This window comes from Amycolatopsis sp. NPDC051716 (assembly GCF_040681595.1).
GTDB lineage: Bacteria > Actinomycetota > Actinomycetes > Mycobacteriales > Pseudonocardiaceae > Amycolatopsis.
Genome location: NZ_JBFAZA010000029.1, coordinates 1 through 54,403, shown reverse-complemented (window position 1 = coordinate 54,403; position 54,403 = coordinate 1). Strand labels below are relative to the sequence as shown.

59 protein-coding genes (1 of these 59 cut by a window edge) are annotated in these 54,403 nt (G+C 71.8%); 28 read left to right on the top strand and 31 right to left on the bottom strand.

The features are described from left to right. Both AB0M30_RS32845 and AB0M30_RS32840 read right to left on the bottom strand, forming a co-directional pair. On the bottom strand, positions 1-139 hold the 5' portion of the coding sequence (locus AB0M30_RS32845) for a DUF5691 domain-containing protein (RefSeq protein WP_364591816.1). The gene continues 1,247 nt to the left of window position 1, outside the view; 139 of the gene's 1,386 nt are visible here — the first part of the coding sequence; its start codon is at positions 137-139; its stop codon lies off the left edge, out of view. Positions 140-179: 40 nt separating this feature from the next. Beyond that, a complete protein-coding gene (locus tag AB0M30_RS32840) occupies positions 180-1,487 on the bottom strand; it encodes an SWIM zinc finger family protein (RefSeq protein WP_364591997.1) in 1,308 nt (435 codons plus the stop codon). A gap of 103 nt (positions 1,488-1,590) precedes the next feature. Between AB0M30_RS32840 and AB0M30_RS32835 the strand changes: the two genes are divergently transcribed. Next, entirely contained in the window at positions 1,591-2,100 is a 510-nt protein-coding gene (locus AB0M30_RS32835) for a PadR family transcriptional regulator (protein ID WP_364591813.1), read from the top strand. Continuing rightward, positions 2,100-2,699, top strand: a complete 600-nt coding sequence (locus tag AB0M30_RS32830) for a GyrI-like domain-containing protein (protein WP_364591810.1) — start codon at positions 2,100-2,102, stop codon at positions 2,697-2,699. The genes AB0M30_RS32835 and AB0M30_RS32830 overlap by 1 nt, the downstream gene beginning before the upstream one ends. Here AB0M30_RS32830 and AB0M30_RS32825 read toward each other — a convergent pair. The 3 genes from AB0M30_RS32825 to AB0M30_RS32815 form a co-directional block, all read right to left on the bottom strand. Beyond that, complete coding sequence (locus tag AB0M30_RS32825; RefSeq protein WP_364591807.1) at positions 2,684-2,947, bottom strand: hypothetical protein; 264 nt, start codon at positions 2,945-2,947, stop codon at positions 2,684-2,686. The two genes, AB0M30_RS32830 and AB0M30_RS32825, sit on opposite strands and share 16 nt — an antisense overlap. A gap of 7 nt (positions 2,948-2,954) precedes the next feature. After that, positions 2,955-5,021 carry an AMP-binding protein gene (locus AB0M30_RS32820; RefSeq protein ID WP_364591804.1) on the bottom strand — a complete coding sequence of 689 codons (2,067 nt, stop codon included), beginning with the start codon at positions 5,019-5,021 and terminating at the stop codon, positions 2,955-2,957. Between the two features lie 298 nt (positions 5,022-5,319). Next, the gene (locus AB0M30_RS32815; RefSeq protein WP_364591801.1) at positions 5,320-6,258 is read right to left on the bottom strand and encodes a WYL domain-containing protein; all 939 of its coding nucleotides are present in this window, start codon (positions 6,256-6,258) and stop codon (positions 5,320-5,322) included. A gap of 97 nt (positions 6,259-6,355) precedes the next feature. Here AB0M30_RS32815 and AB0M30_RS32810 point away from each other — a divergent pair, with 97 nt between their 5' ends. Next, positions 6,356-6,748 (top strand): VOC family protein, encoded by a 393-nt coding sequence (locus AB0M30_RS32810; protein WP_364591798.1) that lies wholly within the window; start codon positions 6,356-6,358, stop codon positions 6,746-6,748. Here AB0M30_RS32810 and AB0M30_RS32805 read toward each other — a convergent pair. Next, positions 6,702-7,142, bottom strand: coding sequence for a hypothetical protein (locus tag AB0M30_RS32805; protein ID WP_014467383.1), 441 nt, complete (start codon positions 7,140-7,142; stop codon positions 6,702-6,704). The two genes, AB0M30_RS32810 and AB0M30_RS32805, sit on opposite strands and share 47 nt — an antisense overlap. Positions 7,143-7,229: 87 nt before the next feature. On the opposite strand from AB0M30_RS32805, the gene AB0M30_RS32800 reads away from it, so the two are divergent. Genes AB0M30_RS32800 through AB0M30_RS32780 form a run of 5 tightly spaced genes read left to right on the top strand, consistent with a single transcriptional unit; the run spans position 7,230 to position 12,282 of the window. Continuing rightward, positions 7,230-8,078: a helix-turn-helix transcriptional regulator gene (locus AB0M30_RS32800; protein ID WP_364591795.1), complete on the top strand. Its 849-nt coding sequence runs from the start codon at positions 7,230-7,232 to the stop codon at positions 8,076-8,078. Then, positions 8,071-8,259, top strand: coding sequence for a DUF397 domain-containing protein (locus AB0M30_RS32795; protein WP_364591792.1), 189 nt, complete (start codon positions 8,071-8,073; stop codon positions 8,257-8,259). Before AB0M30_RS32800 ends, AB0M30_RS32795 begins: the two co-directional genes overlap by 8 nt. Positions 8,260-8,308: 49 nt before the next feature. Next, positions 8,309-9,058: a 3-hydroxybutyrate dehydrogenase gene (locus AB0M30_RS32790; protein WP_364591789.1), complete on the top strand. Its 750-nt coding sequence runs from the start codon at positions 8,309-8,311 to the stop codon at positions 9,056-9,058. Positions 9,059-9,101: 43 nt separating this feature from the next. Further along, positions 9,102-10,427 (top strand): MFS transporter, encoded by a 1,326-nt coding sequence (locus AB0M30_RS32785; protein ID WP_364591786.1) that lies wholly within the window; start codon positions 9,102-9,104, stop codon positions 10,425-10,427. Position 10,428: 1 nt separating this feature from the next. Next, entirely contained in the window at positions 10,429-12,282 is a 1,854-nt protein-coding gene (locus AB0M30_RS32780) for a GAF domain-containing protein (protein WP_364591783.1), read from the top strand. Between the two features lie 403 nt (positions 12,283-12,685). On the opposite strand, the gene AB0M30_RS32775 is transcribed toward AB0M30_RS32780, so the two are convergent. Beyond that, positions 12,686-13,891: a PHB depolymerase family esterase gene (locus AB0M30_RS32775; RefSeq protein ID WP_364591780.1), complete on the bottom strand. Its 1,206-nt coding sequence runs from the start codon at positions 13,889-13,891 to the stop codon at positions 12,686-12,688. 216 nt (positions 13,892-14,107) lie between these two features. Here AB0M30_RS32775 and AB0M30_RS32770 point away from each other — a divergent pair, with 216 nt between their 5' ends. After that, positions 14,108-15,412 (top strand): tannase/feruloyl esterase family alpha/beta hydrolase, encoded by a 1,305-nt coding sequence (locus tag AB0M30_RS32770; RefSeq protein WP_364591994.1) that lies wholly within the window; start codon positions 14,108-14,110, stop codon positions 15,410-15,412. 8 nt (positions 15,413-15,420) lie between these two features. Here the strand turns inward: AB0M30_RS32770 and AB0M30_RS32765 are convergent, their stop codons facing one another. The 4 genes from AB0M30_RS32765 to AB0M30_RS32750 form a co-directional block, all read right to left on the bottom strand. Beyond that, positions 15,421-15,822 (bottom strand): hypothetical protein, encoded by a 402-nt coding sequence (locus tag AB0M30_RS32765; protein WP_364591777.1) that lies wholly within the window; start codon positions 15,820-15,822, stop codon positions 15,421-15,423. 334 nt (positions 15,823-16,156) lie between these two features. Then, on the bottom strand, positions 16,157-17,137 hold the full coding sequence (locus tag AB0M30_RS32760; protein ID WP_364591774.1) for a hypothetical protein: 981 nt from the start codon (positions 17,135-17,137) through the stop codon (positions 16,157-16,159). Then, on the bottom strand, positions 17,134-18,345 hold the full coding sequence (locus AB0M30_RS32755) for an MFS transporter (RefSeq protein ID WP_364591771.1): 1,212 nt from the start codon (positions 18,343-18,345) through the stop codon (positions 17,134-17,136). Before AB0M30_RS32755 ends, AB0M30_RS32760 begins: the two co-directional genes overlap by 4 nt. 46 nt (positions 18,346-18,391) lie before the next feature. After that, a complete protein-coding gene (locus tag AB0M30_RS32750; RefSeq protein ID WP_364591768.1) occupies positions 18,392-19,264 on the bottom strand; it encodes an alkaline phosphatase family protein in 873 nt (290 codons plus the stop codon). A 221-nt stretch (positions 19,265-19,485) separates the two neighbouring features. On the opposite strand from AB0M30_RS32750, the gene AB0M30_RS32745 reads away from it, so the two are divergent. The 7 genes from AB0M30_RS32745 (at position 19,486) to AB0M30_RS32715 (ending at position 23,784) form a co-directional block, all read left to right on the top strand. Further along, complete coding sequence (locus AB0M30_RS32745; protein WP_364591765.1) at positions 19,486-19,740, top strand: hypothetical protein; 255 nt, start codon at positions 19,486-19,488, stop codon at positions 19,738-19,740. Beyond that, positions 19,737-20,714, top strand: coding sequence for an FAD:protein FMN transferase (locus tag AB0M30_RS32740; RefSeq protein ID WP_364591762.1), 978 nt, complete (start codon positions 19,737-19,739; stop codon positions 20,712-20,714). Before AB0M30_RS32745 ends, AB0M30_RS32740 begins: the two co-directional genes overlap by 4 nt. Continuing rightward, positions 20,711-21,262: a ferric reductase-like transmembrane domain-containing protein gene (locus tag AB0M30_RS32735; protein ID WP_364591759.1), complete on the top strand. Its 552-nt coding sequence runs from the start codon at positions 20,711-20,713 to the stop codon at positions 21,260-21,262. Before AB0M30_RS32740 ends, AB0M30_RS32735 begins: the two co-directional genes overlap by 4 nt. Continuing rightward, positions 21,259-22,389 carry an NADH-ubiquinone oxidoreductase-F iron-sulfur binding region domain-containing protein gene (locus AB0M30_RS32730; protein WP_364591756.1) on the top strand — a complete coding sequence of 377 codons (1,131 nt, stop codon included), beginning with the start codon at positions 21,259-21,261 and terminating at the stop codon, positions 22,387-22,389. The genes AB0M30_RS32735 and AB0M30_RS32730 overlap by 4 nt, the downstream gene beginning before the upstream one ends. Next, positions 22,386-22,580, top strand: coding sequence for a ferredoxin (locus AB0M30_RS32725; protein ID WP_103340460.1), 195 nt, complete (start codon positions 22,386-22,388; stop codon positions 22,578-22,580). The genes AB0M30_RS32730 and AB0M30_RS32725 overlap by 4 nt, the downstream gene beginning before the upstream one ends. A gap of 55 nt (positions 22,581-22,635) precedes the next feature. After that, on the top strand, positions 22,636-23,379 hold the full coding sequence (locus AB0M30_RS32720) for a Sir2 family NAD-dependent protein deacetylase (RefSeq protein WP_364591753.1): 744 nt from the start codon (positions 22,636-22,638) through the stop codon (positions 23,377-23,379). 93 nt (positions 23,380-23,472) lie between these two features. Beyond that, complete coding sequence (locus AB0M30_RS32715) at positions 23,473-23,784, top strand: GNAT family N-acetyltransferase (RefSeq protein WP_364591750.1); 312 nt, start codon at positions 23,473-23,475, stop codon at positions 23,782-23,784. Here AB0M30_RS32715 and AB0M30_RS32710 read toward each other — a convergent pair. Continuing rightward, positions 23,762-24,313, bottom strand: coding sequence for a YciI family protein (locus AB0M30_RS32710; RefSeq protein ID WP_364591747.1), 552 nt, complete (start codon positions 24,311-24,313; stop codon positions 23,762-23,764). The two genes, AB0M30_RS32715 and AB0M30_RS32710, sit on opposite strands and share 23 nt — an antisense overlap. A gap of 195 nt (positions 24,314-24,508) precedes the next feature. Beyond that, positions 24,509-25,501, bottom strand: a complete 993-nt coding sequence (locus AB0M30_RS32705) for an Lrp/AsnC family transcriptional regulator (protein ID WP_364591744.1) — start codon at positions 25,499-25,501, stop codon at positions 24,509-24,511. A 129-nt stretch (positions 25,502-25,630) separates the two neighbouring features. On the opposite strand from AB0M30_RS32705, the gene AB0M30_RS32700 reads away from it, so the two are divergent. Then, on the top strand, positions 25,631-26,581 hold the full coding sequence (locus AB0M30_RS32700) for a zinc-binding alcohol dehydrogenase family protein (protein ID WP_364591741.1): 951 nt from the start codon (positions 25,631-25,633) through the stop codon (positions 26,579-26,581). Positions 26,582-26,983: 402 nt separating this feature from the next. Here the strand turns inward: AB0M30_RS32700 and AB0M30_RS32695 are convergent, their stop codons facing one another. The 3 genes from AB0M30_RS32695 to AB0M30_RS32685 all read right to left on the bottom strand — a co-directional run bounded on the left by AB0M30_RS32695 (position 26,984) and on the right by AB0M30_RS32685 (position 30,384). Beyond that, on the bottom strand, positions 26,984-27,268 hold the full coding sequence (locus tag AB0M30_RS32695; RefSeq protein ID WP_364591738.1) for a hypothetical protein: 285 nt from the start codon (positions 27,266-27,268) through the stop codon (positions 26,984-26,986). A 227-nt stretch (positions 27,269-27,495) separates the two neighbouring features. Beyond that, positions 27,496-29,370 carry a protein kinase gene (locus tag AB0M30_RS32690; protein ID WP_364591735.1) on the bottom strand — a complete coding sequence of 625 codons (1,875 nt, stop codon included), beginning with the start codon at positions 29,368-29,370 and terminating at the stop codon, positions 27,496-27,498. Positions 29,371-29,418: 48 nt separating this feature from the next. Further along, entirely contained in the window at positions 29,419-30,384 is a 966-nt protein-coding gene (locus AB0M30_RS32685) for an SDR family NAD(P)-dependent oxidoreductase (protein ID WP_364591732.1), read from the bottom strand. A 105-nt stretch (positions 30,385-30,489) separates the two neighbouring features. On the opposite strand from AB0M30_RS32685, the gene AB0M30_RS32680 reads away from it, so the two are divergent. From AB0M30_RS32680 to AB0M30_RS32670, 3 genes are all read left to right on the top strand, one after another. Continuing rightward, the gene (locus tag AB0M30_RS32680) at positions 30,490-31,059 is read left to right on the top strand and encodes a DUF6069 family protein (protein WP_364591729.1); all 570 of its coding nucleotides are present in this window, start codon (positions 30,490-30,492) and stop codon (positions 31,057-31,059) included. Positions 31,060-31,064: 5 nt separating this feature from the next. Next, a complete protein-coding gene (locus AB0M30_RS32675) occupies positions 31,065-31,481 on the top strand; it encodes a nitroreductase/quinone reductase family protein (RefSeq protein WP_364591726.1) in 417 nt (138 codons plus the stop codon). A gap of 84 nt (positions 31,482-31,565) precedes the next feature. Then, entirely contained in the window at positions 31,566-32,852 is a 1,287-nt protein-coding gene (locus tag AB0M30_RS32670; RefSeq protein WP_364591723.1) for a hypothetical protein, read from the top strand. A gap of 6 nt (positions 32,853-32,858) precedes the next feature. On the opposite strand, the gene AB0M30_RS32665 is transcribed toward AB0M30_RS32670, so the two are convergent. The 5 genes from AB0M30_RS32665 to msrA form a co-directional block, all read right to left on the bottom strand. Continuing rightward, positions 32,859-33,662, bottom strand: a complete 804-nt coding sequence (locus AB0M30_RS32665; RefSeq protein ID WP_364591721.1) for an ABC transporter permease — start codon at positions 33,660-33,662, stop codon at positions 32,859-32,861. Continuing rightward, positions 33,659-34,636, bottom strand: a complete 978-nt coding sequence (locus AB0M30_RS32660; protein ID WP_364591718.1) for an ATP-binding cassette domain-containing protein — start codon at positions 34,634-34,636, stop codon at positions 33,659-33,661. Before AB0M30_RS32660 ends, AB0M30_RS32665 begins: the two co-directional genes overlap by 4 nt. Before the next feature lie 80 nt (positions 34,637-34,716). Beyond that, positions 34,717-35,226 carry an OsmC family protein gene (locus AB0M30_RS32655; protein ID WP_364591716.1) on the bottom strand — a complete coding sequence of 170 codons (510 nt, stop codon included), beginning with the start codon at positions 35,224-35,226 and terminating at the stop codon, positions 34,717-34,719. 76 nt (positions 35,227-35,302) lie between these two features. Further along, positions 35,303-37,579 carry a M4 family metallopeptidase gene (locus AB0M30_RS32650; protein ID WP_364591713.1) on the bottom strand — a complete coding sequence of 759 codons (2,277 nt, stop codon included), beginning with the start codon at positions 37,577-37,579 and terminating at the stop codon, positions 35,303-35,305. Between the two features lie 322 nt (positions 37,580-37,901). Further along, complete coding sequence (gene msrA / locus AB0M30_RS32645) at positions 37,902-38,417, bottom strand: peptide-methionine (S)-S-oxide reductase MsrA (RefSeq protein ID WP_103340471.1); 516 nt, start codon at positions 38,415-38,417, stop codon at positions 37,902-37,904. A gap of 139 nt (positions 38,418-38,556) precedes the next feature. Here msrA and AB0M30_RS32640 point away from each other — a divergent pair, with 139 nt between their 5' ends. Next, entirely contained in the window at positions 38,557-38,937 is a 381-nt protein-coding gene (locus AB0M30_RS32640; RefSeq protein ID WP_364591709.1) for an STAS domain-containing protein, read from the top strand. A gap of 294 nt (positions 38,938-39,231) precedes the next feature. Here the strand turns inward: AB0M30_RS32640 and AB0M30_RS32635 are convergent, their stop codons facing one another. Continuing rightward, complete coding sequence (locus AB0M30_RS32635; protein ID WP_360179646.1) at positions 39,232-39,537, bottom strand: hypothetical protein; 306 nt, start codon at positions 39,535-39,537, stop codon at positions 39,232-39,234. 121 nt (positions 39,538-39,658) lie between these two features. On the opposite strand from AB0M30_RS32635, the gene AB0M30_RS32630 reads away from it, so the two are divergent. Together AB0M30_RS32630 and AB0M30_RS32625 are read left to right on the top strand one after the other, a co-directional pair. Continuing rightward, a complete protein-coding gene (locus AB0M30_RS32630) occupies positions 39,659-40,564 on the top strand; it encodes a hypothetical protein (RefSeq protein ID WP_364591706.1) in 906 nt (301 codons plus the stop codon). A gap of 87 nt (positions 40,565-40,651) precedes the next feature. Then, complete coding sequence (locus tag AB0M30_RS32625) at positions 40,652-41,089, top strand: L,D-transpeptidase (RefSeq protein WP_103340478.1); 438 nt, start codon at positions 40,652-40,654, stop codon at positions 41,087-41,089. Here AB0M30_RS32625 and AB0M30_RS32620 read toward each other — a convergent pair. After that, positions 41,044-41,487: a hypothetical protein gene (locus AB0M30_RS32620; RefSeq protein WP_364591703.1), complete on the bottom strand. Its 444-nt coding sequence runs from the start codon at positions 41,485-41,487 to the stop codon at positions 41,044-41,046. The two genes, AB0M30_RS32625 and AB0M30_RS32620, sit on opposite strands and share 46 nt — an antisense overlap. Then, on the bottom strand, positions 41,484-41,921 hold the full coding sequence (locus AB0M30_RS32615; RefSeq protein ID WP_364591700.1) for a hypothetical protein: 438 nt from the start codon (positions 41,919-41,921) through the stop codon (positions 41,484-41,486). The genes AB0M30_RS32620 and AB0M30_RS32615 overlap by 4 nt, the downstream gene beginning before the upstream one ends. Before the next feature lie 106 nt (positions 41,922-42,027). Here AB0M30_RS32615 and AB0M30_RS32610 point away from each other — a divergent pair, with 106 nt between their 5' ends. Next, positions 42,028-43,389 carry an NAD-dependent succinate-semialdehyde dehydrogenase gene (locus tag AB0M30_RS32610; protein WP_364591697.1) on the top strand — a complete coding sequence of 454 codons (1,362 nt, stop codon included), beginning with the start codon at positions 42,028-42,030 and terminating at the stop codon, positions 43,387-43,389. An 83-nt stretch (positions 43,390-43,472) separates the two neighbouring features. On the opposite strand, the gene AB0M30_RS32605 is transcribed toward AB0M30_RS32610, so the two are convergent. Beyond that, the gene (locus AB0M30_RS32605) at positions 43,473-44,438 is read right to left on the bottom strand and encodes a hypothetical protein (protein ID WP_364591694.1); all 966 of its coding nucleotides are present in this window, start codon (positions 44,436-44,438) and stop codon (positions 43,473-43,475) included. A 41-nt stretch (positions 44,439-44,479) separates the two neighbouring features. Then, positions 44,480-47,314 (bottom strand): BTAD domain-containing putative transcriptional regulator, encoded by a 2,835-nt coding sequence (locus AB0M30_RS32600; RefSeq protein ID WP_364591691.1) that lies wholly within the window; start codon positions 47,312-47,314, stop codon positions 44,480-44,482. A gap of 116 nt (positions 47,315-47,430) precedes the next feature. On the opposite strand from AB0M30_RS32600, the gene AB0M30_RS32595 reads away from it, so the two are divergent. Then, positions 47,431-47,574 carry a hypothetical protein gene (locus AB0M30_RS32595; RefSeq protein WP_364591688.1) on the top strand — a complete coding sequence of 48 codons (144 nt, stop codon included), beginning with the start codon at positions 47,431-47,433 and terminating at the stop codon, positions 47,572-47,574. Between the two features lie 161 nt (positions 47,575-47,735). Next, on the top strand, positions 47,736-48,107 hold the full coding sequence (locus tag AB0M30_RS32590) for a DUF742 domain-containing protein (protein ID WP_364591685.1): 372 nt from the start codon (positions 47,736-47,738) through the stop codon (positions 48,105-48,107). Here the strand turns inward: AB0M30_RS32590 and AB0M30_RS32585 are convergent. Next, positions 48,094-48,924 carry an alpha/beta hydrolase gene (locus AB0M30_RS32585; protein ID WP_364591682.1) on the bottom strand — a complete coding sequence of 277 codons (831 nt, stop codon included), beginning with the start codon at positions 48,922-48,924 and terminating at the stop codon, positions 48,094-48,096. The two genes, AB0M30_RS32590 and AB0M30_RS32585, sit on opposite strands and share 14 nt — an antisense overlap. 63 nt (positions 48,925-48,987) lie before the next feature. Continuing rightward, complete coding sequence (locus AB0M30_RS32580; RefSeq protein ID WP_364591679.1) at positions 48,988-49,611, bottom strand: TetR/AcrR family transcriptional regulator; 624 nt, start codon at positions 49,609-49,611, stop codon at positions 48,988-48,990. A gap of 31 nt (positions 49,612-49,642) precedes the next feature. Between AB0M30_RS32580 and AB0M30_RS32575 the strand changes: the two genes are divergently transcribed. Continuing rightward, the gene (locus tag AB0M30_RS32575) at positions 49,643-50,503 is read left to right on the top strand and encodes an SDR family NAD(P)-dependent oxidoreductase (protein ID WP_364591676.1); all 861 of its coding nucleotides are present in this window, start codon (positions 49,643-49,645) and stop codon (positions 50,501-50,503) included. Here the strand turns inward: AB0M30_RS32575 and AB0M30_RS32570 are convergent. Genes AB0M30_RS32570 through AB0M30_RS32560 form a run of 3 tightly spaced genes read right to left on the bottom strand, consistent with a single transcriptional unit; the run spans position 50,500 to position 53,077 of the window. Beyond that, complete coding sequence (locus AB0M30_RS32570) at positions 50,500-52,263, bottom strand: hypothetical protein (protein ID WP_364591673.1); 1,764 nt, start codon at positions 52,261-52,263, stop codon at positions 50,500-50,502. The two genes, AB0M30_RS32575 and AB0M30_RS32570, sit on opposite strands and share 4 nt — an antisense overlap. Next, complete coding sequence (locus AB0M30_RS32565; RefSeq protein WP_360179618.1) at positions 52,263-52,577, bottom strand: hypothetical protein; 315 nt, start codon at positions 52,575-52,577, stop codon at positions 52,263-52,265. Before AB0M30_RS32565 ends, AB0M30_RS32570 begins: the two co-directional genes overlap by 1 nt. Further along, positions 52,574-53,077 carry a YbaB/EbfC family nucleoid-associated protein gene (locus AB0M30_RS32560; RefSeq protein WP_364591670.1) on the bottom strand — a complete coding sequence of 168 codons (504 nt, stop codon included), beginning with the start codon at positions 53,075-53,077 and terminating at the stop codon, positions 52,574-52,576. Before AB0M30_RS32560 ends, AB0M30_RS32565 begins: the two co-directional genes overlap by 4 nt. A gap of 178 nt (positions 53,078-53,255) precedes the next feature. Here AB0M30_RS32560 and AB0M30_RS32555 point away from each other — a divergent pair, with 178 nt between their 5' ends. Continuing rightward, the gene (locus AB0M30_RS32555) at positions 53,256-54,272 is read left to right on the top strand and encodes an aldo/keto reductase (RefSeq protein ID WP_364591667.1); all 1,017 of its coding nucleotides are present in this window, start codon (positions 53,256-53,258) and stop codon (positions 54,270-54,272) included. Positions 54,273-54,403: the final 131 nt, after the last annotated feature.

Here is a 54,403-nt window from a genome sequence, read left to right as displayed (position 1 = left end):
CGGCGGCGAGCAGCTGCTCGGCCGGATCGGCGCGCCCGGCGATGAGCTCTTGGACCGCGGCCGGCTGGGCGGCGGGGTCCAGGGTGCGCCGCCGGGTGCCGAGGAGAGCGGTGCCGACGAGGTCTTCCCAGGCTTTCATCGGGACACCTCGGCTTCCTTTGCGTAGTAGGGGAAAACCTTCACAGCCGCACCGCCCGGTTCTCGTGCCAGCACATCAGCGGCCGCAACCCCGCCGGGCTCCACTCGCCGGCCACCGTCAACGGGCGCCCCGCCGAGAGGGCCAGCAGTGACCACGGGAACGCGTACGGCACCAGCGGCATCGCCGTGCCGTCCTCTTCGGACAGACACCAGCCGCCCGCGTGCTCGGCCGGGGTGACGCCCGACAACAGCACCGGCCAGCGCTCCAGCCACGGGTCCGCCGCCATCGCCCGCGTGTGCGCCGCCAGGGCGTCCGCGATCGACCCACCTTCGGCCGCCGGAGCCGCGAGCGGGATTCCGCGCTCCGCCACCAGGGCCCGCAGCGGCGCCGCGCCCGGGTAGAACGCCAGTTCCGCGGTCAGCCGGTGGCCCGGTGGCAACGTCGCGTCCAGGGGACGTCCCGGCGGCGCGAACGACAGCACCAGCGCGTCCCGGCCCGTGCCGAGGCCGCGCAACCACGTCCGGCGGGTGAGCAGCCGGTCGTTCTCCTCGTCCGCCGCGCCGGTGATCAGCCATTCGTCCGCGACGCGCTCGCCGGTCTCCAGCACCCGGGCCGTCTCCACCGAAAACCCCAGCCGCGTGCGGACGGTCTCCACCAGCGCGGGTGGCAGCGACTCCAGGCGCGTGGCCGCGTCGGCGAGCAGGTACAGCTGGGACAGCTCGGCCAGCAGCGCCTCCGGCCAGTCGCGCCGGCCGACGAGCCCCGCCGCCCGGCGCAAGCCGCCCGCGAGCCCCGACGCCTGCGCGTCGACCATCCGCGCCGCGACCGTGCGCAGCTCGTCACCGCCGTTGCGCTCGAAGCCCGCGAACCCGGCCCCGATCCGGTCGGTCAGCCAGACCTTCAGCTCCGCTACGCCGCCCTCGACGCGGGCCACGCGATCGGAAGCACGCCGGGCGGCCGCCTCCTCGTCCTTCGGGCCCGCCGCCTCGGCGCGGTTTCCCGCTCGGCGGGCGCGGTCCGCGCGTTCGGACAGCCACGTGTGCACCCACTCGGGTGGTTCCGCGCCGTCGATGCGCCCGGTCGCCCAGAGCAGCAGCAGCCCCAGCGCGTGCTTGCACGGGAACTTCCGGCTGGGACAGGAACACCGGAACGCGGGCTCGGCCAGCTCGACGCACGTCTGGTACGGCTTCTTGCCACTGCCCTGGCAGAAGCCCCACACGGCGTCTTCGGACGCACCCGCGCCCGACCACCGCGCCGGCGTCGCGAGCGCCCGGCCCGCCTTCTCCGAAGCGGGATCCGGCGCCAGCCCGGCCACGCGTTCCGCGGTCCACGGCACCGCCGTCACCACCTGTCCCCCCACTGTTCTCCCTCGCTTTCCGGTACGAGGTGAAGCATGCCAGCACCCACCGACAATTTCTGGCGACCGACTATTCTAGTGCTAGAGTACGGCCGTGCTGACCGACGCGGAACTGACGGTGCTCGGCCTGGTGGTCGAGCGGCCGAGGCACGGCTACGAGCTGGACGAGGTCGTCTCGGAGCGCGGCATGCGCGACTGGACGGCCCTCGGCTTCAGCTCGATCTACTACGTCCTGGGGAAACTCCGCGAGAAAGGCCTGGTCGCCGAGGTCGCGGGGGAACGCGCGCACGCCAAGGCCAAGAAGACGTTCACGGCCACCGATGCGGGCCGGAAAGCGTGTGCGGCGGCCGCCGAAGCCGCCATCGCGGAGCTGCGGCCGGTGCATCCGCCGGTGCTCGCCGGCCTGGCGAACAGCCCGGCCGTCCCGCCCGAACGCCTCGCGGCCGCGCTGGCCCGGCGCGCGGAAGCCGTGGAAGAGCGGCTCGCCGAGGTCCGCCGCGCCGCCGCGGCCCAGGAGCACGCCCCGCCGTTCGTCCGCGCGATCTTCGACTACTCCGTCGCCCAACTCGAGGCGGAAGCCCGATGGCTGGAAGGAATGACCTGATGCCCTACGACATCAAAAAGGACCTGAAGCAGCTCTACGCGCCCAAGAACACCGACTGGGCCTTGCTGGACGTCCCCGAACAGCGGTTCCTCGCGATCGACGGCCGCGGCAACCCGAACACGGCGGAGAGCTACCGGAAGGCCGTCGAAGCGCTCTACGCCTTCGCCTACACGATCAAGATGGCAGCGAAGCAGCGTGGTGAGGACTTCGTCGTGGGCCCGTTGGAGGGCCTGTGGTGGGCCGAGGACTACGCGGCTTTCACCGTGCGCGCCAAGGATTCCTGGCAGTGGACCATGCTCATCGCGCAGCCGTCGTGGATCGAGGAGGCCGCCGTCGAGGAGGCCAGGGAAACGGTGCGGCGCAAGAAGAAGCTCGACGCACCGGTCCGGCTGGAGAAGCTGCACGAGGGCCGGTGCGCGCAGGCGCTCCACATCGGGTCGTACGACGACGAAGGTCCACTGCTGGCCCGCCTGCACGACGAATACCTTACGGCGCAAGGACTGAAGCCGACCGGCTTGCACCACGAGGTGTACCTCGGCGACCCGAGACGCGTCGAGCCCGCGAAGCTGCGGACGGTGCTGCGTCAGCCGGTCGGCTGATCGAGGGCGGCGAGGCCGCTTTCCCACCGCGCCCGGCGCTGGGTGGACGTCTGCTCCCACCACGGCTCACCGCGCTCGCCCAACGCCACCTTCGCCGTCTGGACGCGCGCGCGGTCCTGCACGCGCCGGGCCGCCATCAGGTGCTTCTGCAGGCGATCGCGGACGTCGTCCGGGATTTCCGGGTCCGTCGCGCGCCAGCGGCGGCCGTTGACCACGATGTACCGGCCGTCCGGCGTGTGCTCGGGCATCAGTGCATCAGTATTCGCTGGTCGCCGGCCAGGTGTCGTCGTGGAGGAGGCGCTTGAGGATCTTGCCCGTCGCGTTGCGCGGCAGGTCCGGCACGAAATAGACGTCCCGTGGCACCGCGAACCGGGCCAGGCGGTGGTGGATGTACTGGCGGATGTCCTCCGCGTGCAGCGACGCGCCCCGCCGCGGGACGACGTACGCCGCCAGGCGCTGGCCCCACTCCGCGTCCGCGACGCCGACCACCGCCGCGTCGTGCACGCCCGGGAGCGCCACCAGCGCCTCTTCCACCGGGCGGGGGAACACGTTCTCGCCGCCCGAGACGATCATTTCGTCGGCCCGGCCGGTGACGAACAGGCGGCCCGCCGCGTCGAGGTAGCCGACGTCGCCGCTGGCCATCATGTCCGCCGCGCGGGCCGGGTCGGTTCCGCTCGTGTAGCCCTCGAACAGCATGTCGTTGCCGACGAAGATCTGGCCCTCGCCGCCCGGCGGCACCGGCTTGCGGTCCTCGTCCAGGATCGCCAGCCGCGTGCCGAGCGGACAGCGGCCGGCCGTCGTCGGCGCCGCGCGCAGGTCGGCCGGGTCGGCGATGCTCGCCCAGGACACCTCGGTCGAGCCGTAGAAGTTGTAGAGGACGTCGCCGAAGGTGTCCATGAAGGACGTCACGAACGGCCCGGACATCGCCGAGCCGCTGCTGGCCACGATCCGCAGCGACGAAAGGTCGTAGCGCGCGCGGACCCGCTCGGGCAGGTCCATGATCCGCTGCAGCATGATCGGCACGGCGAACAGCGCGTCGCACTTCTGCTCGGCGATCGTCCGCAACGTCTCTTCGGCGTCGAACTTGCGGATCAGCGCGAGCGACGCCCGCAGCGCCATCCCGATCTGCATCGCCGCGAGGCCCCACGTGTGGAACAGCGGCGCGGCCACGAGCAGCCGGTCGCCGGAGCGCAGCGGGATCCGGTCGAGGATCGCCGCGGCGGTGCCCAGCCCCTTCGGCGTGGGCCGCCGCGCGCCCTTCGGCGTCCCGGTGGTGCCGGAGGTGAGCACGATCAGCCGGCCGGGCCGCTCGACCGGCTTCGGGCGGTCGGCGGGCGCGGCCTGGATCAGCTCGTCGACGGTCGGGTAGCCGGCGTCGGCGTCCGGCCAGGTGCTGATCCGGGCGAAGTCGCCCGGCACGTTCGCGATGGTCTGCGCGAACTCGTCGTCGGCCAGCACGGCGGACGGCTGGTGCTCGGCGAGCACGTCCTTGACCGAGGCGGCGGACAGGCCGGTGTTCAGCAGGATGACGTCGGCGCCGAGCTTGCTGGCCGCGACGAACGACTCGATCATCGCGGCGTGGTTGCGGCACATCAGCGCGATCCGGTCGCGTTCGACGACGCCGAGTTCGCTCAGCGCGTTGGCGAGCCGGTCGCTGCGCTCCTGGACCTGGCGGAAGGTGCGGACGCTGCGTTCGTCGTGCAGGGCGAGCTCGTCCGGGACGCGGGCCGCGGCGGCCTGGTAGCCGCCCGCGACCGTGGCGCCCCACTGCGCGAGGGAGTTCAGCTGGCGCGCGAGCTTGTCCGGCCGCCCGGCGCTGAGCACGCCGGCGCGCAGCAGGATGCTCGTGGTGCGCAGCTTGGTGGCCTTGTTGGTCTCGCTGTCGGTGCCGGGGTCGTGCTCTCCGGCCAGGTGCAGGTCGAGGCGCCGGGCGAGGGCGCGGACGTCCTTCTTGATCGTCGACACCAGTTCCAGGTGCGACGGCGGCAGCATCATCCGCACGAACAGCTCGGTCTGGCCGCCGGCCAGCGGTCTCAGCTCCAGGGAGACCCAGGTGCCTTCGTCGGGGACGCCGCACCACACGACGTGCTCGCCCGGCCGGTAGACGACGGCCTGCATCTGCGTCTCGAGCATCGGTCCCCGCGCGGGGACGATCCGGACCACGCCCTTCGGGCCGCGCCCGCGCCCGGCCGGCTCCTGGATCTCGCACCAGCTGATCTCCGGCACGAACCGCGAGTACCACTCCGGCGATCCGACGATCTGCCACACCACGTCGGGCGGGTGTCCGACCACGGCACTCGCCTCGACCACATCGTCACGCATTGTCTGCCCTCACCGAGGTGTCGCCGAACGCACGTTCAGGTCACGGAGGCGTCACAATAGCAGCAAACGGGTGATCAGGGATACTCCGAACGGCCAGATACCGGCGGGTAACGGACACTCCGAGTGTTCCCGCCTGGTGTCCATTGTAGACCGATGAACGGCGTTCACCAAGCTGGGGCGCGATCACGGCCATTCGACATGATCGACGAGCAAGGTCCGGAAAGTGTGCAAGTGCCTTTCGGCGGGTGCGGAGGCCGGCCGGGGCGTTTCCGACATCTCGTGTCATAACGGGCAGTGATCACGTCCCGTAGCGCGCAACCAGCTCCGCGCCGAGCCGGGCCAGTTCCGCCTGTACCGACTCCGGGCCCTCGACCTCGACCAGCGCGCCCCACCCCGCCAGCTCCTGCGCGATCATGACCGGCGCCGGCGCGGCGACCCGCGCGCGGACCCGCTCCCCGGGCAGCTCCGCGACCAGCTCGCAGTGCCGCCCGAACCGGTCCTGAAGCACCCGGAAGTGCCGGCGGGCGAGCACCACGTCCGCGCTCAGCAGCGAACGGCGCTTTTCCATCTCCTCGACGACCTCCCGCCAGACCGCCGCCAGCTCGAGGTCCGACGGCCGGTCCGCGGGCTCGTCGGTCGGGGTGGCCGAGACGATCCGGTCGACGCGGAAGGTGCGGCGGCCCTTCGCCGTTCCCGCGACCAGGTACCAGACGTCGTCCTTGTCGACCAGGCCCCACGGGTCCACGAGCCGCTCGGACTTCTCGCGCCCGGCGTAGGCGAGCCGGACCCGGCGGCGGGCGATGACGGCGTCCCGCAGCAGCGAGACCATCGGCGGCCGTTCCTTCGGGCGTTCACCCCAGCCGGCCTGGTCGACGACGACCGCGTCCGCCGCCGCCTCGGCGTCCGCCCGGAACGTGCCCGGCAGCGCGCCCATCAGCTTCCGCAGCGCCGATTTGACCTCCGGCGCGCCCGCCGCGGCCGGGCCGGCCAGCAGGAAGAGCGCCTGCGCCTCGCGGGCGCTCAGGCCGGAGAGGTCGGTGCGCGCGCCGCCGACGAGCTGCCAGCCGCCGCCGCGGCCCGGCTGGGGGTAGACGGGCACCCCGGCCGCCGAGAGGGCTTCGAGGTCGCGGCGCGCGGTGGCGACCGAGATTTCCAGCTCCGCCGCCAGTTCGGCGGCCGTGACGCGGCCGCGCGTCTGCATCAGCAGGAGGGTGGCCACGAGGCGGTCGGCGCGCATGAAAGAAGTGTCGCAAACAAAGTGGTCACTCGATGAGCACTTTTACCCCGCATGATGGCTCCACACCGCTCGAACCACCGCTTCAGAGGAGCCGGACATGCTGCGAGGAATGGCCACCGTGACGTACTACGCCGAGGACCTCGAGGCCGCGAAGGCCTGGTACGCGGAGTTCCTGGGGGTCGAACCGTACTTCAACGTCCCCGGGTACTCGGAGTTCCGGATCGGCGACTACCAGCACGAACTCGGCATCATCGACCGAAAGTACGCCCCGTCCGCGCTCACCGAGCCGGGTGGCGAGATCGTCCGCTGGCACGTCGACAACCTCGAAGCGACGTTCGCGCGCCTCCTGGAGCTGGGCGCGAAGGAGTACGAGCCGATCATCGAACGCGGGCCCGGGTTCGTGACGGCCTCGGTCGTCGACCCGTTCGGCAACGTCCTCGGGATCATGACGAACGTGCACTATCTCGCGGTGCTGGCGGAACGCTCATGAGCCGGTACGCCTCTTTGACGCACTTTTCGCACCGCTCGTGCCGCTCGGTCCGGCCCGCCGGATCGGTGCCGTAGAAGGGGAAGCACCCCGCGCCGCAGCTCGCGAAGTAGATCAGGCCGAGCCGCACCTCGCCACGGCCGACGTAGTGGGACAGCCGGCGCCGCGGCTCCGGCCCGCACTCGGGGATCCAGCCGTGGGCGGGCAGCCGCGCGGCGGCGATCTCGTCGAGCACGCCCGCGCGGCTGATGAGGTCCGCGCCGAGGCAGCTGAGGCGCTCGCCGAGGTCGCGCAGGCCGTCCGCGCGCAAGGGCGGTCCGGTCAGCCAGGCGAGATCGCCGGGGAGCGTTTCGGCGAGGTCGCGAAGACGGGTCAGAAGTGCGTGGTCCGGGTCCATGACCAGCAGCGAACCTGACGCGGATCCGCGACACCAGGCGGGCGGCCGGCGACGGGAAATGTCGGACCCCGATGACAGAATGCGGTCATGGCGACACCCTTCGCGACACCCCGGGCGAGAGCGCTCGGGTTCGGGCTGCGCACCTGCCGGGAAGCGCGGAACCTCGGCGTGCGGCAGCTGGCCCGGAAGATCGGCGTGCATGCGCAGGAGCTGTCCAACTGGGAGTACGGGAAGCGGATTCCCAAGGTGGAGCAGGTGGCGCTGCTGCTGGGGTTCTTGGTGGTGGAGCCGGGGGAGCGGGCGAGGTTGCTGGAGCTCGCTCGCACCGCCCGCGAGCCGAGCTGGCTCGAACAGTCGATGCCCGGCCGGAAACTGGGCGCCTACGTTGACTACGAGCGCGAGGCCAGTGAGCTGTTCGGTTGGGAACCGGCGCTGCTTCCCGGACTGTTTCAGACACCTGCCTACGCTCGGATCGCGCTGGCCGGCTTCGGTGTGGTCGGTGATGAGCTCGAAAAGCTGGTCGCACTTCGGGAGGCCCGGCGGAGCTTGCTTCGCGGACCGCGGCCGACCCCGTTCCGAGCTGTGGTCGGCGAGGCTGCTCTGCGGCCGGAGTTCATCGAGCGGCCGGTGATGGTCGATCAGCTCCGGTTCCTGCTTCAGCTGTCACGGCGGCCGAACATCAGCCTGCAGGTTTTCCGCGGCAGCCCGCGGTTCCACGCGGGGCTGTGCGGGCCGTTCGTGATCCTCGACTTCCCGCAGCTGCCGCCGATCGTGTTCCTCGAGCAGTTCCGGGCAAGCGCGTACCTCTACGCTGAGGACCAGGTGGCTGACTACCGGTCGGCTGCCAAGAACCTGGCGGCGCTTGCCATGAGCGAGCAGGACAGTTGCGCGTTCATCGGGGAGGTGATCGCCGAACTCGGAGGCTCGGATGGGTGAATGGCTGACCTCGCGCTATTCACAAGATGAAAACTGTGTCGAAGTGGCGCTCGGACCTGCGGCAAAAATCCGCGACACCAAGGACCGCTCCGGCGGCACCCTCGAAATATCCACCCGATCGTGGGACGCCTTACTCTCCGCACTGTGTCGGCCCGCCACACTGGATCTTCCTGAGGTGTAGCTCTTCCGCACATAGCTAGCGACCGGGGTCACGCTTACCGTTCCCGTCCATGACCAGCGATCTGGACGGGCGCACCGCCCTCGTCACCGGCGGGGCGAGCGGCATCGGCCTCGCCTGCGTCCGCGCTCTCGCCGCGGCCGGGGCGAAGGTGCACGTCGTCGACATCGACGAACGCCGCACCGAAGCCGCCGCCTCCGAAGTCGGCGGCTGGGCGCACGTCGCCGACCTCACCGACCCCACCTCGATCGACGCCCTGCCCGCCGAAGTCGACGTCCTGGTGAACAACGCCGGGATCCAGCACGTCGCGCCGCTCGAAGACTTCCCGCCCGACGTCTTCACGCGGATCCAGGCCCTGATGGTCACCGCTCCCTTCCTCCTCATCCGGCGCTCCCTTCCCGCGATGTACGCCCGGGGATGGGGCCGGATCGTCAACATGTCGAGCGTCCACGGGCTGCGCGCCTCCGCCTACAAGGCCGCTTACGTCGCCGCCAAGCACGGGCTCGAAGGCCTCTCCAAGGTCGCCGCCCTCGAAGGCGCCGAACACGGCGTCACGAGCAACTGCGTGAACCCCGGATACGTCCGGACTCCGCTGGTCGACGGCCAAATCGATGCCCAGGCCGCCGAGCACGACATCCCGCGTGAGGACGTCGTCGCCGAGGTCCTCCTCAAGCGGGCCGCGATCAAGAAGCTCATCGAACCCGAAGACGTCGCTTCCCTGGTGGTGTGGCTGTGCTCCCCGCACGCCGGCCACATCACCGGGGCCTCCGTCCCGCTCGACGGCGGCTGGACCGCCGCGTAAACCCGTCCGCCGCAACGAACCCCACAAGGAAGTGGAGCCCGCAGTGAGCCAACCCCACCGGTCGGCGATCGCCAAGATCGTCGGCGCGAGCCTGATCGGCACCACCATCGAGTGGTACGACTTCTTCCTCTACACCTCGGCCGCCGCCCTCGTCTTCAACAAGCTGTTCTTCCCGACGGCGAACCCGCTCACCGGCACGCTGCTGGCGTTCCTCACCTACGCCGTCGGCTTCCTCGCCCGGCCGGTCGGCGGGCTGGTCTTCGGCCACTTCGGCGACCGGCTCGGCCGGAAGAAACTCCTGATCGTCAGCCTCGTCCTGATGGGCGGCTCGACCTGCCTGATGGGCGTCCTGCCGACGTACGCCACCGCCGGTGTCCTGGCTCCGATCCTGCTTACGCTGCTCCGGCTCGTCCAGGGCTTCGCGCTGGGCGGCGAATGGGGTGGCGCCGTCCTGATCGTCTCCGAACACGGTGACGACCGCCGCCGCGGTTTCTGGGCGAGCTGGCCGCAGTGCGGCGCGCCGGGCGGGAACCTGCTGGCCACCGCGGTGCTGGCGATCCTCTCGGCCACCCAGTCCGATGCGACGTTCCTGTCCTGGGGCTGGCGCGTCCCGTTCCTGCTCTCGGGCGTGCTGCTGCTGATCGGCCTGTGGATCCGGCTGGCCGTCACCGAGTCGCCCGTCTTCCTCGCGGCTCAGCGCCAGGCCGAGCTGCGCGCCGAGAAGCACGTGCCGGTCGTCGACGTCTTCCGCAACAGCTGGCGCCAGGTGCTGATCACCATCGGCGCCCGGATGGCCGAGAACGTCTCGTACTACGTGATCACCGCGTTCATCCTGGTGTATGTCACAACCGGGCTGCACCTGCCGAAGGGCGTCGGCCTGACCGCGGTGCTCATCGGCTCGGCCGTGCACTTCGTGACGATCCCGGTGTGGGGCGCGCTGTCGGACCGCGTCGGCCGCCGCCCGGTCTACCTGTTCGGCGCGATCGGGATGGCCTTGTGGAGCTTCGCGTTCTTCGCGCTGCTCGACACGAAGTCGTCGGCGGTGATCGTGCTGGCCACGACCGTCGGGCTGGTGCTGCACGGCGCGATGTACGGCCCGCAGGCCGCGTTCTTCGCCGAGCAGTTCCCGACCCGGGTGCGCTACACCGGCCTTTCCGTCGGCGGGCAGCTCTCGTCGATCGCCGCCGGGGCCGTCGCGCCGCTGGTCGCCGTCGCGCTGTTCTCCAGCTGGGGCAGCACCATTCCGGTGTCGCTGTACGTGACAGCGATGTGCGTGATCACGGTGATCGCGCTGCTTTCCGCCCGGGAAACCCGCGGCGAATCGCTGCACGACGACGTCGAAGCGGAGAAGGCAGCCGTCTCGCCCTAGCATGACCGCCGTGACCGCACCCTCGGACGCGCTGCGCCGGCTGCTCGACCTGCTCGCCTCCGGGGCGAGCACCGAGCAGCTGGCGCACGTCGTCGTGGCCGCCCGCGCCGAGGGCGCCCTCGACCCGGCCGACCTGGCCGCGCTGGCCAGCGCGGGCGAGCTGGCCCTGCGGATCCGCGAGACCCTGGCCGAGCACCGGCGGCGCGAGGCCCGGCTCACCGCGCTGTTCGAGACCGCGAGCGAGCTCGCCGCGCTGTCCGATCCGGACACCGTGCTGCGCTCGATCGTCCGGCGGGCGCGGGCGCTGCTCGGCGTCGACGTCTCCTACCTCAGCCTCAACAACGAAGCCGAGGGCAAGACCTACATCCGGGTCAGCGACGGCTCGGTGTCGGCGGAGTTCCAGCAGATCGTGCTCGGCATGGGGGAGGGCCTCGGCGGGCTGGTCGCGCAGACCGCCCGGCCGTACGCGACCTCGGACTACTTCAACGACGACCGGTTCAAGCACACCCGGCCCATCGACTCCGGCGTCGAGGACGAGGGCCTGACCGCCATCCTCGGCGTCCCGCTGGCCATCGGCCCGAAGGTGCTGGGCGTGCTCTTCGCGTCCGACCGTGCCGCCCGGGAGTTCTCCGCCGACGAGGTGGCGCTGCTGTCGTCGCTCGCCGACCACGCGGCGATCGCCCTGGACAGTGCGAACCTCCTGGACCAGACCCGCCGCGCGGTCGCGGAGCTCAACGAGGCCAACGCGACGATGGAACGCGCCGAGGACGCCCACGACCGGCTCACCGATCTCGTCCTGCGCGGCGGCGACCTGCCGGACGTGGCGGACGCGGTCGCGGCGGTGCTGCACGGAGAGCTCACGGTGTACGACGCCGACGGCACGCTCCTGGCGAGTTCGGCGGATCCGGTGGCGCTCGACCCGGACGCGCTGGCGTCGGCCCGCTTCACCGGCCGCGCCGTGTCCACAAAGGACAACTGGGTGTGCGCGGTGCAGGCGGGCCCGGAACTGCTCGGCTGCCTGGTGCTGGCCGGCCGGCCCGGGCTCGGCGACCCCGACCGGCGGCTGTTCGAACGCGCCGGCGTCGTGACGGCGTTGCTGCTGATGCTGCGGCGATCGGTGGTGCGCGCCGAGGACGAGGTCCGCGGCGAGCTGCTGACCGACCTGCTCACCGCGCCCGGCCGCAACCCCCGGGCGCTGCTGGCCCGCGGCCGCCGCCTGGGCATCGACCTGTCGGCGCCGCACGCGGTGCTGGTCGCGCACGCGGACGGCGGCTCGCGGCGGCGCGTGGCGAGCGCGGCCGCCCGGCACGCGACGCTGGTCGGGGTGCACGCCGAAGAGGTCGTGCTGCTCGCGACCGGCGACCCGGACGAGCTGGCCCGCCGCGTCGCGGCCGACCTCGGCTCGGCGACCGGCCGCCCGGTCACGGTGGGCGCGGCGGGGCCGGCGAGCGGCCCCTCGGCGATCGCGGAGGCCCACGCGGAGGCGGCGCGCTGCGTCCGGGCGTTGCTGGCGCTCGGCCGGACGGGCGAAGGCGCGGCGATGGCCGGGCTGGGTTTCCTCGGCCAGCTCCTCGGCGACCGGGCCGACCTGGACGCGTTCGTCCGCCGCACGCTGGGGCCGGTCCTGGACTACGACGAGCGCCGCGGCACGGAGCTGGTGGCGACGCTGCGGGCCTACTTCGCGAACGGTGCGCAGCTGGCGCGCACGAAGGACGTGCTGCACGTCCACGTGAACACCGTGGTGCAGCGGCTGGAGCGGGTGGCGTCGCTGCTGGGGGAGGACTGGCAGGCGCCGGACCGGGCCCTGGAAATCCAGCTGGCGCTGCGGGTGCACCGGCTCGGTACGCCGCGCTGACTCCGGTTTTGTCGGTGCTGTCCGGTAGCGTGGAAATCGGGGGGCGCCCCCGCGGGCTCGGCAAGTACCCCACCCCGGCACTAGTGTCGCGCGTCGCAAGTTGTTGACGTCCGGGAAGAGCGCCCCAATGTGGCCTTCGGTGCGTTGAACGCACCGAAGCCGCCTTGGGTGCGTTGAACGCAACCAAGGCCACATTGGGGCGCTCGGGGACCGGGCCGCTGTCACTGAACTTCGGACGCGCGACACTAGCGAGCCGGGGCGTGGTTCTGGGCCCGGACGGCTCTACGACGTGCCGGTGCGGCTCGGCCGCCTGGCCGAGCCGCCCGCCTATGAACACCTCAACCCGATGTGGATCTTCCTTTAGCGCTGCCGTCTTGCGGGGGTCCGGGTGGCGGAGCCCCGCTCAACACTGCCCGTCGGCGAGGATCCAGTAGCCCGGGGACGTCTCCCGCAGCGCGTGGACGGTGAAGGTGTTCCACAGCCCCATGGCCTGGTTCGAACCGTTCGCGTACGTCTGCCCGGCGCTCTGGTGCGCCCGGCCCGCCTGCGTGTGGGCGTAGTTGCTCGCGCTCACGCAGGTGCCCGGCGGCGTGGTGGTCGTGGTGGTGGTGGTCGTCGGCGGCGGTGTGGCCGTCGTCGTGGTGCCCGATCCCTTGTCCAGCCCGAAGAACACGCCCGTGTAATAGCTCGAACAGATCCCGGCGAGGAAGTACGCGCCGGTGCTGCCGCACTGCGTCGTGCCCGTGCCGGGGTCGACCGCGGTGCCGTGGCCCATGCCCGCGATCGAGTACAGCCGCACCTTGCCGGCGTAGTCCGTCAGAGTGGTGCCGCCCGGCAGGGACTGCGTGCTCGTCGGCGTCTGGGAAACACCGTGCACCGCGGTCCACTGGTCGCGCAGCTCGGTGCCGTTGACCGGGTAGACGGTGTAGTCGCCGGTGCCCTGCCAGATCGCGACCCGCGGCCATGGTCCGCCGTAGCCGGGGTACTGCGCCTTGACCTTTGCCGCCCACTGCGCCGGCGTCAGGTGCTGGTCGTTCTGCTGGCAGTTCGTCGCTTCGGTGACGCTTGTGGCGCACTGGGCGGGCAGCCCGGCGTTGATCCCGCCCGCGGCGAAGACGTCCGGGTACGCGGCGAGCAGGTCGGCGGTCATCCCGCCGCCGGCCGACAGGCCGGTGACGAACACCCGGGCGGGGTCCGAGCCGTGATCGGCGATCGCCTTGTCCACCATGGACTTGACGGAGGCGGCTTCGCCGTTGCCGCGGGTGTCGTCGGCGGTGGAGAACCAGTTGAAGCACTTCAGCGAGTTGTTCGCCGTCGACTGCTGCGGGAACACGACCTCGAACCCCCAGCGGTCGGCCAGCTCGGGCCAGCCCGAGTGGGCGTAGTAGTCCGCCGCGCTCTGCGTGCAGCCGTGCAGCGCGACGACCACCGGACGGCCGGTCCCGAGCCCGGTGGGGGTGTAGGTGTACATCGCCAGCGCCCCGGGATTGGCGCCGAAATTGCCGACCGGTACGAGGGATGACGGCGGCGGATCGGCGGCGGCCACCCCGACGGTGGTGAGCACGGCGGCGGTGATCGCGGCGAGGCCGGCGAAGGCGAGCTTGCGCATGGTCGAGCTCCTTCTCGTCGTTGAGAGGGTCGCGGTGACGTTAAGACGGCCGAGCGGCCGCCGACCATGTGGCCGTCCACCACATCGGCTCGCCCGTTCATGGTGACCGGCGGGATGGCTCCCGGGCGCCGCACGCGGTTGGGTTCGGGTATCGCGACGAGGCGGAGGTGGACCGTGCGGGGTTGGCTGGCTGGGGTTCTGGCGGGAGCGCTCGCGGTGGCGGTGCCCGCACCGGCGTCGGCTGTGGCCGGGCGCTGCTCGGTGCACGTGCCCGGTGCCGAGGTGTCCGTGGCCGCGTGCCTGGACGACCTGACGACGACCGGAACCGTCGCGTCCGGGCACACCGTCGAGGCCGATTGGGCGGGGCTGACCTCGGCTGGGCTGCCGACCTTCGGCGCGGTGCCCGGCGTGCAGGTCGACGGCTACTTCCTGGACACGTCCACGGCGAACACCAACCACGGCTGGAACCACGACGCGCAGTTCGTGCTGCGCCTGCCGGACCGGTGGAACGGCGGCCTGGTCGTCTCCGGCTCACCCGGCGTGCGGCGCCAGTACGCGAGCGACCGCGCGATCGGCGACCAGGCGCTCGCGGAGGGCTACGCGTTCGCCGCCACCGACAAGGGCAACACCGGCGCGGCGTTCTTCACCGACGGCGTCCGGCCGGGGGACGCGCTCGCGGAGTGGAACTCCCGCGTCACGCAGCTGACGCTCGCCGCTCGTGCCACCGCGGCCCGGCACTACGGCCGTCCGGTCACGAAGACCCTCGCGGCCGGGCTGTCCAACGGCGGGTACCTCGTGCGGTGGCAGCTGGAGAACCGGCCGTGGCTCTACGACGGCGGCGTCGACTGGGAAGGGACGCTGTGGCGGGCCGACGGGCCGAACCTGCTGACGTTCCTGCCCCCGGCGCTGCGCGCGTACCCGGCGTACGCGGTGGGATCGGAGGCGGCGCACCAGTCCATTTTGGACGCCGGGTTCGCGCCGGGCTCGGAGTTCCTGTGGGACTACCACTACCGCGTCTACTGGGACCTGACGCAGCGGATCTACCGCGAAGAGGTCGATCCGTCGTTCGACGGCCCACTGGAGGCGGGAACGCCGTTCTGCGCTTCGGGAACGCCGTCCTGCGACGCGGACTACGCGTATGCGTCCCGCCCACCGTCCGTGGCGCGCGCGGTCGAGCGGATTTCGCTGACCGGCCGGATCGGCAAGCCGCTGCTGACGCTGCACGGCACGCTCGACACGCTGCTGCCGATCACCCGCGACTCCGACGTCTACGACCGCATGATCACGGCCGCGGGGCGCGGGGCACTGCACCGGTACTACCGGATCGAGGGCGGCAACCACGTCGACGGGCTGGCCGACGCCTTCCCGGACCGGCTGCGCCCGCTGGGCCCGTGCTTCCGGACGGCGTTCGACGCCCTCGGGGGCTGGCTGCGCGGCGTACGCCCGCCGTCCTCGGCGACGATCGCCCGCCCGGCCGCAGCGACCCCGGCGGAGCTGGCGACGGCGTGTGACCTGGGCTGAGCGCCCGGTCAGTCCAGTTTGCGCAAACCGTCGAGAATGCGGCGCATCAAGTCCGAGTCCGGCGGGGCGAACGCGAACCGCGGGGCCGCGAACCCGGCGGTGACCGGGGCCGGTGGCGGGAGGAAGCCCGCCACGCGGGACGGCAGCCTGGCCGGGGCCGGTTCGCGGCGGGTCTGCGCCGGGATCGGCAGCGTCGGCAGGGCGACCGTGCCCGCGTCGGCCAGCTGCCGCGCGGCCACCTCGCGGCGGAGGCGTGACTGGATCCCGGCGACGGTGAAGTCCGGTTCCGGCTCGGGGGCGGCCGGGGACCGGCGCGGCCGCCGCTCCAGGGTGATCGCCCAGGCCGCCGCGGCGAGGGCCGGCAGCAGCAGCCCGGCGACGATCGCGAGACCCGGCAGGTCGACGGCCATCAGGCGGCCCCGGGCACAGGTAGGAGCATGACGTTCACTTCCGGACGGACGGTACTTCCGCAGCATGGCCGACACCTGGATATTCGACAGCAATGAATTTTCGCGGACCCCGAGCCCATCATGAATGACGGCCGACGCTCCCGCAAGCGGCCGAACGGGGTCGACCGTCCGGACGTAAAACTGCAGCTCAACACGGGTTTCGCGGCGGGTAGACCGCGCCTCTCACCCAGTACTACGGCCGGCGGTTCGATCCGGTTCACCGCATTTTCGGACGATTAGCTGCCTAGCCGGGAAAGGCGCATCGGCGGCACCCTGCCGGAGGCCGCCGCGGCGCTCACGAACCCAGGGCCGCCGGGGACTCGGCGTCCGGGATCAGCAGCCGGGCGGCGCCGGAGCCGTCGGCCGGGACCGACCAGACGTCCGCGTGGCCCGGGCCGCGGGGCAGGCCGTAGCCGATCGTGCGGGCGTCGAGCCACGCCGGCTGGTCGTCGACGCTGCGGGTCTCCGCCAGCGGCGTCACCTTCGAGGCCGCCAGGTCCAGCACCGACAGCCGCCAGCCCTTGGCCGGGTCGCCGTCCACAGCGGACTTGAACGCCACCCGCGTCCCGTCCGGGGACAGCGACGGGCACTCGACGTTCTCGCGCAGCGTGCGGATCGTGTGCGCGGCGAAGTCGCCCGCGACCAGGTAACGGTGGCCGGCCGTCGACATCGTCGCGTAGAAGTGGCGGTCGTCGCGGGTGAACGTCACGCCCCAGAAGTTGAGGTCCGCGGCCTGGTACGGCTTCCCGTCGAGGGTCACCGCGTAGTCCTCCAGCGTGCCCGCGAGGTCGCCGGTCGCCGCGTCGAGGATGCCGGCGCGGGTGGAAAACATGCCGCCGTTGTACGAATCGCCGGTGACGAAGACCGTCCACGCGAGCATCCGGCCGCTCGCCGACACCCGCGCCCGGTTCGGCAGCCCGACCAGCGGGATCTCCCGCTGCACGGCCAGCCCCCGGTCGAGCACCGCCAGCTGGTAGGTGGTCAGGTCGCCGTCCTGGCGCAGGCAGAGCCCGGTGCCGCCGGCGGCGTACACCCGTGCGCACGACAGCGGCGACACCGTCCGCGGGCCGCCGGGGTCGGTGGCGGACACGGTGGCGACGTGCCCGCGGTCGGCGTCGCCGGTGCTGCGGAACAGCAGCCGCGGGCCGGGGTCGAGGCTGACGGCACCGGTCGGGGTGACGTCGTGGCCGCGCGCGCTCGCGAACCCGACGTACGCGACCGCCGCCCCGGCGAGCACGAGCACGCCGACGACCGCGATGAGGATCCGGGTCTTCACGCCGGCACCTTCCGCGGGGACAGCACCGCGAACGTGACGGCGATCGCGACCACGGCCCCGCCCGCGGCGACGGCGATCGCGAGGTTCGCGCCCCAGAACTGCCACGCCAGTCCGAAGAGGACGGACGAGGTGAAGTAGGCGAGCGCCTGCGCGGTCTGGACGAGCGAAATCCCCGTGGTGCGCAACGACTCCGGCAGCAGCGGGCCGGCGAGGGCCATCAGGACGCCGTCGGTCGCCGCGTAGAAGGCGCCGTACAACGCCAGGGCGAAGACGAACAGCGGCCAGCCGGACACCGGCCCGGCCAGCAGCAGGTAGACCAGCGCCAGTGCGCCGTAGCCGCCGAGCACCACCGGCAGCCGCCCGACCTTGTCGGCCAGCGCGCCCAGCGGCGCGGCGAGCAGCAGGTAGCTGAGGTTCGTGCCCACCGCGAGCAGCGGGAACCAGCCGGTGGCGATGTCCTCCTTGTGCTGCAGCAGCAGGTAGACGAACCCGTCGCCGACCGTGGCCAGCCCGAGCACGCAGGCGGCCACCAGCAGCCGCCGCACGCCGCTGCCCCGCAGCAACGCGGCCGCCGCGCGCGGCGAGACCGGTGTCGCGGCCGCTTTCGGCGTCCGGCGGTCGCGGACGAACAGCACCAGCAGCAGCACCCCGATCGCGGCGACGCAGAAGCTGACGACGAACACGGCGTCGAACGCTTCGGGGTCGGTGGCCCCGACGGCGGCCAGCACGGCGAGCGCGACCAGCGGCCCGGCGAACGCGCCCACGCTGTCCATCGCGCGGTGCACGCCGAAGGCCCGCCCGAGCAGCGGCTCGGGTGCCGACAGGGTGATCAGCGCGTCCCGGGGCGCCGTCCGCAGGCCCTTGCCGGCGCGGTCGAGCGTGATCACCGCGCCGATCGCGGCCGCCGACGCTCCGGCGGCGAGCAGGCCGAGCTTCGCCACCGCGGACAGCGCGTACCCGGCGCCGGCGACGACCTTGCGCCGCCGGACCCGGTCGGCGACGTACCCGCCGACGATCCGCAGCAACGCCGTCGCGCCGGTGTAGAGGCCGTCGACCAGCCCGTACGCGGCGGGGCTCAGGTGCAGCCCGAGGACGAGGTACACCGGCAGGACCGCGGTGACCATCTCCGAGGAGACGTCCGTGACGAGGCTGACGGCGCCCAGCGCGAAGACGTTCGCGCCGACCGCCGAGAGCTTGCGCTTGGACACCGCCCCAGCATGCTCTCGGCGGCCGATGGTGGACAGGTACACGCGGTTACTGCCAGACGTCGAGGATCGGCGACTTGCTCGCGGCGTTGCCGATGCCGGGCAGGCCGTAGGCCGCCTCGATCGTGCGCAGGACGGTGTAGTGGTTGATCGACTCGCTGTAGCTGCCGACCTTGACGCCCGCGCCGGTGAACGCCGTGAAGATCTGGTTGACCGACGTGCCGCTGTCCTCGTCGAAGGTGGTGATCAGCAGGCTGTTGTGGGTCTTGGCCCACTGGGCGTACGCGTCGAGGTTCTTCTTCAGCCAGGTGTCACCGGTGCCGACACTGCAATCGTGCATGTCGTTGCACATGTCGGGCGTGACGAACGAAACGGTCGGCAGCTGGGTGAAGTCGCTCGGGAAGGCGGAGTAGCGCAGGTTGCTGGCGGCGGGGACGTTCGAGAAGTCCACCCAGCTGTTGTGCTTGCGCCGGTAGGTGCCGCTGGAGCAGCCGGTGTAGCCGTCCGAAGGCATGGCTTCGGAGTAGCCCTTGAAGGTCTTGCCCGCGCCGATCAGCTGCTGGCCGAGGTTGGCCTTCGCGCCGAGGCCGGCCGGGCAGGTGTCGTCGGTGACGCCCTGCGTCGCGCCGGAGAAGAGGGCGACGTAGTTCGGCTGGCTCGGGTGGGTGATCGCGAAGGAGTTCGTGAACTTCGCGCTCTGCGAGGCGAGAGTGTTGAAGTAGGGCGCGCTGGAACTGCCGTTGATCGAGGAGTACTTCTTGTTCTCGAACATCACCAGGACGATGTGGTCGAACGCCGGCACGGCCGCGGCGGTCGGCCGGACGGCGGGCTCGTCCGTCCGGGTGACGACGGCCGCCGTGGCGACGCCGGCGGTGACCAGGGTGGCCGCGGCGAACGCGGCGAAGATCCGCTTGCGGATCATGGGTCCTCCAGCACTGAGGGGGTGGGCGCCTCATGGTGCCCACGGCAGGGGCCGGTGCGTGAGGTGCTGGGGTCCGGTTCGTGAACACCAGGAAACCTCCGGCGGACAACGGAAAGAGTGGGTGAATGGCTTTCCGGTGTCAACCTCCTTTGGTTGGGGCGTCAGGGCTTTGACAGGTCGTTCCCAGCTCGTTCAAAGGAACGGCGCCGACACTCGGTGCCATGGAACCCACCACCCCGGCCGGACCCGCCCGCCGCGAGCAGGGACGTCGCAAGGCCGCACTGGCGACGGCGGCCGCCGCGGTACTGGGCGCGGCCGCGGTCGGCGGCATCGGCTTCGGTCTCTCGGCCGCTTCGGCCGACACGACGCAGAACACCACGACCACTTCGACGGATTCTCAGGACCAGCTCGAGGCGCCGGACAGCGGCTTGAGCAGCGGCTCCGGCCACGCGCACACCGGCTCGGGTGCGTCGTGACCACGGCATTCCCGGCCCTGGGCACGACGGCGGAGCTCCTGGTGACCGACCCGGCCCGGCTGGGGGCGGCGCTCGCGGTGCTGCGGGAGGAGCTGGCGGCGATCGATGCGGCGTGCAGCCGGTTCCGCCCGGATTCGGAGATCTCCCGGCTGCACGAGGCGGCCGGGCGGGAGGTCCGGGTGGGGCCGTTGCTGGCGGAGGCCTTGGCGGTGGCGTTGCGCGCGGCCCGCTTGACGGACGGGGTGGTCGACCCGACGGTGGGGGCGGCGGTGCGGGCGCTGGGGTACGACCGGGATTTCGCGTTGGTTGCCGCTGACCGGCACACCTCGGTTTCGAACGTCGCGAATGAGTCATTCGGGACCGCCGAGGTCGCGAATGACTCATTCGCGGCTTCCTTCGGTCGCGCGCCCGGCTGGCACCGGGTCCTCTTCGACCCCGTCCGGCGGCTCGTCGTCCTGCCCCGGGGTGTCCACCTCGACCTCGGTGCGACCGCCAAGGCCCTCGCCGCCGATCGGGCCGCGCGGCGGATCCACGCCGCCGCCGGCTGCGGGACCCTCGTGAACCTCGGCGGTGATCTGCGCGCCGCCGGGCCGCCTCCCGACGGCGGCTGGCTGGTCGCGCTCGGCGACGATCACGCCGCCGCCGTCACCCGGCCGGACGCCACCGTCGCCCTGCACCGGGACGGCGCGCTCGCCACCTCCGGGACCACCCGGCGGCGCTGGCGCCACGGCGGCCGGACCGTGCACCACATCGTCGACCCGCGCACCGGCGACGTCCCCGAAGCGCGGTGGCGCACCGTCACCGTCGCCGCCAAGTCCACTGTGGACGCCAACACCGCGAGCACCGCCGCGATCGTCCTCGGCGCCGGCGCACCCGCCTGGCTCGAGCGACGGCACCTGCCCGCGCGGCTGACCGGCGTCGACGGCGACGTCGTCACGACACCCGGCTGGCCCGGAGAGCGGGAAGCGGCATGAGCTCCGCGGTGTGGTACTTCAGCCGCGCGACCGGGCTCGTTTCGCTGGTGCTGTTCACCGGCGTCGTCGTCCTCGGCGCGCTCGGCGCCGGCCGGTTCGCCACGCGCGAGTGGCCGCGGTTCGCCGTCGCCGCCGTGCACCGGAACCTGGCCCTGACCAGCCTCGCGTTCCTCGCGGCGCACATCGCGTCGGCGGTCCTCGACGGGTACGTCCCGCTCGGCTGGCTCGACGTCGTCGTCCCGTTCGGCGCGGACTACCAGCCGCTGTGGGTCGGGCTCGGGGCCGTCGCGATCGACCTGGCGCTCGCGATCGTCGTCACCAGCCTCGTGCGCACCCGCCTGCCGGCGCGCGTCTGGCGCACCGTGCACTGGCTGGCCTACCTGTGCTGGCCGGTCGCGCTGGTGCACGGCTTCGGCATGGCCGAGGACGACTCCGCGTACGGCTGGATCGTCGCGCTCGACGTGCTGTGCGTGCTGGCCGTGCTCGGGTCCGCCGGCTACCGCGCGGCCCACGTCCGCAAGTTCGCTGCCCTGGGAGGCACCCGATGAGCATCCTGCCCCCGCACCGGCTCGACCTGGCCGGCCACCGGCGCCGCAACGGCGTCGTGCCGTGGGTCGCCTACCACGGCGACGACGGCCGTGACCGGCTGATCGAGGCCGTCGAGGCGGCGGACCTGCGCGGCCGCGGCGGCGGGGGCTTCCCGACGGCGGTGAAGCTGCGCGCGGCCCGGTCGAAGCGCTCGATCGTCGTCGCGAACGGGTGTGAAGGCGACCCGCTGAGCCGAAAAGACGTTGCCCTGCTGACGCTTTCGCCGCACCTCGTCCTCGACGGCCTGCAGCTCGCCGCGCACGCCATCGGTGCCGCCGAGGCCGTCCTCTGCGTGCACGCGGGCAGCCCGGCGCTGCCGGGTGTCGGCGCCGCCCTCGCCGAGCGCGAAGACCGGGTGCCGGTGCGGGTCGCGGAGATCCCGCGCCGGTACGTCGCCAGCGAGGAGACCGCGCTCGTCCGCTACCTGACGTCGGGGGACGCGCGGCCGCTCGGCAAACGGCCCCGGCCGGCCGAACGCGGCGTGCGCGGGCGCCCGACGCTCGTGTCCAATGTGGAGACACTGGCGCAGCTGGCGTCGGTGGTTCTCCTGGGCCCGAACCACTACCGCGCGGGCCGGACCGAACTCGTCACGGTCACCGGTGCGGTCCGGCGGCCCGGCGTCGTCGAAGTGGCCGCCGGGACGTCCCTGGCGGGCGCGCTGGCCGCAGCGGGTGGAGAGGCGGAGCCGGTGCAGGCGGTGCTCGCCGGCGGTTACGGCGGGACGTGGACGGCGGAGCTCGGCGGCGGTGTGCCGGGGATCGCGGCGGTCCACGCGTTGCCGGTGCGGGCGTGCGGGCTCGAGTACACCGCGAAGGTGCTGGCGTTCCTGGCGGCCGAGTCGGCCCGGCAGTGCGGGCCGTGCACGTTCGGGTTGCCCTCGATCGCGGCGGACTTCGCGGAGCTGGTCCACGGCGGTCCGTCGGCGCCCCGGCTGGCCCGGCGCCTCCCGCTGCTCACCGGCCGCGGCGCGTGCGCCCACCCGGACGGCGCGGCCCGCCTCGCGGCGAGCGCGCTGCGGGTGTTCGACGCCGACGTCCGCGCGCACCAGGCCGGCGGCCGGTGCCGGGTCCCGGCGGGTGTCGCATGAAGGTGACAGTCGACCCGATCAGGTGCCGCGCGCACGGGTTGTGCGCGGATCTGCTGCCCGAACTGGTGCGGCTCGACGAATGGGGCTATCCGGTGGTGGCGCCGGGTCCGGTGCCGGCGGGACTGGCGGCGGAGGCGCGTGGCGCGGCGGCGGCGTGCCCGGCCTTGGCGTTGCGGCTGCGGAAGGACTGAGCCGGCGCGGTAATCCGGTCGTGCCGCCGCGGCGGAGCCATTAGCCTTCGCCACCATGGACGGCAAGCTCATCGACCGGATCCGCGGTGCCCGGCGGGTCGCCGCGCTGACCGGCGCGGGCATCTCCACCGCGTCCGGGATTCCCGACTACCGCGGCCCCGAAGGCGTCTGGACGCGCACGCCGAGTGCCGTGAACGCCTTCACCCTCGAGAACTTCATGGCCGACGCCGAAGTGCGCCGGGAGTTCTGGCGGACGTACGCGGGGCACGCCGCTTGGCGCGCCGAACCGAACGCGGCCCACCGCGCGCTGGCGGAACTCGACCGCACGGGCGTCGCCGTCCGCGTGCTCACCCAGAACGTCGACGGGCTGCACCAGCGGGCGGGCCTCGCCGCGCGCAAGGTCCTCGAACTGCACGGCACCATGCACACCACGCGGTGCACCGCGTGCGCGGCCGGCTTCCCGACCGCCGAGATCCTCGCCGCGGGCGACGACGACCCGACGTGCTCGCGCTGCGGCGGCATTCTCCAGCTCGATGTCGTCCTTTTCGGACAGATGCTGGACGGCGCCGTCCTCGGCCAGGCCAGGACCATCGCGGCGGCGAGCGGGCTCTTCCTGGCCATCGGCAGTTCGCTGCAGGTGGAGCCGGCGGCGTCGCTGTGCACGATCGCCGTGGGAGCCCGAGCGACGCTGGTCGTCGTCAACCGCGACCCGACTCCGTACGACGACGACGCCGATTTCGTGCTGCGGGACGACATCGAGGCCGTCGTGCCGGAACTCTGTGCCGCGGTCAACCGGTGATCCGGTGATCCGCGAAGCCCGCGGCGAAGACTGGCCCGCGCTCTGGCCGATCATCCACGACGTCGTCACCGAGCAGCGGAGGACGGCGACCGGGTGACGGGCACGGCGAACATGTACGCCAACCGGCCGGGGCCCGGCAGCCACGTCGCCTCGGGCAGCCTGATGGTCGCGAAGGAGGCGCGCGGCGCGGGCGTCGGGCGGGCCTTGACGACGGACCTGATCGGCTGGGCGCGGCGGAGCGGCTTCGCGGCGATCCAGTTCAACGCGGTCGTCGACGTGAACGTGGCCGCGATCCGCCTGTACGAGAGCCTCGGGTTCGTGACGCTCGGGACGGCGCCAGGCGCGTTCCGCCACCCGGACGAGGGGGACGTCGGGCTGCGCATCATGTGGCTGGACCTGCGGTGACCCGCCCGCCGAACCGCCAGGTGCGCACTTCGACGGCGGCGTACCGGGCCGGGGTGAGGACACTGCGCGCCGCGCCCGGGCTCGCCGCCCTTGTCAGCGCGGCCGTGCCGAGCCAGGCGGTGCCGTCGTCGGACAGGAGCGGCCCGTAGGCGATGAGATCGTGCCCGTCCGGCGGTTCGACGTCGGCGGGCGGCCCTTCGCCGAGGCCGAGGACCAGGTAGCCGCCCGGCTCGCCGGGGGAGTCCCACATCGTGGTGCCGAGGGTGTTGCGCCACCGGCGTAGCAGGACGTCCCGGTACCCACCGGCCTGGTAGGTGGGCTCGTCGAAGGCGAACGCACGGGCCGCGGCCGGGTCCGGCAGGTTGAGGGCGTGCACGCTGCCGGTGGGGGTGCCGGCGTCGTCCAGCGTCGGGCCGCGGGCGATCATCCGGGTCGCGTAGCGGTCCATGTAGGCCCAATGCGCTTCCAGGGTTTCCTGCCGCAGCGCCGTTGATCCGGGGCGGTCGCGGTGGTAGCAGAAGAACTCCATGACCGCACGCTAGCCTGCGTCTTTCATGACATATGAGGTAGCTCGGAGCCTGAGAATGGAGGAACTGCCTGTCCGGTAAGGGAACTCGGGCTTGCGACGGTCCAGGATCCACGCCGCGGGAAGGCGCTCCCTTGGTGGGAGTGACGACCACCGCATCTCGCCGGTGATCATGTGCGACACCGCCTGGCCGCGGTGTCAGCGGCGGCTCAGCACTGCTACCCACGCGTCGTCAACGCTGACGTGGCGCTTGACCGCAGCAACGATGGGGACGGTCTCGACGTCGATCACGCCTTGGAGCGCGGCCACCTTGCCGGTGAGGTAGGCGTACAGGGCGGCGTCGTCGGGGCAGCTGATCGAGGCGATCAGGTTGGCCGCGCCCGTGCTCGCTGCGGCGAACGATACTTCGGCGTGGTCGGCGAGAGCGCGTCCCACGGTGTCGAGCCGATCCGGTGAGATCGACAACCAGAGCATCGCCCTGGTCGCGATGCCCAGTACTGCCGTGTCGATGTCGAGGTCGAAGCCAAGCAGTCCGGCGTCGAGGAGTTCGCCGATGCGGTCCCGCACGGTCGACTCGTGCCAGTGTGTCCGCTCGGCCAGTTGCCGGTACGTCGCCCGCCCGTCGTCGGCCAATGCTTCGACCAGGGGCCAGTCCAGCTCGCGCAAAGCGGTGTCGCCGGCCGGCACCGTGGCTCGGTGCCGCAGCTGCCCGATCTGTCGAGGTGACAACGCGGTGGCGACGGTCGTCGGTGGCCTGGCACCGTCGAAGAAGACATGCAGTACCCGGTAGGCGTGGGTGGCGGTGACACCCCAGTGGGACGGCAGATCTCCCAGGAAGGTCCGGGTCTGTGGCGTCGCTCCGCGATCGCGGAGGGCGCAGAGTACCTCGGCACCCATCGTCGCCAGTGACACCCAGGCTGTGTCGGGTCGCCGGGCCAGCGCCGCCGCGACCGCGGGTGCGGTGTGCGGGACCCGGAGCCGGATCATCCAGTCCGACCGGCCGACGCGTTCACCTGCGGGCTGGCCGACGACCCGGACCACGCCGCGCTCGCGCAGCAGCCGATAGCGACGGGCGACGGTCTGTTCCGACCGGCCGACCACCTGTGCGAGCCGGCTGAACGTAGCGCGGCCGTCAATGTACAACCCGTGGATGATTTGGCGGTCGAGATCGTCAAGGCCGTTGGAAACCACACCATCACTCTATTAGGTCGGTGGAAAAAGATACAACACGGAGAAACGGTGGAAGTCGAACGAGTGCGTGAGCCACGCTGGCCGGGTGGTCGGAGAACGTACGAAGGAGATCGTCCGATGAAGGCAGCTGTGGTCCGCGGGGTGGGGCAGGATCCCGTCTACGGCGAGTTCGAGGAGCCGGTGCTGCGCGAGGGCGAAGTTCGGGTGACGGTGACGGCGTCCGCGCTCACGAACTTCACGAAGGTGCGTGCCACCGGGCGGCACTTCAGCGTTGCGCCGCGGCCGCCGTTCGTCGTGGGCATCGACGGGATCGGGCGGATGGACGACGGGTGTCGGGTCTACTTCCTGTTCCCGCGTGCACCGTTCGGCGGGATGGCGGAGCGGACCGTGGTCGCTTCGGCGCAGTGCATGCCCGTGCCCGACACCGTCGACGACGTGATGCTGGCCGCGCTCGCCGACCCCGGGATGTCCTCGTGGGTCGCGCTGGAAACGCGGGCGGAGCTGGTACCGGGCGAGACTGTGCTGGTGAACGGCGCCACCGGTACTGCCGGTCGCGTCGCGCTGCAGGTGGCGCGCCATCTGGGCGCGGAACGCGTGATCGCCACGGGACGCGACCGGGCTGTTCTCGATTCACTGATCGCTCAGGGCGCCGACGCGATCATCCCGCTGACCGACGACCCGGGACGCCTGACGGCTGCCCTGCGGGAGGAGTTCGAGCGCGGAGTCGATGTCGTGCTCGACTACCTGTGGGGACCGCCCGCGCAGAGCCTGCTCGCTGCCACGAACGCACGGAAATCACGCTCGCCGCTGCGGTTCGTGCAAATCGGCTCCGCTGCGGGCGCGGAACTGGCGCTGCCCGGGTCGGTGCTGAAAGCGACGGATCTGCGCATCCTGGGCAGCGGGATCGGAAGTGTTGCGGTCGGCGACATCATGCGGATCATCGACAAGCTGATGCAGGCCGCGGCCACGACTGAGTTCTTTCTCGACGTGCGGACGCACCCGCTGTCGCGCATCGGTGAGCTGTGGCCGGCGGCGAGCGTCACACCGCGCACCGTGTTCACGGTCGAGGCTCCCGCCTGACGTGCACCCAGCAAATCCGCTGACACCCGCGAACCCCTCCGGCCACTTCGTCAGGTCGAGCATGCCGGTGATCGCCAGTCACGCCTGTCGGCACCCGATCCGGCCATCGTCCGCCGGGACCGGCCCTGGGCCCACCGTCTCGCGACGGCATTCACCCGACTCCGCACCGCCCCTTTGGCCCGGCTGAACCCCCGCTCCTGACCCGACGACCGAGGACCCTCGGAACCCGGCCACCGACACGACAGCCGGCCCACAACCACGCCCACACGACGACTTCCGGCCACGACCCGGGCCACAACGACGACCTCGACCAACTGCACGACCGCAGGCAAGATCGAGGCTAGCCCTCCGCCGGCGACCGGTACGCAACCGGGCGGCGAATGATCGAATAAGCGCTTTCGTTCAGCGCTGTTCCGGTCCGGACAGTTCTTCGGCGAAGATGGTGTCGATCTTCCGGGCCGCCGTCCGCAATTTCGCGACACTCGCGGCGAGCAGCGCGAACGCGGCCGCCGGCACCACGAGCAGCACGGGCGGCCACCCGAAGCCGGCGACCGCGACGGCGCAGAACAGCGCGGAGATCAGGAAGACTGCCCGGCCGGCGACCCGCGGCCACGCGGGACGGGGCTTGGCGTGCCGGCCGCGCGGTGTGCGGAGAACCGGCCGCGCGAGGGCAGCGTGGACACTCATCCAGACCTCCGGGAATATCGTCGAACCGGCGGGAGGGGATTCCCGGCGGCAGCGCCCGCGCCGAACGACGCGCAGTTGGCACGTGGTGTGTGTCGGCCCGGACGCGGCTCCGGTTACCTGTCGTTATTGGTTCGAGTCCCAATTCACGGAATCGAATTACCGCCCGTTCCGGACGGTTTCCGCACTAGGGCCGTTGGACCCGGTTTCGCGCGCCGGAGGTCCCGCCCTCAGGAGTCGTGGCCCTTGCCTTTGCCCTTGCCGGGGTTGTCGGTCTTCTCGGGCTTGCCGCCCTGCTTCGGCGGCTCGGCGGCGGGCGGCGGGGTTTCGTGGGTGACGGCGGCGGGCTCGAGCGACGCCGGTCCGCTGGGGGCCGGACCGCGGCCACCGGCGGCGTCGGAGTGCGGCGCGGAGGTACCCGGGTCGGCGAGCGGGGTGGACGACGAAGGGGTGGGGGTGGCCACCGGCGTGTGCGCGGCGGGCGGCTGGGCGGGGGAGCTGGTCCCCGTGTCCTGGTTGATCAGCACCAACGCGGACACGGCGGCAACGGCGGCGGCGGTCAGCCCGGCCGCGGCGGCCAGCCGGCGGCGCCGGGGGCGGTCGGCCGGGGGTGTGGCCGTGGCCGCTGCCGCGACGGGGTGGAGGTGGGTCGGCGCATCGTCGGCGGGCCAGTCGTGGCCGGTGGAAGGGGTGTCGGCGGGCCAGTCGTGGCCGGCGGAGGGGGTGTCGGTGGGCCAGCCGTGGCCGGCCGAGGGGGTCTCGTGGGCCGGCACCGCGCCGGTCGCGAGCCCGCCGTGGCCGATCGAGCCGGTGGCCGTGCGGGTGTCTTGTGCCGGCACCGGGCCGGCCGCGGGGCCGCCGTGGCCGATGGGGCCGCTGGCCGAGGGGGAGCCGTGGGCCGGCACCGCTCCGGTCGCGGGCCCACTGTGGCCGGTGGGGCCGGCGGCTGCGCGGGTGTCTTGTGCCGGCACCGCGTCGACCGCCGGCCGGCCAAGGGCCGCCGAGCCGGAAGCCGCGCGCGCCGGGTCGGCGGCCGAACCCGCACCGGCCGCAGCCCCGCCGAGGCCACCGGCGTTCGCGGCGGAAGCCGTCTCCTGGCGCGCCGGGCGGCGACGCCACCGCGGGCTGCGCTCCAGGCGGCTCCACGGCAGCGTCGGCGGCGGGGCGTGCAGCATGTCCAGGACCTTCGCGGCCGTGGGCCGGTCGGTGGGCTCCCGCTGCGTCATCCGGCGCAACGTGTAGGCCAGCGTCGCCGGCGCGTCCTCCGGGATCCGCGGTGGTCTCGTCAGCCGGGCCATGGCCGCCTCGACCATCGTGCCCGGGTACTCCCGTTGTCCCGTCAGGCATTCCAGCAGGATCAGGCCCAGCGCGTACACGTCCGCCGGTGGGCCCGCCGGCTCGCCCGACACCTGCTCCGGCGCCAGGTACGCCGCCGTCCCGGGGATCAGGCCCGTGCCCGTGATGTGCGTGGTGTCGAGCGCGTGGGCGATGCCGAAGTCACCGATCAGGGGACCGTCCGCGGACAGGAACACGTTGGCCGGCTTCAGGTCGCGGTGCACGATCCGCCGCGCGTGGACGTGGGCCAGCGCCTCGGCGAGCCCGTCGGCCAGCGCCGTCACGTCCGCCGCCGGCATCGGGCCGCCCAGCAGGCGCTCCGCGAGGTTCTCGCCCTCGACGAGCTGCATCACCAGGAACGTCCGGCCGTTCTCGTCGCCGCTGTCCAGCAGCGCCACCACGCCCGGGTGGCTGATGCTGCCCTGGATCGTCATCTCGCGCAGCCGGCGCCGCTGGTCGAGCGCCACCGCGTCCCGGTCGTAGATCTTCACGGCGACCTCGCGGGTCAGCCGGACGTCGTAGGCGCGGTAGACGCGGGCGGTGGCGCCGCTGCCGATCAGCCGGCCGACCTCGTAGCGCCCGCCCAGCAACCCGGGCGGCCGCTCGTCGTCGAGGGCGCTGCGCGGGGTGATGGTGAATTCACCGAGTGCGTAACGGCCACAGGTGACTTCCGCCCCGTCGCTCGTCGGCGGGCGCCCCGTTCTCCCGGCTTCGTCGGCCACGGGCGCCAAATACCCCGGTCCCGCGAACGGCAAACGTCGGAAGATCACGAAGAAAGTATCGTCCGGGGCCCCGCCGACGTGACAATCAGGGCGCGATCACGGCCGCGCGAACGCGTCCACACCGGTGAGCCGGCCCGACAGCGTCCACAGGCGAGCGGCCTGCTCGCGGTCGACGGCGTACCCGCGGACCCCGGACTCGGCGAGGCCCTCGGCGCCCTCCGGCGCGAGCTCGGCGACGTCACAGTCCTCCAGGTACAGCCCGCCGAGCCCGGCCAGCTGCGGCGAGGTCGCCGCCCAGACCGTGGTCGCGGCGCCCTGCTCCGGGGTCTTGAACTTCACCAGGTAGTTGCCGGCCTCGTCGATCCAGCCGCGTTCGATCATCTCCGCCCGCGGCAGGTGCCGCTGCAGCGGCGTCATGATGCCGCCGGGGTGCAGCGCGAACGCGTGGACGTCCTTCTCGGCGCCCAGCCGGTCGAGCTGGACGGCGAAGAGCACGTTCGCCGTCTTGGCCTGCCCGTAGGCCTGCCACTTCTCGTAGCCGGTCTCGAAGTGGACGTCGTCCCACCGGATCGGCGAGTAGTGGTGGCCGCGCGAGGACAGCGAGACCACGCGGGCACCCTCGGCGATCGCCGGCCACAGCCGGTTGACCAGCGCGAAGTGGCCGAGGTGGTTGGTGGCGAACTGGGCCTCCCAGCCCGGCCCGACGCGGGTCTCGGGGCAGGCCATGATGCCGGCGTTGGCGATGAACAGGTCGATCCGCCGTCCGGTCGCCAGGAAACGCCCGGCGAAGGCGCGGACGCTTTCGAGGTCACCCAGGTCCAGCTCGTCGACCTCGACGCCTTCGATATCGGCGAGCGCTTCCTCGGCGGTCTCGCGGCGGCGGGCCGGGACGACGACGTGGGCGCCGGCGGCGGCCAGCGCGCGGGTGGTTTCGAGGCCGATCCCGGAGTACCCGCCGGTGACGACGGCGAGCTTCCCGGTGAGGTCCACGCCCGCGACGGCTTCGGCGGCCGTGGTGGTGGCGCCGAAGCCCGAACCGATTTTGTGCTGTGCGGTGGTCATGGATCCGACGTTACGAGCTGGAGTGCACTCCAGCGCAAATCGCGGCCGGGGCCGAAACGGGGGACAATCGGGGGGAGAGGCACAGCCGACCCCAGGAAGGCTCTGATGGCCGACTACTACGGGAACCAGTCCCAGGACGTCCGCCCGGGCATCGACGCGCGCCGCCTGTGGGCGGGTGGCGTGGCCACGGCGGTGGTCGCGGCCCTGCTCGCGGTCGTCGGGCTGCTGATCGCACGCGGGATCTTCGAGGTCGAAGTGCTCGCCCCAAAAGGCGAAGGCGTCTGGGGCAACGCGAGCACCACGACGTACGCACTGGTCGCCGCCGCGGTGGCCCTGCTCGCCACCGGGCTGATGCACCTGCTGAGCGTGGCGACGCCGGCGCCGTCCCAGTTCTTCGGCTGGATCATGGTGCTCGTCACACTGATCGCCGTGGTGCTGCCGCTGACCCTGACGGTGGCTCCGAGCGCGAAGATCGCCACGGCGGCGATCAACCTGGTGATCGGCCTGGTCATCGCGGCGGTGGTGAACAGCATGGCGGCCAGCGCCCGGACCCTGCACCGGCGCCGCACCCAGCAGAGCGCGCCGCCGCCGGCTCGTCAGCAGGGCGCGCCCCCGCCGCCGACCCGGCAGCAGTGGACCCAGGAGGACCCGCCGACCCGGTACTACGACCGGTGACCGTCATGGACATCCGGGACACCAACCGCCGGGTGATCGAGCAGTTTCGCGCCGGCGGCGAGGTCGAGGGCATGCACCGCGAGCGCCTGGCCCTGCTGACGACGACGGGCCGGGTGTCCGGCGAGCCGCGCACGGTCCCGATGATGGTCCACCGCGACGGCTCGCGGTGGCTGGTGGTGGCGTCCAACATCGGCGCGCCCCGCCACCCGGACTGGTACCTGAACCTCGAGGCCGACTCACGGGTGCGGGTCGAGGTGGACGGGCGGTCCTTCGACGCGGAGGCGCTGCCGCTGCTGGGAGCCGACTACGTGCGGACGTGGACGGAGCTGGAGAAGGAGTACCCGTTCCTGGCCGACCACCAGGCGAAGGCGCGGCAGGCCAGGCGGGTGATCCCGATCGTGGAGCTGTCCGAAGAGGACTGAAGCGCCGGTCACGGCTGGTGACCTTCCTGCCACGCCTTCGGGTGTGGTAGTCGTAGGCCGGTGCACACTCGTGGTGTCCTCCTGTTGCTTCTTGCTTCCCCGATCGCCGCGCTCGTCACATTCGTGGTGTTGAGTACTGCTGTTCTGGCGTTGTACGTCTTGGCCGATGTGCAGAACAGCAGGCGGTTGCCGGATGAAGTCGCGGCGCGGGTCATCCCCAAGTGGTCGGCGCGGGCATGGTGGTTGCAGTGGCAATCCGGAAAGCTGCGGAGCAAGTGCGTCCGAGCGTTGGTCGGCGCGGGGGTTCGAGTCGTCGCCTGCGCTGTTGTCGGGTACTACGGGAGCTGGATCGCACTGGGCCCCGTGCGCGCCGTCAGCAGGTTGAACGGACAGGACGTTCCAGCGTGGGGCGGACCACCGTTGCTGGTCTACGTGGGTCTGGTCATCGGTCCGGTGCTCGTCGTCCAAGCGATCCAATACACCACAAGCGGCCACTGCCGGAAAATCTGGTCGTTCCCGGACCTTCATTTGCCCGGCGGCGTGCTCGGTTTCGCGACCCGATACGACTTCCTGCGCAAAGTCTGGCTCTACATCTGGCTGGATCGCTGCAGGAAAATTGCTGTTCTCTATTGCGTCGCCGCCACGCCATCCGCATTCATCGACCTGTCTTGGCCGGCGTCCGATAGCCGGGAAGGTCCGGAGTTCACCGCGGAAACCGGGTACGAACTGCTGCTCCTCGCGGGTTTGGCCGCAACCTTCGTGATGGGTCTGGTGCTGAAACGCGTCATCGCCGTCGCTCAGCCCAGCGCTCATGCGGCAATTGCCGTTCAGCGGTGCCTTCTCGCCGAGGAGGAGTACCGAAGCCCGGAATTCATCAAGCGCCGCGCGGGGATCATCGATCCGCTCGGAGAACGGCGGGTCCTGCTCGTCCGGGTCACGCGCTCCTTCGACGCGGCCGCCGCGAGAATCGATCAGGCATTCGCTCAGCATCCGGTGGCATCGATCCTGCGTGCTTGCAGCCGGCACATCCAGCTGTTCCTGGCGGGCACGAGGTCGCTGGCCGGACGCTATCCCAAGGAACTGGTCACCGTTCTCAACGACGCCGTCATCGTGCTGGCGGGTCCGATCGACCCCGAGTTCGCGACCTCGGTGGCCCGGAAGGTCGACGCTTTCTGCCACGACGGTGCACCTCATCCCGTGCGATCAGCGCCGAAACGCCGTTGGATCTCACTGATCGCACGGGCCGCCGACTCTCTCGATCGCTACTCCCGGTTCGGTACCGCCGCCTGGGGTTTGTTCCTCCTCGTGGCCGTAATCGTCCTCCTGCTGCAGGGCCACCTTGACCTGACCAAGATCCAGCTGCAGAAGTAGTCGCCGCTACTTGCTCGCCACCCGGCGGTACCGCGCCGTAGCCAGCGGGGCAAAAATCGCGATGATCGCCAAGCAGCACAAGATCGCGTACAGCGCCGCGTTCTCCGCCGGCCAGCCCGTCGGCGGGGTGCCGAAGCGGTTGCCGAACAAATCGCGGGTCGCGTTGATCACCGCCGTGAACGGGTTCCACTCCGCGATCGCCTTCAGGAACGGCGGGAGCGTGTCCGTCGGGACGAACGCCGAGGAGATGAAGCTCAGCGGGAACATCCAGATCAGCCCCGCGCTCTGCGCCACCTCCACACTGCGCGCCGCCAGGCCGATCAGCGCGCCGACCCAGGACAGGGCCCACGCGAACATCAGCATCACCAGGTACCCGAGCAGCGCGTCCCAGAAGCTGCCGCGGATGCGCCAGCCCACCAGCAGCCCGCACAGCGACATCACGATCAGCGCCACGACACTGACCACCAGGTCCGACGTCGTGCGGCCGAGGACCACTGCGATGCGGGACATCGGCAGCGAGCGGAACCGGTCGATGATGCCCTTCTGCAGGTCGTTGGCGAAGCCGATGACCGTGAACGCCGAATTGAACGCCACCGTCTGGGCGAAGATCCCGGCGATCAGGAACTCGCGGTACGCCGCGCCGCCCGCTTCGCCGCCGATCGCGTTGCCGAAGACGTAGGCGAACAGCAGCACGAACATGATCGGCTGCAGCGTCGCCGCCATCAGCCAGTCGGGGTTGCGGCGGACGTTCATCAGGTTGCGCCACGTGACGATGCCGCCGTCGGAAATGCCCTTCGCGAACGCGTTCACTTCGAGACCCCTGTGGTCGGCGAGGCATCGTGGCCGGTCAGGGACAGGAAGACGTCGTCCAGCGTGGGCCGGTGCAGGCCGACGTCCTGGACCGTGATGCCGTGGGAGTCGAGCCGCCGCAACGCCTCGATCAGCGCCTTCGGCCCGGTGTCGACCAGGATTTCGGCTCGCCGCGTGTGGTCGTCGCCGGTCGGCTCGCCGGTGCCCACCTCGCGCAGCACGGCCAAGGTCGCCGGGAGGTCCGCGGCCGAGGCGACGACCAGCTCCAGGCGTTCGCCGCCGATCTGGGCCTTCAGCTCGTCCGCCGTGCCGCGCGCGATCACCCGGCCGTGGTCGATCACCACGATCGAGTCGGCGAGCTGGTCGGCTTCTTCGAGGTACTGCGTGGTCAGCAGCACGGTCGTGCCGTCGGCGACGAGCTCCTTGATGACCTCCCAGGTGTCGAGCCGCCCGCCCGGGTCGAGGCCGGTGGTGGGCTCGTCCAGCACCACGACGGTCGGCTCGGCGACCAGCGCGCCGGCCAGGTCGAGACGGCAGCGCATCCCGCCGGAATAGCCCTTCGCCGGCCGGTCGGCGGCCTCGTCGAGCCGGAACCGCGTGAGCAGTTCCCGGGCGCGTGAGCGGGCCGCGGCCTTCTTCCGGCCGTAAAGCCGCCCGACCATGTAGAGGTTCTCGAACCCGGTGAGGTTCTCGTCGACGGCGGCGTACTGGCCGGACAGCCCGATCCGCTGCCGCACCTCGTCCGGCTCGGCCAGCACGTCGTACCCGGCCACGTGCGCCGACCCCGAGTCCGGGCGCAGCAGCGTGGTCAGGATGCGCACGGTGGTGGTCTTCCCGGCGCCGTTCGGGCCGAGCAAGCCGAGCACCTGGCCGGCCGGGATGTCGAGGTCGACGCCGTCGAGCGCGCGCGTCGAACCGTACGTCTTCACGAGCCCGCGTACCCGGACGGCTGGGTCCGGTCCCGGCTGTGGCATGACGGCTCCCCCTTCAGGCGACCCCGACAAGCTAGGCCACCGTGCCCGGTTTGTCCTCCGGGTTTCTCCCTGAAAAAGGCTCAGTTCGCCGAAAGCGTGACAGCGAACTCCGGGGGTGTCCGCAGCGACTGGAACACCACGCAGTAGCGCTCGGTCAGCTTCTTGAGCGTCGCCAGCTGGTCCTCGCTCGCGTCGGTGTCGAGGTCGAACGACAGCCGGATGGCGCGGAAGCCGACCGGGGCGTCCTTCGCGACGGCGAGGGTGCCGCGGAAGTCCAGGTCGCCCTCGGCCCGGACGCGCCCACCTCGGACGGTCAGGCCCAGCGACGTCGCGACCGCCCGCAGCGTCACCCCCGCGCACGCGACGAGCGCTTCGAGCAGCATGTCGCCCGAACAGGCGAGGGTGCCGTCGCCGCCGGTGGCCGGGTGCAGCCCGGCCTCGACGATCGCGCGGCCGGTCTCCACCTTGCACGAGATGCCGAGGCCGTCCAGCTCGGCGTCGGCGTGCAGCGTGATGAGCGCGCTCTCCGGGTTTTCCCGGTACTGGTCCTTCAGCGGCGCCTGGGTCGCCCGTAGTTCCTCGGTGTCCATGCGCCGATTCTGCTCCGGAAAACGCAGAAACGGGGAGACCGGTTTCCCGGCCTCCCCGCTACTGGTGTTCAGTTGTTCAGCTCAGGGTGACGGCCACGTCGTCGATGACGAACGAGGTCTGCAGCGAGCTGTCTTCGGTGCCGGTGAACTTCAGCGCGAGGGTGCCGCCGGCCGCCGACGAGACGTCGATGGTCTTGAGCGCGTACCCGGACGCCTTGTTCAGGTTGGAGTAGCTGCCCAGCGTCGTGCTGCCGTTGGCCACGGTCAGCTTGTCGTAGGCGGTGGAGGTGGTCGTCTCCGCGGTGTCGATGTGCAGGTAGAACGTCAGGCTGGCGTGGCAGCCCGCCGGGATGCTCACCGACTGCGCGATCGACTCCGTGGTGGTGGAGCCGTAGCCGTCGAGCCACGACGAGTAGGTGCCGCCGTGCGCGGCCTGGCCCTGCGAGCCCCACTGGCCGATGGAGCCGGTGGTGCCGGTCCAGCTGCCGCTACCGGATTCGAAGCCGCCGTTGACGATCTTCTGGCCGGAGCAGCCGCCGGTGGTGCCGACGGTCCAGCTGAACGACGCCGTGCCGGTCTTGTTGGCCGCGTCCTTCGCCGTCACCGTGACGTTCGAGGTGCCCGCGGTGGTCGCGGTGCCCGAGATCGTGCCGGTGGAGGCGTTGATCGACAGGCCGGCCGGCAGGCCGGTGGCGGACCAGGTGTAGGGCGCGGTGCCGCCGGAAGCCGACAGCGGCAGGTTGACCGAACCACCGGTCGTGGTGGACTGGTTGCCCGGGTTGGACACGGTGACCGTGCCGGTCGCCGAGCACGTCGGGTCGGCCGACTGCGCCGGCACGCTGATCGCGTCCCACGCCGCCTTGACGGTGTTGAACTCGGTGCAGCTGCCCGGGAACAGGTTCTTCGCCGCGGTCAGCGTCCAGGTGCGGTACTTCAGGTACGAGCTGCTGGAGGTCTTGAGCAGCATCGCGTTGTAGAAGATCTTCACCGCGGTCTGCACGCCGAGGCCGGTGACGGTGGAGCTGTTGCAGGTGCTGCTGGTCGGCTGCCCGTTGGTCGGGTTCGTGCCCTCGGCCAGCAGGTAGAACCAGTGGTTGCCGGGGCCGGCGGCCGCGTGCACCTCACCGTTGGGAACGCTGCTGTCGTAGCAGTTCTTGTCGCCCAGCGCCGACGGGTTGTACATGTTGCGGATCGGGCCGGAGCCGACCAGGTTGACCTGCTCGCCGACGAGGAAGTCCGGCTGGTCGTAGGGAGCGGGCTCGTTCGCGAACCACTCGGTCGAGGCGCCGAAGACGTCCGCGACGAACTCCTGGGTGCCCGCACCCGAGATGCCGCCGGGGGTGTGGTCGTCGATGCCGTGGCCGTGCTCGTGCGCGACGACGTCGATCGAGCCGATCCAGCCGCCGGCGGTGTTCTTGCCGATCTGGACCTGGCTGCCGTCGTAGTAGGCGTTCTGGTCGTTGAGGCCGACGCGGATCGGCCAGCCGCCGCCGTTGCCGTCGAAGCTGTTGCGCCCCAGCCACTGCGAGAGCATCTTGTTCTCGGTCTGGGCGGCGAACAACGCGTCGACGCAGCCGGTTTCGCGGTTGCTGGCGGTGCCGTTGCCCCAGAGGTCGTCCGGGCCGCTGAACGTGGTGTTGTTGGCCGCGTCCTGGCAGGACGTGTTGGTGATCGTCGGGTCCTTCAGCGAGTACGTGCTGCCCGAGTGCGTGGTGTCGAGGTGCACCGGGTTCGGGCCGTTCCACGCGCTGGTGCCGTCACCGTTGAGGACGTGCTCCTGGGTCTTGAGCACCTTCCCGGTGGCGGCGTCGACGATGACGTCGAGCCGGCTCGGCCCTTCGGCGTCGCGGCCGACGACGGTGCTCTTCCACGCCAGCGTCGGGGAGCCGAGCGCGAAGACGACCTGCTGCGCCGGGCTCACGCTGTCCACCGCGGACAGCTGCTGCCGCGCGGTCGCCTCGGCCGCGGCCTGCGAGACCTTCGCGGCGGTGGTGGCGAGGTTGATCGTCTGGTCCTGGGCGACGGAGGTGCCGAGCACCTGGCCCGTCGAGTCGGTCGCCACCACGAAGTCGCCGCCCACCACGGGGAGGCCCTTGTAGCTGCGCTCGTAGGGGATGTACTTCAGGCCGTTGGTCGCGGAAATCGCTTTCTGAGCCAGGAAAACGTCGTCCGAGCTCGCGTGCAGCGCGGCGGGCCTGCTCGCCACGAGCCCGGCCGCCGCCGACACGGCCAGGGTCTGGGCGTCCGGGACGGCGTTCGGGGTGGCGGGCTGGGCCTGGGCGGTGGTGGTCGTGCACACCGCGGCGATCAGCGCGCCGCTCGCGGCCAAGACGAATGGACGTCTCAGGTGCATCGGGGGATCTCCTCCGGGCAGGGCGAACCGGCCCGGGGTGGAGCCGGGCCGAGAACGGGGACGACGGGGAAAATGGTGCGGCTTAGCGGAAATCAGCATCCGGTGTGAAAGCCCTGTGAACAAGCGACGAACGTAGGGGTCTTATCGGCAATGAGCAATACTTCCCAAAAAGGACATTTGACATTATTGGGATCTGCGGTGTTGTCTGTCCATTGAGGACTTCATGGAGATCACCGCCGTTCGGACGATCTTCACTGCCTCCGAGACGACGAAAGGGCCCCTCCGCCGCAATCGGCGAAGGGGCCCTTCGGTGCTGCTGGTGTCAGGCGGTCTTCTCGCGCTTCGGGAGCTTCCAGCCCGGGCGCACGAAGTGGCACGTGTACCCGTTCGGGATGCGCTGCAGGTAGTCCTGGTGCTCCGGCTCGGCCTCCCAGAAGTCACCCACCGGGCTGACTTCGGTGACGACCTTGCCCGGCCACAGCCCCGACGCGTCGACGTCGGCGATCGTGTCCTCGGCGACCCGCTTCTGCTCGTCGTTCTCGAAGAAGATCGCCGAGCGGTAGCTCAGGCCGATGTCGTTGCCCTGGCGGTCCTTCGTCGTGGGGTCGTGCACCTGGAAGAAGAACTCGAGCAGGTCGCGGAACGTGGTCTGCGCGGGGTCGTAGACGACCTCGATGGCCTCGGCGTGCGTGCCGTGGTTGCGGTAAGTGGCGTTCGGGACGTCGCCGCCGCTGTAACCGACCCGGGTCGAGATCACCCCGGGCTGACGGCGGAACAGCTCCTGCATGCCCCAGAAGCAGCCGCCGGCCAGGACGGCCCTTTCGGTTGACGTGGTCACGGCGTCACTCCTTCTCCTCGTGCGATGCTACCGCCCGTTACAACTGCTCCGGCCCCCCGATGATTCCACGCGGGTATTACGGAAGCCTGACGTGACGTGGGACGATGGGCCCGGGACGGGATGACTCCCGGGAGGCGCGATGCGCGACGACGACATCGCCTCGGAACGCTCCGGCGGCGTGCTGGTCGTCGAGATGCGTGGCGAGCCGGGCATCACGACGGTGCTGCGCCGGGCGTCGGTGCTCGAAACCGCCCTCTGCGAACTGCCGTGGCCCCGGCTGCTGGTGATCGACCTCGGCCGGCTGGACTTCCTCTCCGAACGCGGCGTCCACGGCCTGCTCGAGGCGATCCAGCGCTGCCGGGACCGCGGCCTGCGGGGGTGCCTGGTCGCCTCGCCCGGCACGGGCGTCGAACGGGTGGTCCGCCGCACCGGGCTCGGCGAGCTGGTGCGGGTGTTCCCGGACCGCCTGGCGACGATCGTCGCCTACCAGCCGATCGAGGTGCGCTGGCTGCTCTGCTGAGCGTCACCCGAGGCCGTAGGTCTGGGGGTGGTCGACGGTGCACACGAGCGCGTCGCGGCGCGCAGCTGCCCCGGCTCCAGCCGCTGGGTGTGGACGGCGGTGTCCGGGGCCTCGGGCCTGCCGCCGGACCGGCTGGGTCGCCGAGGGCGGCACGCCGGCGTCCGGAGACGACCGGTGGCTGCGTGGCCAGGTCGACCGGCAGCACACCGGCTACGCGGCCGGGCACTTCCTCCGCGGCAGCGGGGCGCCGGAGTGCGGGACGAGCGCCGCGCGCCGGACGTGACGGGGGCTGGCTCACTCCCCGCGCATCGAGCGGCGGATTTCGGCCAGCCGGTCCTTGGCCGCCTGGTCGCGGTCCGCGATCTGCTTGTCGAGGGTCTCGGCGGTGTTGTCGGTGCCGAGGCCGGCGACGTCGACCGAGCCGAGCGACGTGGTGTACCGGTTCTCGATCTTGTCGCGGACGAAGTCGAAGCTGGGCACCCCGCCCTCGCTGTAGTCCGGGTCCGGCAGCGGCGGCGACGGGATCGCCAGCGCCGCGGTGGGGGTGTCGTCGACGATCTCGCCCTCGACCACGTTCGGGTCGCCGTCGGGTGTGCTCATCTCCCGACCATAGCGCCGGTGTGGGCAGTCCGGCCGCGGCCAGTGGGTAATTCGGCCGTGGACCGGTCCGGCGCGGTGGGGAATTCTCGATGCGCACAGCCGGTGTCCGGAGGGAGCAGACATGAGTGCCGGGGCCTACCACGCCGAAACGGCGGAGATGGGGACGATCGCCCACGCGGTCGAAGACGTCGGGTCGTCCTTCCTGTCCGCCACCCGCGACCTGGAAGGCCTGGTGCTGGACGCGTTGTCGTTCGCCGGGATCGGCAGCGGTGTCGCGGCCGCGAACTCGGCGTTGCACTCGACGCTGGGCAGTGCCCTGCAGAAGCTGCTGCACCTCCTGACGAACGTGAACCAGAACGTCCGGACGGCCGCGGAGGGGTACCGCGCCGCCGACTCCGACGTCGCCCAGGCCTACGGCGGTGGCGGGCAGGGCGGCGGTGGTGCCGCCGCCGCGGCGCCGCAGCAGCTCGACCCCCGGGTCGTCGACTCGATCATGCGGTCCGAAGGCGCGACGGGGGAGCAGGGCGGCGTGCCCGAGGCCTACGGCTTCCGGCAGAACATGCACAACGGCTACGACCGGATCATCGCCGCGCGCGAGCAGTACGGGATCGGCAGCGCCGAGGAACGCGCGGTCGTCGCCGACCTGCTGACCGCGAACGCCCGCACGGCCGGCGCGCTGAACTTCACCGATCCCGGCACCCAGGCCGCGATCATGTCCGGCGCGCACATGCGCGGCGCCGGCGGCGTCCGCGCGATCCTCAACCACATGGCGGGCGAGGACATCGTGCGCAGTTCGCGGACGCTGGGCGACGCGACCGTCCAGCACGTCCAGGGGCTGACGCCCGAGCAGTTCCAGCAGGAGTTCCGCGACGCCCGCGTCGAATACGACCGCCAGGTCTACGGCGGGACGACCACCACCCAGGGCGGGCACACGCAGAACTGGTGGGACCGCTACGGCACCGGCCTGACCCGCCGCTACGACCGCGAGCAGGCCGAATTCCTCGGGCTTTCGCAGCCGCGGAACTGATTTTCCGCATTCTTCGGACTCGCCGATTCGAAGATCGCCCGAGTGGGCACTCTCTTTGTGTAGCCGAACGACAACGGGAGGCGCACGATGAACCGGAGGATGATCGCACTACTGGGCGGGGTCGCCGCGATGGCGGGGACCGTGGCGTTCGCGGGAACGGCCGAAGCGGCACCGACGCCGTGCAGTGCCGAAGCGAAGGCCTGCGTCCAGCGCAGTTCGAATACCGCGTGGCTGACCGACGGCGCCGGGAACGTCACCTACGGCGGCGTCCCGATCACCGTGGGGCTGCCGAAGTACCCGACTCCGCTGGGTAAGTTCCACGTGCAGTACAAGGACATCGACCACTACAGCAAGCAGTTCAACGGGCCGATGCCGTACTCGGTGTTCTTCACCACCACCGGGGTCGCGTTCCACCAGGGCAGCCTGAAGGCCAAGTCCCATGGCTGCGTGCACCTTTCGCACGACGCCGCGGTGACCTTCTACAACTCGCTGCACCCGGGTGACGTCGTCGAGGTCGTGTCCTGATCCGTCCGATCCGGACGGTCGAGGAGCACGCCGATGACGGCGCCGAACACCAGGTGATCCAGGATCTGCGGCCCGCGTGCCAACGCCCGCACGGCGGGGTACGCGCGGGCCGCGATCCCGAGGTCCAGCGCCGCGATGGCCAGCCCCGCGAGCGCGCCGCCGCCGGCCCCGAGCCGGTGGCGCCGGGCGATCGCGGCGAGCACGCCGGTCCAGGCGGCGGAAACGATCACGTGCGCGATCAGCCCGGCGGCGACGCCGGGCCGGGTGCGTCGTCCCGGCAGCAGGGTGCCCGCCGCGCGGGTGGCCGCGAGGACGTCACGGCCGGTGAGGAGCGCGTGCGCGGTCGACGGTATCCCGCTGACCACGGCGGCGACCGCCCCCGCGCGAGCCGGCGTCATCCGGCCAGGTACGCCGCCACCCGGATCCGCAGGCCGCGGACGCGGGGGAGCGCGATGGTGAACGCCCGCGCCGGCCGGTAGCCGGGCCAGAGGTCGCCGTGGGCGCAGGGGCCGGCGAAGTAGACGAAACCGTCTTCGTCGTCGTAGCGGCCGGGAGACCAGACGGCCGCATCACCCGCGTGACGGTCCGGGCAGGCGGCCCGGGCGATCCAGTAGACGTCCTTCTTCATGACGCGGCGCAGCTGCGCGGCGAAGTCCGCCAATTCGGCTTCCGGCAGGCCGAGACCACGTCCGCTCCACACGCGCGGTGCGCGTTCCGACGTGCGCGAGGGGCAGCCGAAGGTGACCGCGGCGGCGGTGTAATACCGGTTCCAGCGCGGGTTTTCCGGGGCCGGGGCGGCGAAAGCGGGTCCGCCGGCGAGTTCCAGCGTCACGGGGGAAACGATAGTCGATCAAGCGGCCGCGGGTACCGCCGCGCGGGTATCGATCATTGCCCACATAGTGTATACAGTATCCAGTAGGCTGATGAAGGAGGCCGCTGTGTACACAGTCACCAATCCGGCGACGGGTGAGCTGGTCGAAGAAATCCCGAACGCGGCCGACGAGCAGGTCCGCGTCGCGATCGACCGGGTGCACCGCGGGTACGCGGCCTGGCGGGCCCGGCCGGTCGCCGACCGCGCCGCGATCGTGCTGCGCGCGGCGGAGCTGTTCGCCGAGCGCGCGGACGCGCTCGCCGCGATCATGACCCTGGAGATGGGGAAGCGGATCAACGAAGGCCGCGGCGAAGTGGGCGTGGTCGCCGACATCTTCCGCTACTACGGCGAGCGCGGCCCGGACCTGCTGGCGGACGAGCCCCTGGCGATCCGCGGCGGCGAGGCGGTGCTGACGAAGGAGCCGATCGGGGCGCTGCTGGGCGTGATGCCGTGGAACTTCCCGTGTTACCAGGTCGCCCGGTTCGTGGCGCCGAACCTGGTGCTGGGCAACACGATCCTGCTCAAGCACGCGTCGATCTGCCCGCGGTCGGCGGTGGCGATCGAGTCCGTGCTGCGGGACGCCGGGGTGCCGGCGGACGCGTACGTGAACGTGTTCGCGTCGAGCCGCCAGGTCCCGTGGATGCTCGCGGACCCGCGGCTCGCCGGGGTGTCGCTGACCGGAAGCGAGCAGGCGGGCATCTCGGTGGCGGCCGAAGCCGGGCGCAACCTCAAGAGGTGCGTCCTGGAACTGGGCGGCTCGGACCCGCTGATCGTGCTGGACACCGACGACCTGGCCGAGACGGTCAAGATCACGGCGACGGCCCGGATGCGCAACTGCGGCCAGTCGTGCAACGCGCCGAAGCGCATCATCGTGCTGGGCGAGCTGTACGAGGAGTTCGCGGACCGGTTCGCCAAGCGCGTGACGGAGTACTACGTCCCGGGCGACCCGGCGGACCCGTCGACCACGCTGCCCCCACTGGCCTCGGCAGCGGCGGCGGACGAGGTGGCGGCCCAGATAGCGACGGCGATCGGCGAAGGAGCAACGCTGCGCGCGGGCGGCCACCGCATCCCGGGCCCGGGCGCGTACGTGGAGGCGACGGTCCTGACGGAGGTGACGCCCCGGATGGCGGCGTACCACGAGGAGATCTTCGGCCCGGTGGCGCTGCTGTTCCGGGCGGAGACGGAGGAGGAGGCGGTGACCCTGGCCAACGACACCCCGTTCGGCTTGGGGGCGAGTGTGTTCGCCACCGACCGCGCTCGCGCGGCCCGCGTGGCCCGGAAGATCGAGGCGGGAATGGTGTACGTGAACAAGTCGGGCGGGTCGGAGGCGGATCTGCCGTTCGGCGGGATCAAGCGGTCGGGAATGGGGCGGGAACTGGGGCCGCTGGGGATCGAGGAGTTTATGAACAAGAAACCGATCCGCCTCTGACCTGCTGTTTTATCGCGTTCGGCCCCGCCGGGCCGTCGTCAAGTCGGCTGCCGCGGCCAGCGGGGCGAACACGCGTTGGTGCCCTACTTCTTGACCGACTGCATGCAGTACGTGGTCACCGCGAGGGAGCCCCGCATGCTCCACGAAGCCGCCTGGTCCGAGCCGGGGAAGTCCTTGCAGATCTCCTCGACCGTCTTCGACAGGCCGTCCATCTTGGTCAGGCCGTCCACCTGGCCGAGGACCTTCGCCGCGCCCTTTTGGCAGGGGGCGAGGTGGAGCTCGTCGTTGGCGCCGGTCGCCATGCACTCGCCGATGGCGGGCTTGCGGTTGTCCGGGTTCTTCAAGTCCTCCAGGCACAGGACCTTCGACGACAGGCTGCCCTGCCGCTTCCACTCCATCGAGGCGGCCGCGGACGGGACCTTGACGCAGGCCGCGGTCGTCAGGCCGCCCAGCGCGCCGCCGTCCTCGACGCCGGCGACCTTGTAGGCCGCGTCCGGTCCACAAGGGACCCTTTCGGCGTGGGCGGCGTCGGAGAGGTCTCCCTTGATGCAGTCACCCACCAGCGGCATGCCCTTGCCCGGATTCTTCACGTCCTCCAGGCAGAGCAGCGTGCCCTTCGAGGCCTCGACGCCCTCCCAATACGCGACGGTCGCGGTCGGGAACCCGTCACAGCCGCCGCCGATGGTCAGGGCCAGCCGCGTCTGGTCCGGGACCTTGCCGACGATCTTGTAGTTCGCCTCCGGGCCACAGGCCACCGAGGTCACGCTGTCGGCGTTGTCCGCGTTGCCCTTGAGGCAGTCGCCGACGTTGCTGCTCTTGGGCGTGGACGAGGTCAGCCCGATCACGACCACGATCGCGAGGAACACGAGGGGAATACCGAGCCGCAGCGCGAGTTTGAGGCCACCGCCCTTCTTGGGCGGCAAGCCGAGCGGCGGAGGCGCCGGGTACGGCGCGGGCGGGTACTGCGGCAGGGCCGCCCCCGGCGTCGGGGGCCGGAACGGATTCGCCTCCGGCGCGGGCTGCTGCGGTCTGTTTTCGGGCGTCGTCATGAAAGGTCCCCCCAGGTCTGAACATGATTGCCGGCCGAATCCTAACCTGAGGTCAGGCCATCGCCGGAACGCCCGGCGCGGGACGGCTCGACTCTCCCGCCGAGCAGGCCGCGGATCTCCTCGGCCTCCGGCGCCCTCAACTCCGTGTAGGCGGCCAACGCCGCTTCCAGGTGGGACGTCGCCTCGGCGTGGTTCCCGGCCGCCCGGTGGGCCACCCCCAACCCGTGCTGGGCCAAGGCGCGCTCACGAAGGTGACCACTCCGGCGAGCCAGCGCCAACGCCTTCTCGTACAACGAAAACGCCTCCGCGCCCGACTTCGTCGCCGCCAGTTCGTTCAGGGCCGTGACCTCCAGGTTCGTGTTCCCGCCCGCCCGCGCGAACTCCAATGCGCGGCGGAAGTGGTCGTCGGCTTCGCCGGGGCGGCCCAAGCCCGCGTACGCGCTGCCCAACGCCGCCAGGACCGGGCCGCCCAACCCCGCTGAGCCGAGGTCCTCGGCGATGCGGCCGCTTTGCCGCAGGTACTCCACGGCCTTCGGGTGGTCGCCGCACCAGCGGTGGTGTTCTCCGATGTTGCACAGCGCTATTCCCTCCAGCAGCGCGTGGCCCGTCCGCCGCGCCGCCGCGAGGGCCAGGTGGAGCTGCTCGCGGGCCGCCGGGCGGTGGCCGCGGATGTCTTCGATCGTGGCGATGCCGCTGCGGGTTATGCATTCCAGCAAATCGTTCCGCTGCCGCAACGCCAGGGAAAGGGCTTGCGCGAGGTGCTCGGCGGCCGTGTCGAAGCGGCCGAGGAAGATCAAGGTCATACCGACGGCCTGGTCGGCGAATCCCCGTTCGCGCGTGCCGGGGCGCGTCAGCGCCAGCGCGGTCGTGTGCAGGGCGAGTGCTTCGTAGTGGTGCGCCCCGATGTGCAGGTACCGCCAGAGCATCGCCGACAGGTGGACCACGTGGCCGGCCAACGCCTCCGGGACGCTCGTGGCCAACGCCAGCATCGTCGCCCGCTCGGCGTCCAGCCACGCACGCGCGGCCTCGTCGGACGCGAAGGAAGGGCGCGGCCCGGCCACCGCCGGCCGCAGGTACGGCTCGTGGGGCGAGAACCGGTCCGTGGCCGCCGATGCCGAGCACAGGTAGTGGTCGAACAGCCGGGTCGACGCCGCCAGGCGGGTGGTGGCGTCGTCGGTCGTCGCCACGAGCTCGGCGGCGTAGAGCTTGACGAGGTCGTGCATCCGGAAGCGGCCCGGCTGGTGCTCCTCCAGGAGGTGGGCCGCGCACAGCACGCGCACGGCCCGGGCGTCCCCCAGCAGGGCGGTCGCGGCCGCGCGGCCGATGTCCTCGGTGGGGACCAGGCCGAGGAGGCGGAACGCGGAGGCGGCCGCCGGGGAGAGGGAGCGGTACGAGGCGTCGAACACCGCCCGCAGGCTCGCGGCCAGCTCCCCGGTGTCCAGGGCGTCCAGGCGGCTTTCACGCAGTTCGGCGGCCAGCTCGGCCAGTCGCCGCCGCGGCTCGGCCGCGACGCGGGCGGCGACGATCGCCAGCGCCAGGGCCAGTCCGCCGCACTGGTCCAGGATCTCCTGCGCCGCTTCGGGTTCGCCGGCGAGCCGGGCCGCGCCCAGCTTGTGCGCGAGCAGCTCCCGTGCCTGGTCTTCGTCGAGGGTGCGCAGCGGCAGCGCGCTCGCCCCGTGCGTCGTGAGCAGGCCGCCGAGCTCGTGACAGCTGGTGACGAGCACCGAACAGGACGGTCCGCCGGGCAGCAACGGCATCACGTGCCGGGTGTCGCGGGCGTTGTCGAGCACCACGAGCAGCCGGCGGCCCGCGGTGAGACTGCGGTAGAGCGCGGCCTGCCCGTCCGGTTCCGGCGGGATCGACGCCGGTGCGACGCCCAGGGCGCCGAGGAAGCCGCGGACGGCGTGCTCCGCGGGCACCGGTTCGTGGGCCGGATCGAAGCCGCGGAGGTCGACGTACAGCTGGCCGTCGGGGAACCGGCTCGCGTGGTCGGTCGCCCACCGCACGGCCAGCCACGTCTTCCCGAGACCGCCCGCGCCGGAGATCACCGCGACGGCGCCGTCGCGGGCCAGCATCCGGTCGAGGGCCGCCAGCTCGGCGGTGCGGCCGGAGAACGAGGGCGCCGCGGCCGGGAGCTGCCGCGGTTCCGGACCGGTGCCGCCGCCGGTCAGGATGCGTCCGTGCAGGTCGCGCAGCCGCGGGCCCGGGTCGGCGCCGAGCTCGTCCGCCAGGCGGGCCCGGACCCGTTCGTACTCCCGCAGCGCGTCGGCCGGACGGCCGTCGAGGAACAGCGCCTCGATCCGCTGGGCGGCCGCCCGTTCGCCGCCGAGGGCGTCATCGACGGGCCGGTCGAGCACGGCGGCGTGGGCGCCGGTGCGCAGCCGCAGGTCGTCGCGGTCGAGCACGGCTTCCTCGTGCTTGCGCTCCAGCTCGCTGCGGACACCGTCCACCCACGGCGAGTCCAGGTCGCTGAGCGGCGTCCCGCGCCAGAGCGCCAAGGCTTCGTCGTACAGCGCGAGCGCGGCGTGGTCGTCCGCCGTCGCCCTCGCCCGCCGGAGGAGGCTTTCGAACCGGTGGACGTCCACCACCAGCGGATCGGCGACGAGGAGGTAGCCGTCGCGCTCGCGCTCGATCGTCACGCCGTCCAGCGTGCTCAGCAGCGCACGCAGCCGCGAGACGTACGCGTACAGCGAGTTCTTCGGCTGCCGCGGCGGCCGTTCGCCCCACACCCGGTCGATGAGCCGGTCGACCGGGACGGCCCGGCCGACGTCGAGGAGCAGGGCCGCCAGCACGTCACGCTGCCGCGCGTGCCCAATGTCGAGCCGAATGCCCCCGGCCACGACCTCGACGGCGCCCAGCACCCGCAGTTCCACCACGCCCGATCCCTCCCAGCTCAGGCGTAGCGGATCGGCGTCCGCCGGGCAAGGTCCGTTCAAGATTTTCCCAATGGCTCCGGCGCACCGTGGCGGCACGGACGACGAGGGGAGCCGAGATGATCACCGACGCCTACCTCCGCGCACGCATCGCAGAGGTCCAGCAGGAGTTCGCCGCCGCGGGGTGGTGGCGGCGCCGGATGACGCACCTGCTGGCCCGTATCCGGAAGGCTCGCAAGCCGGCCGACTTGTCAAAACTCTGATAATCCCGCTGGATGACCTTCGCCCGGCGGAGTGGTGTCGTTCAACGGTGCCGCCCTGACCTGGAGTTTACCGTCCGTTAGCCTGTTCGGTCGATTGCGGTGGAGTCGATCACGGTGTCGAATAATCGCCTACAAGGATTAATCGCCGTGAGGAGCTGGCTGTGCACTGGGGGACCGCGCTCGAAGACGGAGGGGCGGCGGGACTCGTCCGTCCGTACTTCCGCACCCACGGCCGGACCCGGCCGACGCGTGACCTGCCCGTCGAGACGCTCGTCTCGACCACCGCGCGCGGGCGGGCCATGACGCGCGGGAGCACGGCGGAAGAGTCGGAAATTTGCGTGCTGTGCCGCACTTCGCAGTCGGTGGCCGAGGTCGCCGCGCGGCGGCGGCTGCCGCTCGGGGTGGCGCGGGTGCTGCTCTCCGACCTCGCCGACCGCGGTCTCGTCGCCGTGCACACCGCGAAGCGCGGCAACGGCAACCGGCCGAGCATGGACCTGATGAAGCGCATCCTGCACGGCCTCAGCCGGCTGTGAACCCCCGGACCAGCCGCGCGAACTCCGCCGGCTGGTCGAGCGGCAGCAGCGTGTAGCTGTCGGCCACCTCGACGAGCTTTCCCTGGGGCAGCAGCCCGGCCAGCCGCCGGCCGTGCTCGAGGGGCATCACGCGGTCTTCGGTGGCCCAGACGACCAGCGCCGGCCGGTCGAAGCCCGGCAGCCGCCCGGCCGCCTCCACCAGGATGTCCGGTGCGGCGGCGGCCGCCCGCAGGACGCGGACGGTGTCTCGGCGGACGCCGGCCTGGGTAAGCAGTGGCCGGATCCAGCGGGCCGTGACGGCGTCGCCGCGTTTCGTCAGCCAGCCGAAGGCGATCGGGAGCCGGCGCACCGCGCGCAGCCTCATCTGCTGCATGAACGCGCCGAACAGGCGGGGCGAGAGCTTCCCGGTCAGGAACAGCGTTTTGCCGGTGAGGCCGGGCGGGAAGTTGTCGAACGCGTCGCAGGACGCGAGCACGACGCGGCCGACCCGCGCGGCGTCGTCCGCCATGAGCAGCTGCACCAGCGCGCCGCCGGTGTCGACGCCGACCAGGGTGACGTCCCGCAGGTCGAGCCGCTCCAGGAACTCCGTGAGCAGCCGCGCGAGGCCGGGCATCGACAGGTCGGCGTCGTCGTGCATCGGATGCCGGTGTGCGCCCAGCGGCAGTGTCGGGACGACGCACCGGAGGCCCTCGAGGGCCGTGACCGAGGCGTCCCACAGCGAGCCGTCCATCAGCAGGCCGTGGACGAAGACGACGGCCGGGCCCGCCCCGCCCGTGTCGGTGTACTCGATGGTGCCCGCGGACAGCTCGACCTGCATGTCAGCCTCCCAGTGACGTCCCCTGGGCAGAAGTGAACCACGTGGTTCGCAAACTGTCGAGGATCAGGGCGCGGCTTCCTCCCGTTCGATCGCCCGCAGCAGCGCCGCGACGCCGGCGGCCGCGCCTTCGCCGTCCGGGCTGGTCAGCAGATCCACGAGGAAACCCCGCAGCGTCGCGAGGATCATCCCGGCGACCTCGAGCTTGCGCCGCTCCGGCCAGTGCGGCGGGCAGAACGACACCAGCGTCGGCAGGTACTGCTGGGACGCGCCCCGGCCGAGTGCGGCGTACCGGCCCGGGTCGTACATCGCCAGGCCCATCGCCTGGTCGAGGACGCGCCGCAGCTGCGTTTCCTCGTCGCGGAGGCTGACCCAGGCGGCCCGGACGCGCCCGGCGAGCGTCGGCGACTCCGCGGTGACGGCCGTCAGCGCGTTGCCGATCCGGCGTTCGCGCAGCGCGAAGACCACCTGCCGCAGCAGGTCTTCGGTGCCTTCGAAGTGGTAGAGCAGCACCTTGTGCGTCGTCCCCGCCGCTCGGGCGGCCCGCCGCAGCGAGAAGTCGACGAGCCCGTTCTCGGCGACGTCGTCGGTGATCTTGGCCAGCAGGTCCCGGCGCCGGGCCTCCCCGCGGGGCGACCCGGCCGAGCGGCGGTAGCCGGGCCGGGCCGGGTCGTCGGTAGCGTTGTCCACGAAGGACAGCTTGACACGGGGAGGGGCCGCGGTGCGGGTATTGGTGACCGGGGGCAACGCGGGGATCGGCTACTTCGCCGCCGAGCAGCTGGCTTCGGCCGGCGCGGAGGTGGTGATCGGCAGCCGCGACCCGGTCAAGGCGCAGGCCGCGACTGAGTCGATCCGGGCGCGGGTCGCCGGGGCGAAGGTCGACCACGTCCGGCTGGACCTGGCCGACCCGGGCTCGCTCGAACCGGACGTGGGCGTGCTGGACGCCGTCCTGTGCAACGCCGGAGTGGCCCTCGACGCGCCGCCGCGGCGGGAAACCGCGGCCGGGCACGAGCTGATGTTCGGCACCAACCACCTCGGCCACTTCGCCCTGGTCGCCCGGTTGTTGCCGGTGCTGGCGCCGGCCGCCCGGATCGTCACCACGGGCAGCTTCGCGGCGAAGTCGGCTCACCTCGACTTCGCCGACCTCCAGAGCGAGCGTGACTACCAGCCGAAGCGCTCGTACGAGCGGTCCAAGCTGGCCCAGATGCTGTTCGCGCTCGAACTCGACCGGCGGCTGCGGGCGGCGGGCGATTCACGGCTCAGCGTGCTCGCCCACCCCGGCGGCGCGCTCGACTCGCTGACGCCGTCACGGCCGCCGGTGCACACGCGCACGACCGGCGCGTGGCTGCGCGGGCTGCCGGCCCGGCTGGTGCTGCACGGCAAGGACGCCGGGGCACGGCCCGCGGTCCGCGCGGTGCTCGGCCCGGACGTCGAGGGCGGGCAGCTGTGGGGCCCGCGCGTGTTCGGCCTGCGCGGCCGGCCGCGGCTCGAACGGCCGTGGGCCAACCTGACCGACGACGCGGCCGCCGCCCGGTTGTGGACGGAAAGCGTGGCGCTGACCGGGCTGGAGCCGCTGGGCTAGGAGTCGTCGTCCCCGCCGGTGACGTTGCCGATGCTGGCGGGCACGCCCTTGATCATGTCGACGACGGTCTTGCCGGCCAGGCCCGACTTCCCGAACCACGGGTCGGTCATGACCTTGACGGCCGACTCGAACTTTTCGGCGCCCTCCTTGCCGAAGAGCTTGCCGAGCTCGTGCACGGAGAAGTTGCTGATCTTGTCGAACTTCTGCATGATCTCGGGCGTCACACCGTCCATTTGGGACAGCTTGGTCTTGATGACATCGGTCATCTGATCGGTGAACGGCTTGTGCGGCTTGGGTTCCGGGGTGGCCGAGGAAGGCGCGGGTTCCGGCTTGGGCTCGGGTGTGGTGTCCGGCTTGGGCTCGGGTTTGGGTTCCGGTGTGGTGTCGGGCTTGGGCTCGGGCTTCGGTTCCGGGGTCGTCGAGGAGGACGAGGGCGCGGGTTCCGGTTTGGGCTCGGGGGTGGTGTCGGGCTTGGGTTCGGGTTTGGGTTCCGGGGTGGTGTCGGGCTTGGGCTCGGGCTTCGGTTCCGGGGTCGTCGAGGAGGACGAGGGCGCGGGTTCCGGTTTGGGCTCGGGCTTGGGTTGCGGTGTGGTGTCCGGCTTGGGTTCGGGCTTCGGCTCGGGAGCGGCCGACGAGGGTGTGGTGTCGGGCTTGGGCTCGGGGGTGGTGTCCGGCTTGGGCTCCGGCTTCGGTTCCGGGGTGGCCGACGAAGGGGTGGTGTCGGGCTTGGGTTCCGGTTTCGGCTCGGGCTTGGGTTCCGGCGTCGTGTCCGGTTTGGGCTCAGGCTTCGGCTCGGGAGCGGCCGACGAGGGAGTGGTGTCGGGCTTGGGTTCCGGCGTCGTGTCCGGCTTCGGCTCGGGCTTCGGCTCCGGAGTCGCCGACGAAGGCTTGGGTTCCGGTTTGGGGTCCGGCTTCGGTGCGGGTGCCGGGTCCGGCTTGGGGGTGGGCTTCGGGGTCGGCGTGGGGGTGAGGCTGCTCGTCGGGGGCTTGGCCGCCGCCAGGTCGTCGCCCGCCTTGCCCAGCTTCGTCAGCGCCTTCAGCAGTTCACCCAGCTGCTTCGCCAGCTGGGCCAGCTTCGCGCCGATCTTGCCCAGGGCCGTGGCCACCGTGCCGATCGTCGTGCCGATGAAGATCGCGATCGACGCCCCGAACGTCACCGGGGCCAGGGCCGCCGCGATCAGAGCGCCCTTGATGATCGTCGCCAGGAGCATGGCGATCAGGTCGCGGAGGATGCCGCGGAACGCGCCGACGATGCCGCCGGCGATCTTCATGTTCTTGCCGGCCTCGTCGAGGTAGCCGCCGAGGGAGCCCAGCTGCTGGGTGACCGCGTCCATGTCCTTCTTGAACTGGTCCGCGGCCTGCCCGCTCCACTCCTTCATCAGCGTGTCGAGCGCCTGCTGGTGGTCGGCCGACCACTGCTCCAGCTTCTTCTTCTCCGCCGTGAGCGCCTCGCTGGCCGCCGCGATGCCGATCGGGTCGCCCATCAGGATGTCCAGCGGCCACCGCAGGATCGTGATGTGCTCGATGAGCCAGCCGATCCCGGCCGTCAGCAGGCTGCCGATCGGGTCCAGCACGAGACCGATGGTCTCCAGCGCCATGCCCGCCGAGCCGATGCCGATCGCGACCTTGTCGTGCTCCTTGACGGCCTTGTCCAGGCCGGTCGCCGCCTCGAAGAAGCCCGCGCCCGCCGCGCGGTTGTCCTCGTTGAACAGGTCCGAACCGTGGAGGCTGACGTCCTTGCTCTGGTAGTCGTCGCCCACTATCCGAACCTCACGATCGAGTTCACGGCGTCTTCTTCGCCCGACTGGTAGCGCTTCGCCGCCTCGGTGACCTTGTCAGCGAACTCGCCGACGGTCTTGGCGTACTCGCCGAACTGGTGGTGCGCCTTGTCGGTCCAGGTGCTCGCGCCGGCGGCCATCAGCTGGCACGCCGGGTTGATGCCGAACATGCCGGGGTCGCAGGTCATGCCGCCGACGAGGTCCGCGGTGCCCTGCAGGTTCTTCTGCAGCTCGTCGAGGTGCTTGCCGAAGTTCGCGAGTGGCTCCGAGGAGACGCGGAAGCCGCCGCCGGTCACCAGGGGTTCGATTCGTCGTCGGGACGGTCGTCGGCCGCGGGACGCCGCCGCGGCGCTGACGGCGGGGCAGGCGGGGCAGGCGGAGCCGGTGCGGGCGGCGGGGCGGTCTCGGCGCTCTCCGGCGCCGCGAAACCGCCGTCCGGCGGCGGGTCCGGCGGCAGGAAGGACCGGACCATTTCGGTCGACTCGCCGTCGCCGTTGATGGTGGCGAAGGAATCCGCGACGGCGCGGGCGGTCTGGCGCTGCGCGTCCCGCACCGCGCCCATGATCGCCGCGGTCAGCCGCGCCGGGCCCAGCTCGCACGCCCGGTGCCCGAGCTCGAGGTTCGTGAGCGCACCGTTCGGGGCGAGGGTCACGGTGACCGAGCCGTCGCGGGTGCGGACCGTCGCCCCGGCCGAGGAAAGCGCTTCGTTCAGCGCGGCGGCTTTCGACTGCATCTCCCGGACCTGCCGCTCGAGCAGGAGCTGGAAGTCTTCGCCTGGCCCCAGGTTCGGTTGCACGAAATCGACTCCTCGACGCGCCGGCCCACTCGGCCGGATCCCATGATCGGCAGGTTAGCGCACACCGGATGGTCATCCGGTGTTAGCCGGGAGTCTGCCTGGATGTCTCCTGGATGGTGCCCGCGGACACCCGATCGGGGTTTGACCCGGACCGCGCTCCGGGTTGCACGATCGGGGGATGACCGAACTGGACGACTACCGGCCGCTGGGCCGCTCCGGGCTGCGCGTGTCCCCGCTGGCGCTGGGCGCGATGACCTTCGGCACCGGCTCCTTCTGCGCCGACGACGACACCGCCCGCACGATCTTCCGCGCCTACGTCGAGCGCGGCGGCAACTTCGTCGACACCGCGGACAACTACAGCGGCGGCCGCAGCGAGGAACTGGTCGGTGACTTCCTCCGCGACGTCGCCCGCGACGACGTCGTGCTCGCCACCAAGTACTCGGGGCCCGGCTTCAGCGGCGGGGCCCCGCACTCGGACCCGCGCCGCCGCAGCAACGGGCGCAAGAACATGATCGCCTCGCTGGAGGCGTCGCTGCGGCGGCTGCGCGTCGACCACGTCGACCTGTACTGGCTGCACATCTGGGACGGCTTCACCCCGGCCGAAGAGGTGATGGCGGCGTTCGGCGACCTCGTGCGCGCCGGGAAGATCCGCGCGGCCGGGCTCAGCGACGTCCCCGCGTGGTACGCGACGAAGGCCGCCATGCTCGGCGGGCCGCCGGTGACGGCGCTGCAGCTGGAGTACTCCCTGGTCGAGCGGGCGATCGAGGCCGAGTACGTGCCCTTGGCGGCCGAGTTCGGCATCGCGATCCAGCCGTGGGGCGCGATCGGCGGCGGCTTCCTCACCGGCAAGTACACCCGCGACGGCGCCGGCACCGGCCGGCTCGCGGGCCCGGACGCCGCCGCCTTCCGCGCCCTGCCCGAAACCCGCTGGGCGGTGCTGGACACCGTTCGCGAGGTCGCGGCCGAAACCGGCGCCACCCCGGCCCAGGTGGCCCTGCGCTGGGTGACGAGCCGCCCGTCGATGCCCGCGCCGCTGATCGGCGCGCGGACACCGGAGCAGCTCGCCGAAACGCTCGGCGCGCTCGCCCTCGACGTGACCGAGGCGCAGTTGGCCCGGTTGACCGAGGTGAGCGCGCCCGCTCTGCCGTTTCCGCACGGCATCCTGGCCCGCCTCAACGCCGGACTGCCGCGCTGACCCGGCGCGCCAAAGGTCGCGAATGACTCATTCGGGACCTCAGAGGTGGCGCAAATGTGAATAGGCGGCCCCCCCCGGGCCCCCGGCCCCCGGGGGGGGGGGCCCCGCGGTCGGAGGGCGGCGCGGGGCGG

What these genes read in the sequence shown, in the direction of transcription:
- AB0M30_RS32685 (WP_364591732.1), bottom strand. Translation starts at nt 30,384, where the DNA reads ATGACCACCGCACAGCACAAAATCGGTTCGGGCTTCGGCGCCACCACC.
- AB0M30_RS32655 (WP_364591716.1), bottom strand. Translation starts at nt 35,226, where the DNA reads ATGGACACCGAGGAACTACGGGCGACCCAGGCGCCGCTGAAGGACCAG.
- AB0M30_RS32680 (WP_364591729.1), top strand. Translation starts at nt 30,490, where the DNA reads ATGGCCGACTACTACGGGAACCAGTCCCAGGACGTCCGCCCGGGCATC.
- AB0M30_RS32640 (WP_364591709.1), top strand. Translation starts at nt 38,557, where the DNA reads ATGCGCGACGACGACATCGCCTCGGAACGCTCCGGCGGCGTGCTGGTC.
- AB0M30_RS32605 (WP_364591694.1), bottom strand. Translation starts at nt 44,438, where the DNA reads ATGACGACGCCCGAAAACAGACCGCAGCAGCCCGCGCCGGAGGCGAAT.
- AB0M30_RS32815 (WP_364591801.1), bottom strand. Translation starts at nt 6,258, where the DNA reads ATGCGCGCCGACCGCCTCGTGGCCACCCTCCTGCTGATGCAGACGCGC.
- AB0M30_RS32650 (WP_364591713.1), bottom strand. Translation starts at nt 37,579, where the DNA reads ATGCACCTGAGACGTCCATTCGTCTTGGCCGCGAGCGGCGCGCTGATC.
- AB0M30_RS32710 (WP_364591747.1), bottom strand. Translation starts at nt 24,313, where the DNA reads ATGGAGTTCTTCTGCTACCACCGCGACCGCCCCGGATCAACGGCGCTG.
- AB0M30_RS32635 (WP_360179646.1), bottom strand. Translation starts at nt 39,537, where the DNA reads ATGAGCACACCCGACGGCGACCCGAACGTGGTCGAGGGCGAGATCGTC.
- AB0M30_RS32735 (WP_364591759.1), top strand. Translation starts at nt 20,711, where the DNA reads ATGAGCTCCGCGGTGTGGTACTTCAGCCGCGCGACCGGGCTCGTTTCG.
- AB0M30_RS32780 (WP_364591783.1), top strand. Translation starts at nt 10,429, where the DNA reads ATGACCGCCGTGACCGCACCCTCGGACGCGCTGCGCCGGCTGCTCGAC.
- AB0M30_RS32555 (WP_364591667.1), top strand. Translation starts at nt 53,256, where the DNA reads ATGACCGAACTGGACGACTACCGGCCGCTGGGCCGCTCCGGGCTGCGC.
- AB0M30_RS32745 (WP_364591765.1), top strand. Translation starts at nt 19,486, where the DNA reads ATGGAACCCACCACCCCGGCCGGACCCGCCCGCCGCGAGCAGGGACGT.
- AB0M30_RS32805 (WP_014467383.1), bottom strand. Translation starts at nt 7,142, where the DNA reads ATGGACCCGGACCACGCACTTCTGACCCGTCTTCGCGACCTCGCCGAA.
- AB0M30_RS32775 (WP_364591780.1), bottom strand. Translation starts at nt 13,891, where the DNA reads ATGCGCAAGCTCGCCTTCGCCGGCCTCGCCGCGATCACCGCCGCCGTG.
- AB0M30_RS32630 (WP_364591706.1), top strand. Translation starts at nt 39,659, where the DNA reads ATGAGTGCCGGGGCCTACCACGCCGAAACGGCGGAGATGGGGACGATC.
- AB0M30_RS32595 (WP_364591688.1), top strand. Translation starts at nt 47,431, where the DNA reads ATGATCACCGACGCCTACCTCCGCGCACGCATCGCAGAGGTCCAGCAG.
- AB0M30_RS32820 (WP_364591804.1), bottom strand. Translation starts at nt 5,021, where the DNA reads ATGCGTGACGATGTGGTCGAGGCGAGTGCCGTGGTCGGACACCCGCCC.
- AB0M30_RS32730 (WP_364591756.1), top strand. Translation starts at nt 21,259, where the DNA reads ATGAGCATCCTGCCCCCGCACCGGCTCGACCTGGCCGGCCACCGGCGC.
- AB0M30_RS32660 (WP_364591718.1), bottom strand. Translation starts at nt 34,636, where the DNA reads ATGCCACAGCCGGGACCGGACCCAGCCGTCCGGGTACGCGGGCTCGTG.
- AB0M30_RS32765 (WP_364591777.1), bottom strand. Translation starts at nt 15,822, where the DNA reads ATGGCCGTCGACCTGCCGGGTCTCGCGATCGTCGCCGGGCTGCTGCTG.
- AB0M30_RS32620 (WP_364591703.1), bottom strand. Translation starts at nt 41,487, where the DNA reads ATGACGCCGGCTCGCGCGGGGGCGGTCGCCGCCGTGGTCAGCGGGATA.
- AB0M30_RS32675 (WP_364591726.1), top strand. Translation starts at nt 31,065, where the DNA reads ATGGACATCCGGGACACCAACCGCCGGGTGATCGAGCAGTTTCGCGCC.
- AB0M30_RS32810 (WP_364591798.1), top strand. Translation starts at nt 6,356, where the DNA reads ATGCTGCGAGGAATGGCCACCGTGACGTACTACGCCGAGGACCTCGAG.
- AB0M30_RS32795 (WP_364591792.1), top strand. Translation starts at nt 8,071, where the DNA reads ATGGGTGAATGGCTGACCTCGCGCTATTCACAAGATGAAAACTGTGTC.
- AB0M30_RS32585 (WP_364591682.1), bottom strand. Translation starts at nt 48,924, where the DNA reads ATGCAGGTCGAGCTGTCCGCGGGCACCATCGAGTACACCGACACGGGC.
- AB0M30_RS32695 (WP_364591738.1), bottom strand. Translation starts at nt 27,268, where the DNA reads ATGAGTGTCCACGCTGCCCTCGCGCGGCCGGTTCTCCGCACACCGCGC.
- AB0M30_RS32750 (WP_364591768.1), bottom strand. Translation starts at nt 19,264, where the DNA reads ATGATCCGCAAGCGGATCTTCGCCGCGTTCGCCGCGGCCACCCTGGTC.
- AB0M30_RS32830 (WP_364591810.1), top strand. Translation starts at nt 2,100, where the DNA reads ATGCCCTACGACATCAAAAAGGACCTGAAGCAGCTCTACGCGCCCAAG.
- AB0M30_RS32725 (WP_103340460.1), top strand. Translation starts at nt 22,386, where the DNA reads ATGAAGGTGACAGTCGACCCGATCAGGTGCCGCGCGCACGGGTTGTGC.
- AB0M30_RS32800 (WP_364591795.1), top strand. Translation starts at nt 7,230, where the DNA reads ATGGCGACACCCTTCGCGACACCCCGGGCGAGAGCGCTCGGGTTCGGG.
- AB0M30_RS32720 (WP_364591753.1), top strand. Translation starts at nt 22,636, where the DNA reads ATGGACGGCAAGCTCATCGACCGGATCCGCGGTGCCCGGCGGGTCGCC.
- AB0M30_RS32790 (WP_364591789.1), top strand. Translation starts at nt 8,309, where the DNA reads ATGACCAGCGATCTGGACGGGCGCACCGCCCTCGTCACCGGCGGGGCG.
- AB0M30_RS32625 (WP_103340478.1), top strand. Translation starts at nt 40,652, where the DNA reads ATGAACCGGAGGATGATCGCACTACTGGGCGGGGTCGCCGCGATGGCG.
- AB0M30_RS32825 (WP_364591807.1), bottom strand. Translation starts at nt 2,947, where the DNA reads ATGCCCGAGCACACGCCGGACGGCCGGTACATCGTGGTCAACGGCCGC.